Annotated in this window: 54 protein-coding genes, 1 pseudogene and 1 riboswitch (1 of these 56 running past the window's edge); of the genes and pseudogenes, 12 read left to right on the top strand and 43 right to left on the bottom strand. The window is 41.8% G+C overall.

Annotated elements, in window-relative coordinates; all coding sequences use genetic code 11:
- Together AC1Z3S_RS01590 and AC1Z3S_RS01585 are read right to left on the bottom strand one after the other, a co-directional pair.
- Positions 1 to 886, bottom strand: partial view of an FtsX-like permease family protein gene (locus AC1Z3S_RS01590; protein ID WP_461738884.1) — the 5' portion only. 497 nt of this gene lie to the left of the window's left edge; the window shows 886 of its 1,383 coding nt (coding positions 1–886); its start codon is at positions 884 to 886; the stop codon falls past the left edge of the window.
- Between the two features lie 248 nt (positions 887 to 1,134).
- Positions 1,135 to 1,329 (bottom strand): hypothetical protein, encoded by a 195-nt coding sequence (locus AC1Z3S_RS01585; protein ID WP_461738883.1) that lies wholly within the window; start codon positions 1,327 to 1,329, stop codon positions 1,135 to 1,137.
- A 163-nt stretch (positions 1,330 to 1,492) separates the two neighbouring features.
- Between AC1Z3S_RS01585 and AC1Z3S_RS01580 the strand changes: the two genes are divergently transcribed.
- Complete coding sequence (locus tag AC1Z3S_RS01580) at positions 1,493 to 1,912, top strand: helix-turn-helix domain-containing protein (RefSeq protein WP_461738882.1); 420 nt, start codon at positions 1,493 to 1,495, stop codon at positions 1,910 to 1,912.
- Between the two features lie 90 nt (positions 1,913 to 2,002).
- On the opposite strand, the gene AC1Z3S_RS01575 is transcribed toward AC1Z3S_RS01580, so the two are convergent.
- Both AC1Z3S_RS01575 and AC1Z3S_RS01570 read right to left on the bottom strand, forming a co-directional pair.
- On the bottom strand, positions 2,003 to 2,620 hold the full coding sequence (locus AC1Z3S_RS01575; RefSeq protein ID WP_461737175.1) for a TMEM175 family protein: 618 nt from the start codon (positions 2,618 to 2,620) through the stop codon (positions 2,003 to 2,005).
- Positions 2,621 to 2,652: 32 nt separating this feature from the next.
- Positions 2,653 to 3,228 (bottom strand): alpha/beta hydrolase, encoded by a 576-nt coding sequence (locus AC1Z3S_RS01570; protein ID WP_461738881.1) that lies wholly within the window; start codon positions 3,226 to 3,228, stop codon positions 2,653 to 2,655.
- 45 nt (positions 3,229 to 3,273) lie between these two features.
- Between AC1Z3S_RS01570 and AC1Z3S_RS01565 the strand changes: the two genes are divergently transcribed.
- Positions 3,274 to 4,245, top strand: a complete 972-nt coding sequence (locus tag AC1Z3S_RS01565; RefSeq protein ID WP_461738880.1) for a VOC family protein — start codon at positions 3,274 to 3,276, stop codon at positions 4,243 to 4,245.
- A gap of 166 nt (positions 4,246 to 4,411) precedes the next feature.
- Here the strand turns inward: AC1Z3S_RS01565 and AC1Z3S_RS01560 are convergent, their stop codons facing one another.
- The 16 genes from AC1Z3S_RS01560 to AC1Z3S_RS01485 all read right to left on the bottom strand — a co-directional run bounded on the left by AC1Z3S_RS01560 (position 4,412) and on the right by AC1Z3S_RS01485 (position 20,672).
- Positions 4,412 to 6,181 (bottom strand): glycerophosphoryl diester phosphodiesterase membrane domain-containing protein, encoded by a 1,770-nt coding sequence (locus tag AC1Z3S_RS01560; RefSeq protein ID WP_461738879.1) that lies wholly within the window; start codon positions 6,179 to 6,181, stop codon positions 4,412 to 4,414.
- 208 nt (positions 6,182 to 6,389) lie between these two features.
- On the bottom strand, positions 6,390 to 7,019 hold the full coding sequence (locus AC1Z3S_RS01555; RefSeq protein ID WP_461738878.1) for a DUF421 domain-containing protein: 630 nt from the start codon (positions 7,017 to 7,019) through the stop codon (positions 6,390 to 6,392).
- Between the two features lie 32 nt (positions 7,020 to 7,051).
- Positions 7,052 to 7,495 carry a DUF3290 domain-containing protein gene (locus AC1Z3S_RS01550; RefSeq protein WP_461738877.1) on the bottom strand — a complete coding sequence of 148 codons (444 nt, stop codon included), beginning with the start codon at positions 7,493 to 7,495 and terminating at the stop codon, positions 7,052 to 7,054.
- Between the two features lie 116 nt (positions 7,496 to 7,611).
- The gene (locus AC1Z3S_RS01545; protein ID WP_461737181.1) at positions 7,612 to 8,190 is read right to left on the bottom strand and encodes a TetR/AcrR family transcriptional regulator; all 579 of its coding nucleotides are present in this window, start codon (positions 8,188 to 8,190) and stop codon (positions 7,612 to 7,614) included.
- 17 nt (positions 8,191 to 8,207) lie between these two features.
- Positions 8,208 to 8,873, bottom strand: coding sequence for an ABC transporter ATP-binding protein (locus tag AC1Z3S_RS01540; protein ID WP_461738876.1), 666 nt, complete (start codon positions 8,871 to 8,873; stop codon positions 8,208 to 8,210).
- Between the two features lie 488 nt (positions 8,874 to 9,361).
- Positions 9,362 to 10,429, bottom strand: a complete 1,068-nt coding sequence (locus AC1Z3S_RS01535; RefSeq protein WP_461738875.1) for an ABC transporter permease — start codon at positions 10,427 to 10,429, stop codon at positions 9,362 to 9,364.
- A 330-nt stretch (positions 10,430 to 10,759) separates the two neighbouring features.
- A complete protein-coding gene (locus AC1Z3S_RS01530; RefSeq protein ID WP_461738874.1) occupies positions 10,760 to 11,626 on the bottom strand; it encodes a phytoene/squalene synthase family protein in 867 nt (288 codons plus the stop codon).
- Entirely contained in the window at positions 11,610 to 13,103 is a 1,494-nt protein-coding gene (locus AC1Z3S_RS01525) for a phytoene desaturase family protein (RefSeq protein WP_461738873.1), read from the bottom strand. Before AC1Z3S_RS01525 ends, AC1Z3S_RS01530 begins: the two co-directional genes overlap by 17 nt.
- A 290-nt stretch (positions 13,104 to 13,393) precedes the next feature.
- Positions 13,394 to 13,957, bottom strand: coding sequence for an elongation factor P (efp, locus tag AC1Z3S_RS01520; protein ID WP_265456555.1), 564 nt, complete (start codon positions 13,955 to 13,957; stop codon positions 13,394 to 13,396).
- 105 nt (positions 13,958 to 14,062) lie between these two features.
- Entirely contained in the window at positions 14,063 to 14,623 is a 561-nt protein-coding gene (locus AC1Z3S_RS01515; RefSeq protein WP_461738872.1) for a nucleotidyltransferase family protein, read from the bottom strand.
- A 154-nt stretch (positions 14,624 to 14,777) separates the two neighbouring features.
- Positions 14,778 to 15,146, bottom strand: coding sequence for a dihydroxyacetone kinase phosphoryl donor subunit DhaM (gene dhaM / locus AC1Z3S_RS01510; protein WP_461738871.1), 369 nt, complete (start codon positions 15,144 to 15,146; stop codon positions 14,778 to 14,780).
- Positions 15,139 to 15,720, bottom strand: a complete 582-nt coding sequence (gene dhaL, locus AC1Z3S_RS01505; RefSeq protein WP_461738870.1) for a dihydroxyacetone kinase subunit DhaL — start codon at positions 15,718 to 15,720, stop codon at positions 15,139 to 15,141. The genes dhaM and dhaL overlap by 8 nt, the downstream gene beginning before the upstream one ends.
- 33 nt (positions 15,721 to 15,753) lie before the next feature.
- Positions 15,754 to 16,737: a dihydroxyacetone kinase subunit DhaK gene (dhaK, locus tag AC1Z3S_RS01500; RefSeq protein ID WP_461738869.1), complete on the bottom strand. Its 984-nt coding sequence runs from the start codon at positions 16,735 to 16,737 to the stop codon at positions 15,754 to 15,756.
- 185 nt (positions 16,738 to 16,922) lie between these two features.
- Positions 16,923 to 18,029, bottom strand: a complete 1,107-nt coding sequence (locus AC1Z3S_RS01495) for an Ldh family oxidoreductase (protein ID WP_461738868.1) — start codon at positions 18,027 to 18,029, stop codon at positions 16,923 to 16,925.
- An 18-nt stretch (positions 18,030 to 18,047) separates the two neighbouring features.
- The gene (gene glpK / locus AC1Z3S_RS01490) at positions 18,048 to 19,559 is read right to left on the bottom strand and encodes a glycerol kinase GlpK (protein ID WP_461738867.1); all 1,512 of its coding nucleotides are present in this window, start codon (positions 19,557 to 19,559) and stop codon (positions 18,048 to 18,050) included.
- 282 nt (positions 19,560 to 19,841) lie between these two features.
- Positions 19,842 to 20,672: an aldo/keto reductase gene (locus AC1Z3S_RS01485; protein WP_461738866.1), complete on the bottom strand. Its 831-nt coding sequence runs from the start codon at positions 20,670 to 20,672 to the stop codon at positions 19,842 to 19,844.
- Between the two features lie 435 nt (positions 20,673 to 21,107).
- Between AC1Z3S_RS01485 and AC1Z3S_RS01480 the strand changes: the two genes are divergently transcribed.
- Positions 21,108 to 21,809: a YoaK family protein gene (locus AC1Z3S_RS01480; RefSeq protein WP_461738865.1), complete on the top strand. Its 702-nt coding sequence runs from the start codon at positions 21,108 to 21,110 to the stop codon at positions 21,807 to 21,809.
- Positions 21,810 to 21,990: 181 nt separating this feature from the next.
- Here the strand turns inward: AC1Z3S_RS01480 and rpsN are convergent, their stop codons facing one another.
- From rpsN to AC1Z3S_RS01420, 12 genes are all read right to left on the bottom strand, one after another.
- Positions 21,991 to 22,260 (bottom strand): 30S ribosomal protein S14, encoded by a 270-nt coding sequence (gene rpsN / locus AC1Z3S_RS01475; RefSeq protein WP_461738864.1) that lies wholly within the window; start codon positions 22,258 to 22,260, stop codon positions 21,991 to 21,993.
- A gap of 196 nt (positions 22,261 to 22,456) precedes the next feature.
- Positions 22,457 to 23,545 carry an NADH-dependent flavin oxidoreductase gene (locus AC1Z3S_RS01470; protein WP_461738863.1) on the bottom strand — a complete coding sequence of 363 codons (1,089 nt, stop codon included), beginning with the start codon at positions 23,543 to 23,545 and terminating at the stop codon, positions 22,457 to 22,459.
- Between the two features lie 85 nt (positions 23,546 to 23,630).
- The gene (gene thiD, locus AC1Z3S_RS01465; RefSeq protein WP_461738862.1) at positions 23,631 to 24,464 is read right to left on the bottom strand and encodes a bifunctional hydroxymethylpyrimidine kinase/phosphomethylpyrimidine kinase; all 834 of its coding nucleotides are present in this window, start codon (positions 24,462 to 24,464) and stop codon (positions 23,631 to 23,633) included.
- Positions 24,465 to 25,094: a thiamine phosphate synthase gene (thiE, locus tag AC1Z3S_RS01460; RefSeq protein WP_461739412.1), complete on the bottom strand. Its 630-nt coding sequence runs from the start codon at positions 25,092 to 25,094 to the stop codon at positions 24,465 to 24,467.
- Positions 25,095 to 25,096: 2 nt separating this feature from the next.
- Positions 25,097 to 25,942, bottom strand: coding sequence for a hydroxyethylthiazole kinase (gene thiM / locus AC1Z3S_RS01455; RefSeq protein ID WP_461738861.1), 846 nt, complete (start codon positions 25,940 to 25,942; stop codon positions 25,097 to 25,099).
- Positions 25,923 to 26,411 carry an energy coupling factor transporter S component ThiW gene (gene thiW, locus AC1Z3S_RS01450; RefSeq protein ID WP_461739411.1) on the bottom strand — a complete coding sequence of 163 codons (489 nt, stop codon included), beginning with the start codon at positions 26,409 to 26,411 and terminating at the stop codon, positions 25,923 to 25,925. Before thiW ends, thiM begins: the two co-directional genes overlap by 20 nt.
- A 266-nt stretch (positions 26,412 to 26,677) precedes the next feature.
- Positions 26,678 to 26,766, bottom strand: a riboswitch (TPP riboswitch).
- 50 nt (positions 26,767 to 26,816) lie between these two features.
- Positions 26,817 to 27,218, bottom strand: a complete 402-nt coding sequence (locus AC1Z3S_RS01445) for a VOC family protein (protein WP_461738860.1) — start codon at positions 27,216 to 27,218, stop codon at positions 26,817 to 26,819.
- Between the two features lie 71 nt (positions 27,219 to 27,289).
- Positions 27,290 to 27,637, bottom strand: a complete 348-nt coding sequence (locus AC1Z3S_RS01440; RefSeq protein ID WP_461738859.1) for an HIRAN domain-containing protein — start codon at positions 27,635 to 27,637, stop codon at positions 27,290 to 27,292.
- 107 nt (positions 27,638 to 27,744) lie between these two features.
- A complete protein-coding gene (locus AC1Z3S_RS01435; protein WP_461738858.1) occupies positions 27,745 to 28,269 on the bottom strand; it encodes a dihydrofolate reductase family protein in 525 nt (174 codons plus the stop codon).
- 238 nt (positions 28,270 to 28,507) lie between these two features.
- Positions 28,508 to 28,717 (bottom strand): hypothetical protein, encoded by a 210-nt coding sequence (locus AC1Z3S_RS01430; RefSeq protein ID WP_461738857.1) that lies wholly within the window; start codon positions 28,715 to 28,717, stop codon positions 28,508 to 28,510.
- Positions 28,718 to 28,841: 124 nt separating this feature from the next.
- A complete protein-coding gene (gene cydB, locus AC1Z3S_RS01425; RefSeq protein ID WP_461738856.1) occupies positions 28,842 to 29,861 on the bottom strand; it encodes a cytochrome d ubiquinol oxidase subunit II in 1,020 nt (339 codons plus the stop codon).
- Entirely contained in the window at positions 29,858 to 31,333 is a 1,476-nt protein-coding gene (locus AC1Z3S_RS01420; RefSeq protein ID WP_461738855.1) for a cytochrome ubiquinol oxidase subunit I, read from the bottom strand. The genes cydB and AC1Z3S_RS01420 overlap by 4 nt, the downstream gene beginning before the upstream one ends.
- A gap of 496 nt (positions 31,334 to 31,829) precedes the next feature.
- Between AC1Z3S_RS01420 and AC1Z3S_RS01415 the strand changes: the two genes are divergently transcribed.
- Both AC1Z3S_RS01415 and AC1Z3S_RS01410 read left to right on the top strand, forming a co-directional pair.
- On the top strand, positions 31,830 to 35,231 hold the full coding sequence (locus AC1Z3S_RS01415) for a CapA family protein (protein WP_461738854.1): 3,402 nt from the start codon (positions 31,830 to 31,832) through the stop codon (positions 35,229 to 35,231).
- Between the two features lie 513 nt (positions 35,232 to 35,744).
- Positions 35,745 to 36,467, top strand: coding sequence for a hypothetical protein (locus AC1Z3S_RS01410; RefSeq protein WP_461735782.1), 723 nt, complete (start codon positions 35,745 to 35,747; stop codon positions 36,465 to 36,467).
- Between the two features lie 296 nt (positions 36,468 to 36,763).
- Here AC1Z3S_RS01410 and AC1Z3S_RS01405 read toward each other — a convergent pair whose 3' ends face one another.
- The 9 genes and pseudogenes from AC1Z3S_RS01405 to AC1Z3S_RS01365 all read right to left on the bottom strand — a co-directional run bounded on the left by AC1Z3S_RS01405 (position 36,764) and on the right by AC1Z3S_RS01365 (position 45,973).
- On the bottom strand, positions 36,764 to 38,023 hold the full coding sequence (locus AC1Z3S_RS01405; RefSeq protein ID WP_461738853.1) for a MalY/PatB family protein: 1,260 nt from the start codon (positions 38,021 to 38,023) through the stop codon (positions 36,764 to 36,766).
- Positions 38,024 to 39,082: pseudogene (locus AC1Z3S_RS01400) on the bottom strand (M24 family metallopeptidase). It abuts the gene before it with no gap.
- A 27-nt stretch (positions 39,083 to 39,109) separates the two neighbouring features.
- Positions 39,110 to 40,435 carry a PTS sugar transporter subunit IIC gene (locus AC1Z3S_RS01395; RefSeq protein WP_461735785.1) on the bottom strand — a complete coding sequence of 442 codons (1,326 nt, stop codon included), beginning with the start codon at positions 40,433 to 40,435 and terminating at the stop codon, positions 39,110 to 39,112.
- Between the two features lie 25 nt (positions 40,436 to 40,460).
- A complete protein-coding gene (locus AC1Z3S_RS01390; protein ID WP_461735786.1) occupies positions 40,461 to 40,805 on the bottom strand; it encodes a PTS sugar transporter subunit IIB in 345 nt (114 codons plus the stop codon).
- Between the two features lie 36 nt (positions 40,806 to 40,841).
- Positions 40,842 to 41,147: a PTS sugar transporter subunit IIA gene (locus AC1Z3S_RS01385; RefSeq protein WP_265456609.1), complete on the bottom strand. Its 306-nt coding sequence runs from the start codon at positions 41,145 to 41,147 to the stop codon at positions 40,842 to 40,844.
- 11 nt (positions 41,148 to 41,158) lie between these two features.
- Entirely contained in the window at positions 41,159 to 42,202 is a 1,044-nt protein-coding gene (gene ypdE / locus AC1Z3S_RS01380) for an aminopeptidase (RefSeq protein ID WP_461738852.1), read from the bottom strand.
- A gap of 1 nt (position 42,203) precedes the next feature.
- Entirely contained in the window at positions 42,204 to 44,057 is a 1,854-nt protein-coding gene (locus AC1Z3S_RS01375) for a BglG family transcription antiterminator (protein WP_461738851.1), read from the bottom strand.
- A 493-nt stretch (positions 44,058 to 44,550) separates the two neighbouring features.
- A complete protein-coding gene (locus AC1Z3S_RS01370; RefSeq protein WP_461738850.1) occupies positions 44,551 to 45,030 on the bottom strand; it encodes a GNAT family N-acetyltransferase in 480 nt (159 codons plus the stop codon).
- Between the two features lie 97 nt (positions 45,031 to 45,127).
- A complete protein-coding gene (locus AC1Z3S_RS01365; protein WP_461738849.1) occupies positions 45,128 to 45,973 on the bottom strand; it encodes an SDR family oxidoreductase in 846 nt (281 codons plus the stop codon).
- 180 nt (positions 45,974 to 46,153) lie between these two features.
- On the opposite strand from AC1Z3S_RS01365, the gene AC1Z3S_RS01360 reads away from it, so the two are divergent.
- The 3 genes from AC1Z3S_RS01360 (at position 46,154) to AC1Z3S_RS01350 (ending at position 50,589) form a co-directional block, all read left to right on the top strand.
- Positions 46,154 to 46,618, top strand: a complete 465-nt coding sequence (locus tag AC1Z3S_RS01360; RefSeq protein WP_461738848.1) for an Rrf2 family transcriptional regulator — start codon at positions 46,154 to 46,156, stop codon at positions 46,616 to 46,618.
- Positions 46,619 to 46,640: 22 nt separating this feature from the next.
- Entirely contained in the window at positions 46,641 to 47,975 is a 1,335-nt protein-coding gene (locus tag AC1Z3S_RS01355; RefSeq protein WP_461738847.1) for a metallophosphoesterase, read from the top strand.
- 259 nt (positions 47,976 to 48,234) lie between these two features.
- A complete protein-coding gene (locus AC1Z3S_RS01350) occupies positions 48,235 to 50,589 on the top strand; it encodes an HAD-IC family P-type ATPase (RefSeq protein ID WP_461738846.1) in 2,355 nt (784 codons plus the stop codon).
- Positions 50,590 to 50,749: 160 nt separating this feature from the next.
- Here the strand turns inward: AC1Z3S_RS01350 and AC1Z3S_RS01345 are convergent, their stop codons facing one another.
- Both AC1Z3S_RS01345 and AC1Z3S_RS01340 read right to left on the bottom strand, forming a co-directional pair.
- Positions 50,750 to 51,214, bottom strand: a complete 465-nt coding sequence (locus tag AC1Z3S_RS01345) for a DUF1307 domain-containing protein (RefSeq protein WP_461738845.1) — start codon at positions 51,212 to 51,214, stop codon at positions 50,750 to 50,752.
- Between the two features lie 549 nt (positions 51,215 to 51,763).
- A complete protein-coding gene (locus tag AC1Z3S_RS01340) occupies positions 51,764 to 52,711 on the bottom strand; it encodes an NADP-dependent oxidoreductase (RefSeq protein ID WP_461738844.1) in 948 nt (315 codons plus the stop codon).
- A 151-nt stretch (positions 52,712 to 52,862) separates the two neighbouring features.
- On the opposite strand from AC1Z3S_RS01340, the gene AC1Z3S_RS01335 reads away from it, so the two are divergent.
- From AC1Z3S_RS01335 to vanT, 4 genes are all read left to right on the top strand, one after another.
- Complete coding sequence (locus tag AC1Z3S_RS01335; protein WP_461738843.1) at positions 52,863 to 53,465, top strand: hypothetical protein; 603 nt, start codon at positions 52,863 to 52,865, stop codon at positions 53,463 to 53,465.
- Between the two features lie 453 nt (positions 53,466 to 53,918).
- The gene (vanC, locus tag AC1Z3S_RS01330; RefSeq protein ID WP_461738842.1) at positions 53,919 to 54,983 is read left to right on the top strand and encodes a D-alanine--D-serine ligase; all 1,065 of its coding nucleotides are present in this window, start codon (positions 53,919 to 53,921) and stop codon (positions 54,981 to 54,983) included.
- A complete protein-coding gene (gene vanXY / locus AC1Z3S_RS01325) occupies positions 54,955 to 55,530 on the top strand; it encodes a D,D-carboxypeptidase/D,D-dipeptidase VanXY (RefSeq protein ID WP_461735798.1) in 576 nt (191 codons plus the stop codon). Before vanC ends, vanXY begins: the two co-directional genes overlap by 29 nt.
- The gene (gene vanT / locus AC1Z3S_RS01320) at positions 55,527 to 57,629 is read left to right on the top strand and encodes a membrane-bound serine racemase VanT (protein WP_461738841.1); all 2,103 of its coding nucleotides are present in this window, start codon (positions 55,527 to 55,529) and stop codon (positions 57,627 to 57,629) included. The genes vanXY and vanT overlap by 4 nt, the downstream gene beginning before the upstream one ends.
- Positions 57,630 to 57,671 lie beyond the last annotated feature (42 nt).

Genomic DNA, 57,671 nt, shown 5'->3' with positions numbered 1-57,671 from the left:
GACTTAATTTAATCAGGCCCTCTTCGTTGTATTTCAAATTGCAAAAGGCTGAGCGAATTGTCGGTGTCTGGCTGATTGATGGCCAGTTAACAACTCTTTTGACAATCCCTTTAAACAGCGGCCCCATCAAAAAATTCATTCCGACGATTAGCGCCAACCAGATCAGCAACAATAAACTCATTGAGTCATTCATACTGCTGTTATATTCCAATGTATTATTGGGATTAGGCGCTTCTTTAATCAGCAATAGTACTGTCACCACAAGACTCGTCAAAATTCCTAGCAGACCGATAAAAGCGCCTTTGAATCTTTTTCTGTTTGAAGATTTATAGGCAGATAAACCACCCTTTTGTTGGCGATAATTTTTAAGGCAGTAACGCATGCTGATAAAAATAATCAGCCCCACTTGAATAAGCGACGCAAGCAACACGGCTTGGCCCGAAAATTCCAAGGGCAGATTGGCCAGCCCTTGACTAGTCGGCCCCTCCGGTAAAATTGCTAAGAAAATCTGAGCCGCTGGTAGAGAAAATAAACTACCGGCAACCGCTCCCATTATACCCACCACTAATAATTGTCCCGTCATCAAACTGCTCAGCTGCCATGGTGATGCCCCTAAAAGCAACAAAATATCATTGCTCTCATCAAATAAATCAATACATTGCTTCATGGCATTGTTTGTCAAAATCGCTAAAACAACCCCGCCAATGATTAGCGGCATCTGTAAAAACACCCCATAATCCACTGCCGAGCTCGTACCAGTCTGATTGATTGCCGCCAAAATTGTCAGTGAGGTGCTAAAAATTAATCCCGAAACCAGAAAAATCGGCAGAATTGCCCCCCACACCTGCCAATTTTTAAGAAATTGCTTGCTTATCAACTTCACCATTTCAATCCCTCCATCTGTTTCTTGCTACTTCAAAATTACCACGGAAAAACAACGGCAACAATTGGACTTTAGTCTGGCGGAAAGCTAGGACTTAGGGGAATGAAGACATGCTTGTTGCGTTTATTTTTAGTCTCTGTGTGGGACTTTTTTAAGAAGAAATTGGTTAAGCTAAAAAATGATTGATTGAGTTGCTGCTGTATCTCCTTCACAAAAAAATCAGCGAATGTTTCCACCCGCTGATTTCAAAATTATTTTTGATTTAAATCCTTGAACAAGGATTTTAACGCCAAAACTGTCAGTAAAGATGCTAAGAGGACAATCAGCACTATCCCACCAAAGAAGAGGATTGTCCCCCGTGTTTCCTTACTCATAGCGAAAGAAAATAGCAGTAAAAAAATTATTACTATAACAAATCCAACAATTCCTTTTTTTAAATTCTTCATAGTTCAGCCTCCCAAATCATTTCAGTTTGTTGCTAAGAATAGTTTAGCCAGCCTGACTTGAAACAACTAGCAATCATCTGATGCACTAGCGCAATACTTGATTGCGATAGCTGTATAAATGCTTTATCATAAAGCTAAACGTACTTTTCAAGGAGGATTGCTGATGACAGTTGGCGAAAAAATAAAGAGCCTGAGAACCAAGCAAAATATTTCCCAACAAGCTCTGGCAGACCACTTGAATATTTCTCGACAAGCAATTTCCAGATGGGAAAATAACACTTCCTTATCCGATTTGACAACCCTGATTGCCATTGCCAAATTTTTCAATATCCCTTTAGATTTCTTCTCAGATGAAACGATTACTGAGACAAATCCTGATAAACCTAGCAAAAAGGTTTCCCGTGATGAAGTGCTTAAGGAGGCTACTCCTTACATATTGGTACTGGTAGTCATTTTGACGTTAATTGCCCGCTTGCCTGCAAGAGCTAAAGTACCAATAATATTTTTTGGGACAATTATCATTATCTTTCTGATCTCCTGCTTGCTCATTTACTACATCATCAAAAACTATTTATCCAAATAGCGATGCGTTTTAATACCATCCTTCAACAAAACAGAGAGCCGGTGAAATTTTTGCCCTTCACCGGCTATCTGTTTTTTGCAGTATTAAAATTTAAGTGCCGTCTTGAGGAATATCGGTGTGTTCTCCACCGAAAATTTTATGATAATAATAATCCGCTTTGCGATAAGAGATAATCCACAGTCCGGAAACGAGAAAGCGGCCCAATAGACCAGCAAGGGGCCAGAAAAAGACGGCCACAAATAAAATCAGGCTGATGCACAAAGACAAGCGACTGCGTTTATCTCTGGTGAGGACTTTGGCGACGTGGGAATTAGGGTCATTGGCCTTAACGACCCGTTTTGACAATATGCCAAAGGAAAAACTCCACATCGTGTAGACAACTAGATAGGAAAACTCCGGCCAAAAGGCATCTGGATTGCGGCCGACCCAACTGGTGACAGCCGGACACAAAGTCAGCCAAAAGAGCCAGAAAATATTGGCCCAAACGACGCTGTAATCAATTTTTTGCGCCATTTGAAAGACTCGATGATGGGTCACCCAGATGACCGCCACAAAAATGAAACTAATTGCGTAGGCTAAAAAAGTATTCCGCAAATCCCAAAGTGTTTGCAGGCTGGGGTCGTCGGGAATCGTAATATCTAAAACCAAAATCGTCAGGACAATGGCGACGACACCATCGGTAAAAGCCTCTAAACGAGATTTTGTCATTTGCTAGCACTTCCTTTGTTTAACAGACAAAATTATAAAAGCGTTTGGATTTCAGTTAATTCCTGTTCCGTCAATTGATGACCGCCATCCGCAATAACTAAATCAACTTCTGTGAAATGTCCACTCAACTGATTTTTCAGCTGGACAATATCCCCCGGTAAACTCAGGCTATCCTGCGCTCCCGTGGTTAAAATCACTTCGGTCTCAGAGCGGCCGGCAAAATGATAGTCTAAATTACTAGGATGAAGTAAAATGGCAGTAGCAGCTAACTCAGGATTTTTTTCTAGCAATCCCAAAGCAAAGTTAGCCCCGTTGGAATAGCCAATCAAAATAATTTCTTGGTAATCCTCATGGGCAACAGCTGGCCAAGTCTCCATTAAAAAAGCTGTCACCTGCGCTTCAAAATCAGCTCGATTCAGTTGACCCTTACTTAATGGGGCAAAAAATCGACGCTCGCTGCCTGTTCCAACAGTTCCTAAGTAAGTTAAGACACTGGCTTCAGGGTAAAGTGTCGCTAACGTAGTTAATAATTGATATTCATTGCCGCCGGTGCCGTGGAAGGCGACCACCAGTTGTTGATTTTTTCCCTTTTGAAAAAATGATTCCATAAATTTCGGCCTCCTAAAATTTTTCAATCAGAAAGGATGTTTCCCATGTCAGCTAGGATTCACCACATTTCCATTTTAAATCGTTATGTTAAACCAACCTTCGAGTTTTATCATAATATACTCGGACTGAAACTGCTAATGAAAACCATCAATCAAGATGACCACAGCATGTACCACCTTTTTTTCTCGGATAATCAACAGCGCATCGGCACTGAAATTACTTTTTTTGAAATGCAAGAAGGGGAAAAGCAAGGTTTTGGCACCAATACTTTGGAGCGAACTATTTTGAAGGTTCCCACTTTGAAGTCGCTGCAATTCTGGGAAAAATATTTAGAAGAGCAAGGCGTCTGCCAATACGGGATTGAAGAATTTGCCGGCCAACCGATTTTACGGTTTGATGCGCCGGATAATACCCAGATGGCGCTTGTCCCCTTGAAGGAATTTGAAAATTGCCAGGACTATTTTCCGTATGAAGCACCGCAAATCCCCCTTGAGCATGCTATTTTAGGAATTGCCGCCATTCAAATGCGGGTCCAATATGCAGAAGCTTCTGCCCGGGAACTTTTGCCATTAGGCTGGCAAAAGAAAACGACGACTACTTTTTTCACCAGTTCTAATGAGGTGCTGGTGCTGGAAAATTTGGATAATGACTTTTACCAAGAGGTCCACATTATTCAAGACCTGAAAAATCCGCCCGCTCAACAAGGCGTTGGTGGGATTCATCACGTTGCCTTTGGCGTTGAAAATTTAGCGGATTTAGAAAAGGTTGATGCTGCTATCAACGAACGGAATTTCAAAAATTCCGGTATTAAGGACCGAGAGTTTTTCAAATCCCTTTATTATCGGGAGCCTAATCAGCTGCTAATTGAGATTGCTACGAAAGAAGGTTCACTAGACCCGGCTGCTTATAGCAATCAAAGCCAAATCTTTGAAGATATTCCGTTGTATCTGCCTCAGTACCTCAGCGATATTCGGGAAGAAACCGAGCAGATTTTAGCCAAGCAACAGCATGAATAGCTTAGCGGCCCGTTTCAGAATCAGTTGAATCTGCACCTAATGATAATTACCCAACTGAGCGTTACAAATTTTGGCTACTACAAAAAACTGACAAGTTCTCCGAGAGCTAATTTTTAAAAAATACTTTTGAAATCAGCTTATCATTAGGAGCGCTTGCCAGTTTTTTTTAATTTTCTGGGTGACTATTATTGGGATTTAATTGATTCAAGTAGGATAAAATTCTAGTGGCATAAGACGGCTCATCTAAATTATCTTTGACGACTTGCTTTAAGGTCGTCAAATCATCGGTAATCATGCCATCAACGCCTAAAAAGAGCATGCTCTCCATCTCGTCACTTTCATTGACAGTCCAAGCGTACACTTTTTTCTGCCGCAAAGCCGCTTTTTGGATAAAACTGTCGGTCAACGTCGTCTCCTCCATGGTGTAAGCATCCGCATCCGTATTGGGGAAGGAGAGATTGAAGGGCAAAATAAAGCTGACAAAAATATCCGGCCGCAACTCTTTGACCTTTTGCACGACTGCGTAATCCAGCGAATGAATCTCGCTGCCGCTCGCTACAATCCCGTCGCCATAAGCCGCTAAAAAATTCGCAACATAATCTGGTGAATCCATCTTTGTCGTTTTAATTTCAATTAACAATTTTTGATTATGTGCCAAAGCCGCCGCAAAATAATCGGCGAAGCTGGCAACTTTAGCGGAATGACCATTTTCACTGGCAGTTAAGGCCGTCAGCTGCTCCAATGTTAAATTATGCGGCGGTTGATTGACGCCAGTCAACGCCCGCAGATTTTCATCATGCATCACCACAAAATTTAAATCCTTGGTTTCATGAATATCCATCTCCACATAATCCGGCTGACTCTTAATTGTATCTAACAGCGCTGGAATCGTGTTTTGCACACCGTTATTGCCATTGACTCCTCGATGGGAAATCATCACCGGACTTTTCAACGTGATGCCTAGCAGATAAGCGGCATTGTAACTGATGGTCGAAACGCTCATAAACAACACTAAAATCCCCACGCTGAGCCAACGGCGTTTGCCGGCTGAAAACTGAATTTTTTCAGTCGGGTCTACATCCATAACAATCATCAAATAACAGGTCAGGCCCCAACCAGATAAAAATTGGCTGAGTAATTGCAATACTAGCAGATTGATTAATGCTGTATAAAAAGAAATCGCCACAAATTTATCGAGATAATTTTGTAGGTAATAAGCCCCTAAAAAAATGGGAATAGTGACCACTGAAATAAACAGCACCACTAATACGCCTCTGGCAATCAAGGCTAGCTCACGTTTTTTCGTCTTCTGAAAACTGGCTTTGATGGCTTGCCGTAATGAGCTGTCGGTCAAAATAAATTCCGGTAAAATAAACAACAGCCGCAGTCCAAGAAAAAAGACAATCAGAAATAATAGCGCCAGTATTGCCATATAAAGCAGGTTGTTCAAGAGGTAGTCAAAAATAAACGTGGGAATCACGACCTTCGATAACAGCGACGAGCGCAAAAATAAATTACCAAAGGGGATAATCAAAATAAAATAGCCGGTTAAAAATAAGAAAGCTCCCAGCCGAATTTTTTTCAAGCGTTTGACCGCTAGCCATAATAGCTGGCCCCACGTTTTCCCGCCGTCTTCTAGCATATTTTGAAAATATAAAAACATAAAAGCAAACTGACAGTAAACCACACTGATAAAGGCTAAAAATAAAAGCAGCAGCCCGGCAACCAAGAGGGGCTGTTCAAGAATTGTCATTAAATTATTAAACGATACATAGTCGATGCCGTTGAACCACAGCAGTTCCTCTAAAAGCCAATTCAACAGCGGAGAAACCCCAATCACCAAAAAGAGCTGGATACTCACATTCAGCAAAATAATTCGCCCTAGGCCTTGACGATAAATATGCCATGATTGTCTAAAAAATTTTCCTAGTGCCACTTGCCCACCCCATCTCCTGATTTTCTCATTCTCAGTATAGCAAACTCTATTTTCTACTACCCAACTCAATTAATCGAAAAGGCTAACGATTTTGTCACTATGTTCGCTTTCTTTCAAGTTCAATTGCTGAAATTTCTGTTTTCAAAAATTTTATCTCAGCATTCAATGAAAAAAATTTAGGACACCGCTTTTTGAGCCCTTACCAAAGCTAATATTCATAAAGCTTTAACTGTCCAGAGACATATTCTCCTAAATAAATTTGGTCAATGCTTTTTCCGGCAAGTTCGCTGACCTCTTTTGCCAGCCAGTCGCTATCTTTGCCGATAATTTCCAAAACATCTAAATTGATTTGGCCATCGGCGATAATCGGGTACTTGGCGTTGGGGTCGCCTTGTTCAATCACAGTCAGCTGCCCGTTCTGTTCTAAAATGGCCCGCTTAATCTTGCTGATTTCATAAACGCCGTCATTGCGGAGCTTAAACATTAAATCATTGGCAGAAATTCCGTGGCGCAAACAGGCTTCGACATCAATTGTGCCATTCGTAATTACAATAGTCGGACGACCATCGACAAAATTTTTAATGTAGCGATTATGCTCTTTGCCGAATTTCAAACTTAGCACTAGCGTTGTCCAAACTACCAGCACCAGCACAAATTGTAAAATCGTGATTTGGTCGTTGTAAATCACGCCGCCGATAATGCCCCCCAGCACATAATTTTGCACCTGATCGACGGCCGAAGCAGGCGCGAGATTGCCCTTGCCAAAAATATTTATTTGCAGGATTAAACAAATTAATCCCAAAGCCAATTTGATAATCACTGGACTAAAAATACTCATTGAATGCTCCTTTTAAAATATCGCACGCTTCTTTAATCAATCTTGGTAACTTCCGTATTCGTTAAATAGGTTGGCTCAATCCTAAATGAATTGCGATCGGTGCTGAGCTCCACTACATAGTATTTATCAGCAATCGCCAAAACGAGCTGATCTTGCAAATTGGTACTGTTCACATACACGGCATCCTCTTTTTCCCCCAGCTGCTTGGCCGCCGATTTTATAAAGCTAACCATTTGGCTAGTATTCGCCGTTTGAGTTTCCGTTTGCACATATTGATTGTATTGCGTACCAGCCACAAACAGCAGACAAAGAAATAAAATCAAACTCAAGTCGCGATATTTAGTATTCAGCCGCGATTTCAAATAGCGGACAAAGACAATTAAGAAAAAAATCAGTACCGCAAAAATAATGCCGTACTTCACCAAATTGCTAAGATTGCCTTGGCTCTCTAAATAATGAATTCCATAAAATGTCATCTGGTCGTCCTCACTTTATCTTTAAGTGTACTGAAATTCGCCGCTTTTGAACAATGAAACGAATCCTTTGCAGGCAGCAAAAAACCAGCGTCTTTAAACGCTGGTTCAAAAAGTCCTCAGCTCTCTTGGCTAACACCATGCAGGTACAAATCAATCAGCTGACTTGTGGCAATTGAGGCCTCCATCGGGGAACGCTTTTGATTGATATACGGCGCCAAAATTAAGAAAAAGTGGCGGGCTGCCAGTTTTGGCGAGACATTTGGCCGCAGCTCCTGTTGGTTGCGGACAAATAAATCTTCAAAGGGCTGCCGATAAAATTTATTCCAGAGGACAAACATTTCCCCTCTGATTTCCGGTGACATTTGTGTCTCCATATCATGAAGCATCATAAATAAATCAACAAAATGAGTGGCGATTAAGTATTCCGCCATCGCCGTCAATTTTTCCTGAAAATTCTGAGCCGGATTGTCAACAATCTCCCGTAGCGACACGCCAACGGTTTGTAGTAATTTTTCAACAACCGCCCGATAAAGCGTTTCTTTATCCTTATAATAATGATAAAGATTCGGCTGAGTAATCCCTACCGATTTCGCAATTTCCCGCGTCGATGTTCCGAGGTAGCCTCTACTCATGAATAAGCGGTTGGCCTCAGTTAAAATTCGTTCTTGAGTATCTTTGTCATACCGATGAACCACTTAAATCGCCTCCTAACTTATTTGGCTTTTAACTGTCCATCCTTCATTATATAGACTTTATCACATTTATCAATCAGCCGCGTGTCATGGGTCACCATAATTGTCGCTTTATTTTTCTCCTTGGTTTCCTTTGCTAAAATATCCACGACCTCAAAAGCCCGCTCTGTATCCAGACTAGCGGTCGGTTCATCCGCCAAAATAATCGTCGGCTGATTGTATAAAGCACGGGCAATCGCCACCCGCTGCCGCTCACCGCCGGATAATTCCTCCGGATATTTATTTTTCAATTCAATGATGCCCAATTGATCCAATAGTTGATCGCGAAATTCGCGATTTTGCTTATGATTCACTTGATCCACCAAAGAAAATTGCTTTTGGACAGTTAAAAATGGAACCAGATTTGACGCCTGTAAAATGAAGCCAATTTCTTTAAATCTAGTTTTGGCCCGTTTCTTTTCCGAAAGCTCGCTAAAGCTTTCTTCATTAATAAAAACTTCACCGTTTGTCGGCGTCTGCAAGCCACCAGCAATGGTCAAAAACGTGCTCTTGCCAGAACCAGAAGGTCCAATCACAGCCACCAGCTCCCCTTGGTCAACAGAAAAATCCGTCTCCTTCAACGCCTCAATCGTCGCATCGCCGTCTTTAAAATTTTTGGTGACGCCTTTAAATTGAATGGCTTCCATTGAAAATCCCTCCTACTTCGTATTATGGAAATAAATTTTTTCCAAAAATTTAGTTTTAGCCTCATCCCTATGTCATTCCGCCAAACACCATTGTCCATGTTTTTGTGTCTTCATCAGAATAGATGACTTTTTTTCTTCTGCCAAAAGCGGAACTGAAATCCTACTTCGTATTTCGGTAATAAATTTTTTCCAAAAATTTAGTTTTAGCCTCATCCGTATATCATTCCGCTAAACATCATTGTTCATGTTTTGTATTTTCATCAGAATAGATGACTTTTTTTTACTTCTGCCAAAAGCGGAACTGAAATCCTGCTTCGTATCTCATTGCATCTACATCGCCACACTTTCGCTGCTGGGGCTTCCTGTTTTTAACCGCAGCAGCGAAAGGGTAGCTGGTTTGCTGTGCTTTGCATTTCACACTTTATAGAATCATTTCTATTTTAGCAGCTCTCCTGTTTAAAACTGCCAAGACAAAAAATGCAATCAATTTAGCCAATGGCCCGCAGTGGATCAATTTTAACAATCGTTCTGACCGAGAAGAAAGCCCCCAGTACAGCAATCACAATCATCAAAAGGCTGATGCCGCCAAAGAACAGCCAATTACTTTCAAAAGGTACTGCCTCCGGTAAAACCAAAGCTGTACCAACGGTTCCTAAGAGGCCAAGAGCAACACCGATAACCGCTAAAAGAAAAGTTTGTGCTACCACTGAATTAGCAATGTAGCGCCCAGAAATCCCCTGCGCTTTCATTACGCCAAAAATGGTTATTTTTTGCATCGTCAGTACATAGATAAAAATACCAATAACAATCGCTGCAATCACAATTAAAAAACCAATCATAAAGCCGAAGGTCAAGACCTGAGCACTATAGCCCGGCAAATCATTAATAAAATCTTTGATGGCAATTTTTTCTAAGCCCTCTGGAACGTCGGTCAAATCATCTTTAAGGACAATTCCGTTAATCCGGGCTTGGCCTTCTGCTCCCTGCTGTTCAAAGCGGATTGCTTGATAGGCGCCAATGGTCGTATATAAAACGGGGGCAACATTAAACTTAGCATTGTCGGTAAAGCCAACAATTTTAAACTGCTGATCGTTGCCTGCCAGTTGAATTTCATCACCAAGTTGAATACCATATTGCTCTTTTAAACTGCTGTCGGCCACTGCCTCTTGATCGTTTGCAAACATTTCCCCTTCAATTAAATTCGGGGCTAAAAATTGCTCGGCGTCAATCCCAAAAAAGCTCGCATTAATTTTTTCATCGCTGTCACCGACTTTGGCAATCACACCAGCGGTTTGTGCTAAAACACCAATCTGTTCTTGATCTAATTCATCCGCCTCACTCAGGGGAATCATTGACATATTTAAATTTGAATTGGCATCCTCGGAAAGTAAAATGTACTCAGCATCCCACTTGTCGACAGCCGTTCGATTATCTTGGGCCAAGCCGTAAGCTAAACCGGTTAAAAAGAACACCAGATAGGCAATTAAAAACATCACCCCAACTACCAAGGCATAGCGCAGCTTTGAATGTAAAATTTCATTGATAGCTAAAAACATTGAATCCAGCTCCTAAAATTAAAAATTTATCAAGTGATAAATTTATTCTAACAGCTTCTGTTTTTTAGCGTTAATCAATTGCTCACGACTGATGTTTTCAACTGGGTAATTGATGAAAACATTTTATAAAACCTTGCTGGAATAACACTCTCAAGGCTATCGAAGTAACAGTTTCGCTGTATTTCAAAATTTTTAGTAGACTTTTTATTTTTGAAGTAAATAAAAAGCAGCATCAGTCAATTAGACAATCAAATTTTAAACTGTCCTTTTAAAAACTTCAGGCAATCCAACTTATTTGATTTCCAGCAGACTTCTGCTGCAGTTTGAAACTTAATACTCGACAATCTCTGTAACTTCTTGGTGAATTTTAGCCAGCAGTGACAACTTCCGCAGATGACTGACCTTTGGCTTTTCTGAAAAAACTTGATAGTGACTATTGCGCACGACCACCAAAATTTCCCGATAGTAATAGCTAGCCGCTAGTAAAGCAGAACGGGCTTCTGGATTAATATTAGGCATCATTTTCAGGCTATCAACATATAATTTTTCAGCAATCGCCGCTTGGTCTTCCCAGACGGAAATTAATTCAGCCCCAATTATTTTGGCGGCTAGCATTTCTTCTGTTAGACCATATCTTTTCATGACCGCCGCCGGTAAATAGATTCGACCATTTTCATAATCTTCGCCAATATCTCTTAAAATATTGGTAATCTGCAATGCTTCGCCAAGTTTTTTACCTTGAGGGATAATTTCCCGCCAATTATCTGAAAGAATCGGCAGCAGCATCAAACCAACTGAGCCAGCTACATTGTAGGCATATTGGGAAAGCTCGGCTTGCGTTTGCGGCTGTTTGAAATCGGCATCCTGTTTTTGCCCCGCCAACATATCATAAAATGCTTGGATATCCATATCATAATTTAGAAAAACGACAGAAAGCGCCCGCCACAAAGGACGGTCAGGGACCTTATTAGCTTCAAAGTCCTTTAGTTCCCCCTCCAAACGGTAGAGGCCTTCAATATCATGATCCTCGTCGATTAAATCATCGGCTTCCCGACAAAAAGCATAAACCGCATAAATACTCCAAGCCTGCTGTTCCGGCAATTGCGAAAAAGCCGCATAAAAAGTTTTGGAGGCCTTCTTTATTATTTCTTCACAGTACAGAAAATCTTTTTGGTGAATCTCAAATTGATGGATCATCTTTCATCAGCTCCTCTACTGCTAGTTTGGCGCTTTGCATCACAATCGGCACCCCTGCCCCGGGATGGGTGCTACTACCGCAAAAATATAAATTGTCTGCATAAGCAAATTTGTTATGGGGACGATAATAATTGCTTTGCTTCAAGGTTGGTTTCAAGCCAAAAGTAGCGCCATTATAGGCGTTAAATTCTTTTTCAAAACGAACCGGCGTAAAATGTTCTTCAAAAACAATGTGTTCATCAATATCAGAAAAAATCGTTTCTTCCTTCATCTTGTTTAAAATCTGTTGACGGTATTGGGCAACTTTTTCAGCAGACCAGTCGTCGTATTTAGATAATTCCGGTACCGGCACCAGCACATATACGGCCTCGTGACCAGCCGGCGCCAGACTCTCATCCATCTTAGTGGGAACATAAATATAAAAGGACGGGTCATCAGGAAACTCACCTGTTTCAAACAATTGGTCAACATTTTTCTTAAAATCATCAGCAAAATAAATCGAATGCAGTGCCTCCACCGGATACTTTTTATCTACTCCCAGATAAAGCAAGAAACAAGAGCAAGAGTATTCCATCTGATCAATTTTACGATTGGTATATTTGCCCCGCTTTTTTTCATCGGGTATCAGCTGGGTCATCGCATAGGGAAAATCCGCCCCCACGACAACCGACGAGCTATAAATTTCCTCACCAGCCACGCGAATGCCCCGGGTTAAACCATCTTCAATCAAAATTTCTTCTACTTCTGTATTCAAATGTAGCTGGCCGCCTAATTCCAAAAATAATTTTTCCATACCTTTAGCAAAACCGTACATTCCGCCTTTAATAAAATAAACACCGTAAAAGAGCTCAATCATCGGAATAATCGTGTACAAAGATGGTCCTTGATAAGGGGAGACACCAATGTACAAGGTTTGAAATGCTAAGGCTTTTCTTAGGCGTTCATCCTCAACAAATTTTGAAATCGAAGAGTAGGCATCATTGAAGGTTTTCAGCTTCAATCCAGCAAGCAGCGATTTGGGATTATAAAAATCCCAAAAACTGCGGAAGGATTTGGTAATAAAAGCTTCTTTAGCAATTAAATATCTTTTATAAATATCACTGAGAAATGCCATAAAGCCTTCAGCATCTGCCTCTGAAATTGACTCCAAAGTTGGCACCAGCTGACTCAAGTCAGAGGACAACGACAGCGGTTCATTTTTAGAAAAATACAAATGAAGCATCGGATCAACTTTTTCCATCGTAAAATAATCTTTTGGATCACGATTGCAAAAAGTAAACACCTCCTCGTAAATATCCTTCATCATGACAATTGTTGGCCCTACATCAAATTGAAACCCATCTCGGCTAATCTGATTCATCTTGCCGCCGATTTTGTCATTTTTTTCATAAAGCTCAACTTCATAACCTAAATATTGCAACCGAATCGCTGCAGCAATCCCCGCAACTCCAGCACCAACCACGATAACCTTTTTCATTTTGATTCTCCTATTCTAAAAAAAACAATTTTTACTTTTTTATCACTTGATAAATTTTATTATAGAGGGGTTATTTATTAGAAGCAAAAGAACCGCTTCACTTTTCCAAAATTATTTTGTTCAGCTAGAAAAATTGTTTTAGCTTGGCAATATTTTTTATCCTAAAACCTTACAAACAAAGGCTTTAGCCTGCCAAGCATAAATGATTGTCATTTTTTTCCAAAACAGCAAATAAATTGAGAATACAAAAAAAGCCCCAGCTAAATAGCTGAGGCCGCAGATTTTAGAAATTATTTGCCGGCACGTTTTACGTAAGTGCCTTCTTGGGTATTGATTTCCAATAGCTCATCTGTTTCAACAAAGTCCGGTACATTGACAACTAAACCTGTTTCCATAGTTGCTGGTTTACCAGAGCCTGTCACAGTTGCGCCTTTAATAGAAGGCTGAGTTTCCACGACACGTAGAACAACAGTTGTTGGCAATTCAACACCAATTACTTCTGTACCATAAAATTGAATTTTCAATTCTGAATTTTCTAAGACATACTTCATTTCATTTTCAATCGAAGTTAAAGGTACTTCATATTGTTCGTAGCTTTCCATATCCATGAAAACTGCCACGTCGTCTTGGCTATATAAATATTGTACGGTTTTCGTATCAATATGAGCCCGTTCAACTTTTTCTTCCGGACGCATGGTTGTATCAAACGTTGCGCCAGTGCGGACATCCCGCAGTTTCATTCGCATAACGGTATTGCCTTTACCTGGTTTGTGGTGGCTAATTTCCAAAACTTTAATTAATTTACCATCTAAGATAAAGGTCATCCCTGCTTTTAAATCACTAACTGAAATCATGTTGTTTTCTCCTCCAATGCTGAGTTACACGCAAAATTATCCTATCCTATTGTAGCAAAGTAGCGCTATTTATTCTAGTAAAAATCGTTAAAACCGGCTTTTCAGCTAACTTTCAAAGATTTTCAGCGCTGTCCAAGAGCTTTGCCAGTCTTTTTTCGCCACTCTCTTACGATAAACAGTCATTCGCTCAGGCTTCTTTTTAAAAAAAGGCGTCGGCCGAACTTCAAAATTTAGTAGATCAGCAGCGCCATAAGGTAAAAATAATTCCAGCTCTCCCTCAGCCAACAAACGAGCAGCAATCGCCGTACAAGTCTCAGGAAATTTACTGATAGCTTCTTGGCTATTTAGATATGGTTCAGCACCTGGATTGTGCTGGTGCATATAGACTTCATTTTTTAATTCCCATGGATACTCAGGATAATTCCTTTTGAGCTTAGCCTCCAGCTCCAATGTTTCTTGGTAGCTAATCTTGGGGTCAAAAAAGACCACATCGACATCCTGCTGATGAGCCATTAAGGGCTGGTCACTCAAATAATTCCAAAGAAAATTTCGCAAGGTGCCGGCTGCTAGCCAACAGTCTTCTAACTCTAAGTTTTTTATGATGGTCAAGATGTCGAGTAATCTCTCATTTTCTAGAATTAGCTGTTGGATTTTGTGGTGGGTCATAAACTCAGTCCTCTTTCCCTTTATTCAAGTATCTCTCTTATACATACTAACTTATCTAGTATGCATATCAAACTTTTCTTTAATGTTTTCGCTCTTCTACTAAAAAACTAGCAGCCGAATCTCCCTCACAAGATTCAACTGCTAGTTTTCTAGTTTATTTAATTTTTAATGGAGCTAATTGTTCGAGAATATCCTCTTGGCTTGTGCCCGCCTGTAATAAGGCGGCGGCTGTATAGGCTCCTTCGATGAAGGCGACATCCTGTAAGAGAATTTTTTTCTCTGTCATTTCCATGGCCATCTCTAAGTTCATTTTGGCTGAACCTAAATCATAAAAGGCAAAGAGTTCATCAGCTGTGTTGTCTTCAAATGCCGTAGAAATTTTATCAAAAGAGGTGCCGATATCGCCGTCTTCTGTTCCACCAGCTGTGGTGATGGGGACGTCTTTAGCGACTTCACGAATCAATTTTTCTAAGCCCTCAGCAACTTCCTTCACATGAGAAACTAACACGATACCGCTAGTCATGGTCCAACACCCCAGCTTCCATGAAGGCTTCAAATAAATATTTTGAAGACATTGCGCCTGGGTCAATGTGGCCTTTGGAGCGTTCTCCTACGTAGGATGCTCGTCCTTTAGTCGCGACTAAATCTTTGGTGGCTTCGACAAATTCTGTCAGTTTTGCTTCTGTTAAATCGCCAGTTTTGACTGCCGCCACTGCAGGAATCCATAAGTCCAACATTGTCTTTTCGCCGAGTGTGGCTTTGCCGCGTTTTTCAATACCGGCAATTCCGGCAGTTAAAATGGTTGTGGGATCCTCAGTGTCTTTGCTGGCTTTGGCCATTTCCATAAAGGCCGTACCGTAAAGCGGACCTGAGGCACCACCGACTTTACTAATCAGCTGCATCGCAACTAATTTTAGTTGGTCAAACACGCTGCCGTTTAAATCCTGCTGGCGAATCGCTTCCATACCGCGAGCCATATTGTTACCGTGGTCGCCGTCACCAATTGGCGTATCCAGCTCGCTTAAGTAGGCTTTATTGGTTTCAATTTTTTCATCAAACAGACTGATGGCTTTGGTTAATTTTTCAGGTGTAAACATCTGCAACAATTCCTTTCAACAACTGCGAAAATTTTACCAGCCGATTACATCAACCGGTTCATTTAAAGCAGCCACAATTTTTTCATCGGTTTTAATTAGTGTCAACGATAGACCGGCCATATCAAGGGAAGTCATGTAGTTACCGACTTTACTGAAGGTGATGCTAATGCCATCCGCCCGCAATAGTTCTTCAACGTCATTGTAGAAAACATATTGCTCCATCAATGGAGTCGCTCCCATGCCATTGACTAAGACGCCGTATTCATCACCAGCTTGCCAGTTAAATTCTTCTTTTAATTTGCCGACAATTTCTTTGGCCATCTCTTTTGAAGCTTTTAATTTTTCACGACGATAGCCGGGTTCTCCGTGAATACCAACACCGTATTCCATTTCATCTTCGGCTAACACGAAACCAGGCTTGCCCACTTCTGGAACAGTTGCGCCAGATAGTGCGATGCCGATAGTCTTAATTTGTTTAACCAATTCATTGCCATAGGTTTCCAATTCTTTGACACTTTGACCACTGCGAGCTAAGGCACCTAAAATTTTATGCACTAAAACGGTTCCAGCAACGCCGCGGCGCCCTTGCGTATAGGTGCTGTTTTCAACAGCGATGTCGTCATCGACTAAGACATAGCCGACTTCGATGTCATCCATTTCCGCTAAATCCTTCGCCATTTCAAAATTCATGACATCACCGGAATAATTTTTGACAATCAATAGGACCCCTTTGCCAGTTTGGGTAGCGTTAATCGCTGCCTGCACTTGGTCAGGTGTTGGCGAGGTAAAGACTTGCCCGCAAACTGCAGCGCTTAACATGCCATCGCCGACAAAACCAGCATGAGCCGGCTCATGGCCGCTACCACCGCCGCTGACTAAAGCAACTTGATCGGCATTTTTTAGCCGTTTGACAACATAAGTATCCGGCACTAACTCGATTTTACTGCTGTATGCCTTTGTCAAACCAGTGACCATTTCTGCAACAATATTCTTCGGATCGTTAATAATTTTTTTCATCATCAAAGCCTCCAATAGGTTAATATTGCTTCTGCTGTTAGAAAAATAACTGCTATTTCTCTACAGTAAAAGCATACGCTTTCTTAAAAAAATAAGCAAAAATTTATCGGTTCCTTTTCACTAAAAAAGGGATAAGAGCATCAACTTTTGTCGACGGACCTATCCCTCCTGTTAAAATTTTTCATTTACTCCCAATTGAATTTGAAGTCAACGTGGTACTTGTCCCGCACAGCCACTAATGATTTTTTAACGGCTGGGTTCAGCGGTACTCCGTGTTCTTTGCGGTCCAAATAAGCTAGATATTCCTTTTCGCCGGCCGTATAAATTCGTTCAGCCCCTTCAGCTTTTTTGGAAGCCCGCAAGTCCCTGAGAATATCACCGGCCATTTTTTTAAACTCCGCCGGGTCTGTGAAGGCATTGATATCAATGGCCATAAAGAAATGCCCGAGATGATAAGGCTGCTTTTCCCCCTGTGCATCAACTCCTGTTAACTGATGCAAGAATGAACCGCCCTGTAACGCTGCTGAAAGAACCTCAACAACAGTCGCATAGCCATAACCTTTATAGCCAGCCAATTCTTCACCGATACCGCCGAGGGGTGTTAAGGCACAAGTTCCTTTCACCAAGCCTTCTAAAGCAACGTCAGGATCAGTGACAGCTTCACCTTTTTCATCAATAACCCAGCCATAAGGCATCGTTTTACCGATTCTGGCATAGTGCTCAATTTTTCCCCGCTGCGTAATTGACGTCGCACAATCAATCACAAATGGAAAATCTTCATCCGTAGGAAAGCCGATGGTTAATGGATTGGTACCCAGCATATTTTCAACGCCAAAAGTTGGGGCAATCGAAGGACGAGCATTCGTCCCAGTGATGCCAATCATGCCTACTTCAGCCGCCATTAGCGGATAATAGCCGGCAATGCCGTAATGGGTGGAATTACGCACGGCTACCATGCCCATGCCATACTCTTTGGCTTTCGCTAGCGCCATTTCCATCGCTTTAACGCCAATCACATGACCCATGCCGTCACCGCCGTCTAACACGGCGGTGGTTTTCGTTTCGCGAATGACTTGCAGATTAGTTGTTGTATGTTGAATGCCTTCTTCAATCCGATCTATATAAATCGGTTTAAAGCGGCCAACACCGTGAGAATCAATGCCCCGCTTATCAGATTCAATTAGGACTTTTGCGCAGATGGCAGCATCTTCTTTAGGCACCCCGACTGCTTCAAAGCCTAAATCCATAAATCTTTCCAAGCGTTCAAAACTTTCATAGGAAATATCCGTCATTGAGCCTCCCCGCTTTCTTTATTTTAATGGCCGATGTTTGTATTTCATCGTTGCTTCAACCGCTTCTTGCCAGCCTTCATATAAATTGTCTGCCAATGCTGGCTCCATTGTCGGATCAAAGCGCACGCCGGCTTGGTTGAAGGCCTTCAATTCATCTAAATCTTTCCAGAAGCCAACTGCTAAACCAGCCAAGTAGGCTGCCCCTAAAGCCGTTGTTTCTAAATAATGGGCCCGTTCAACTGGTGTTTGTAAAATGTCTGCTTGGAATTTCATCAGGAAGTCATTATTCGAAGCCCCTCCATCAACCCGCAGCTCTTTAATTTCCACACCAGAATCTTTATTCATGGTTTTCACCACATCAGCTGTTTGATAAGCCATCGATTCTAAAGTTGCCCGAATAAAATGTTCTTTTTGCGTGCCCCGAGTCAAGCCAAAGACTGCTCCCCGCGCATCTTGGTCCCAATATGGCGCACCAAGACCTGTAAAGGCCGGCACTACATAGACATTCAAACTATTTTCAACACGGGTTGCATATTCTTCAGATTCTGGTGAGGATTTAAACATTCTCAAGCCATCTCTTAACCATTGAATCGCAGAACCCGCAACGAAAATACTACCTTCTAAAGCATAAGTTACTTTACCGTTAATGCCATAGCCAATTGTCGTCAACAAACCATTTTCAGAATGAATGGCTTCTTCACCGGTATTCATTACGATAAAGGCTCCGGTACCGTAAGTATTTTTCACTGAGCCCGCTTCAAAGGCTGTTTGGCCGAATAAAGCCGCTTGTTGGTCACCAGCCATGCCGGCGATTGGCACATTTTCGCCATAGAAATGATAGCTTTCAGTTTTACCGTAAACTTCAGAATTTGAACGCACCTCTGGAAGCATTTCTTTAGGAACATCTAGAATTTCCAGAATTTCTTCATCCCATTTCAAATCAAAAATATTATACATCATAGTCCGACTGGCATTGGTATAATCGGTGACATGGGATTTACCGCCGGTTAGTTTCCAAACCAACCAAGTATCAATCGTTCCAAACAATAACTCGCCTTTTTTCGCCCGCTCACGAGCGCCATCAACGTGGTCTAAAATCCATTTCACCTTGGTTCCAGAGAAGTAGGAATCAATAATCAAACCAGTTTTCTTTTGAATTTTTTCTTGATACCCTTTTTGTTTTAAATCTTCTGCGATATCACTGGTTTGTTTTGATTGCCAGACAATTGCATTGTAAATCGGCTTGCCAGTATCTTTTTCCCAAACAACTGTTGTTTCCCGCTGGTTCGTGATCCCTAAAGCAGCAATTTGTGTCGGTTGCAAACCACTTTCAATCAAAGCTCCTGCGATAACTGATTGCACAGAATTCCAAATTTCATTGGCATTATGTTCCACCCATCCGTCATGTGGGAAATATTGCGGAAATTCTTTTTGCGAACTCCCGACCGGTTTACCTGCTTTATTAAAAACAATTGCTCTCGAACTCGTTGTTCCTTGGTCAATAGCCATAATATACTTTTCTTCTGACATTCAATACCCTTCTTTCTAAAATATTAGTAAACTAATCCTTGGAAAATGGATTGAAATCCCCAGTCACCACCCTTATTTCGCATTTTCCCTTACTTCGATTTTAAGCGCTTACAAAACCAGTTAAAAAAAGAGGTTCCTTTATAAGTCTAACACAAAATGAAATAAATGAGTAAGAAATTAGCCAAAAAAGCTGCTCATCTATTTCATCAATTTTTGTTTTTTTTAGGCAGTCCATTTGTTTACTTATTTCCACGGTTGCCAGCTTATTTTTTGCTGTATCTGTTAAAATTCTTCGTAAACAGCTGGGTCTTGATTAAAGGTGCGGCCATCTGCGTGGGACAACTGATTAATAGTTGCCATTTCTTCATTTGATAAAGTAAAATCAAAAATTGCTAAGTTGTCCCGCTGGCGACTAACATGACTAGCCTTAGGAATCGGCACAACCCCTAGTTGTAAATGCCAACGCAAAATAATTTGGACAATCGACTTGTGATGAGTAGCGGCAATTTCTTTAATCGTTTCATTTTGTAAAAGGTCGTTGGCCCGGCCTAGAGGACTCCAAGCCTCCGTGATAATTTTTTTCGAGGCGTCAAACTTCCGTTGCTCTGCTTGGTTGAAAAACGGATGTAGTTCAACTTGGTTGACAGCTGGCAGAACACCCGTCTCTTTTTCTAGGCGCTCGATATGTTCCGGCAGAAAATTACTCACCCCGATAGAACGAATCCAGCCCCAACGCTGGGCATCGATTAAGGCCTGCCACGCTTCGACGTACAAATCTTTCTGAGGATTTGGCCAATGAATCAAATATAAATCTAAATAGTCAAGACCCATCCGTGTGACTGATTCTTGAATTGTTTCCAAGGCTTCTTGATAATGATGATGACGCCCAGGAAGTTTTGAAGTCACCGTAATCTGATCTCGGGGCACACTGCTGTTTTTGATTGCCTGACCGACAATCCCTTCGTTTTCATAATTGAAGGCACTATCGATTAAGCGATAGCCAACGCTTAAAGCCGATTCAATCCTGCGGGCCCCGGCTGTTCCATTTAAGCGATAAGTCCCAAAACCAACCTTTGGTAAGTCAAAGCCATCATTCAATTGATACATTTCCATTGTCAATAATTCCTCCTTGCAAGTTAGTTTGCGAATCCATTTTGAGAGTGTCGCTTAGGTTAAAAATAAAGACGAATTAAGATTTCCAGATGCTCATCTGGCGAAGGATACTAGTGTTGTGAAATTGCGATTAGTTCCTGTTCAATCACAAAACAATCTGATTCAAAAGCTCGTCGAACAATAAAACCTGACACCATCTCTGTTAGTTTAATTTTAGCAGATATCCTTTGAGATTCAATTTCTGCGATTTTCTCAATTAAAATTATCAAGCATGGGTTCGAGACAAACCTGTTAGAGAAGTTTTTCTTGATTCATCAAAGCGCCCGTCAAAATCCATAAAAATCTAGTTGGCTAACTTTTTTGAGGAAAGAAGGTAAGAAAACTTTCAAAATGATTTCTCCCAGAGTATAATAGCGAAGGAAAAGGCAGGTAATCATGATGAACAAAGATGTTTCACCCCACGAAACCTTAAAAATTGGTGCCCTCTTAGCGGTAACTGCGGGCATTTTAGATGCGTATACGTATTTGGTCCACGGCGAAGTTTTTGCCGGTTTACAGACCGGCAATTTAATTTTAATGGGCATTCATATTTTAAATAGTAATTTTGCAGATTTAGTTCACTACCTAATTCCGTTATTTGCATTTATGCTGGGGGTTATTTTAACCCGGCTGTTTCAGCAACGTTATGCGGAACATCACGACGAAAGTCTACGGCCAATTTGTTTGATGGTTTTTGAAATTATTTTGATTATTTTGACGGCCTTTTTGTCACCATTTTTGTCAGACCGGCTAGCAAGTGCCTTGATTTCAATTACGGCTGCCATTCAATTACAAGAATTTCGCAAACTAAAAGGTGCTCCCTTCACTTCTTTGATGATGACCGGTAATATCCGCACTTTAGCCGAAAGTTTTTACGACGGTATTACGCAAAAAAATAAAAAAGCCCTAGAAAAAGGCTGCGATATTTTAGTCATCATTCTCAGCTTCTTTTTAGGTGCTGTTTTCACCAGCCTATTAGTGCCAATTCTCAATGAAAAGGCCGTGTTACTAGCAGCTGTCACGTTGCTGATTGGCATCTTTATTCTCTTAAGAGTCCGCAGTAACCAAAAGCTTAAGAATATTGTGCCGAAGGTTTGAAAAATCTAGTCAATCATAGTTAATATCACCGATTTAAATAATCCTGCTAGAATAGTTTGAACTTCGATTTTCTAGCAGGATTTTTTTGTAATCTATTTGAAAATTGGTTAACAAAAATTAATTTTTAGCGCAACAAAAAAAGCTCAGCCACAATTAGCTGAACTTTTTTTATTTTACTTATCTACCAACTAGCTTTCTTGACGCCGGGGATTTGACCCTTTAAGGCAAGTTCTCTAAACTTGACCCGTGACATGCCAAATTTCCGGTAATAACCACGGGGGCGACCATCGATTAGGTCACGATTTTTCAAGCGATTAGGGTTAGAATCTATTGGTAATTTCCGCAGGCCATCTAAATCATTGTTGGCCTTTAATTCTTGACGGAGATCTGCATAACGAGCAATCAATGCCCGTTGTTTTGCTGCTTTCGCAATTTTTGATTTTTTAGCCATCTCAGTGCTCCTCTTTTCCTCTTAAAAGTTAAATTTTTTTATCCTGCAAACTACTTTTCCTTTTAGCCTAAGTCCACGTTCCTCTGAACCAAGCCTGAAAATTTCATTCGCTTTAACAAATCGAAATAATTACGATTTGAACTATAATAATTTAACAGCTTTTTAGGAATTTGTCAAAAATTGTTACTCGCAGATTTTATTTATCTAAACGAATGGTATTAACAAAATCCCAGAGGCTAGTGCCCCGCAGCGTTCTGTTAGCGGAATCCAAGTCACTTACGCGATGAACTGGCTGTTGAGTTAAAACTTTTTCGCCCCAGTCAGGATCAATAATCAAAGCCTGTCCGACCGCAGCTAAATCAGCATGGTTCAACAATGCTTCAACGTCAGCTGCTTCTTCAATGCCGCCAACAGCTACTAATGGCACCCGACCGGCAATTTTTTCCTGTAGATAATCGACAATACTTTTTTCTTGAAATTCTTTTTGAACAGAAACACGTTGGTATTCATTTAAAGAGACATGGAGATAATCTAAATTTTTTTCTGCTAATTGGTCAACTAAATATAAAGTATCCTCCATGCGAATGCCTGGTGTTTCATATTCTTCTGGAGAAAAGCGATAGCCAACGATAAAATCGGTTGACTTTTCTTTACCGGCCGCCAATATTTCATCGACTAAGATATCAATAAAATGAAATCTTTTGACTAGACTGCCGCCCCACTCATCTTCCCGTCGATTAGAATGAGGAGAGAAAAATTGCTGAATCAAGTAAGTGTTAGCGCCGTGGATTTCGACACCGTCAAAACCGGCTGCCACCGCCCGCTTGGTAGCCGCCTTAAAATCGGTAATCACTTGTAAAACTTCTTCCCCGGTCAAAGCCCGTGGCGTCGGTGCGCCTGGTCGTTCGGCCGCTACGGCACTGGCTGAAACCGGTTCAGCACCATTTAAAATATTTTTTGGCGACATCCGGCCGCCGTGAAAGATTTGCAAAATTGCTTTCGCCCCGCCGGCTTTAATCGCTGTCGCTAGTTTAGTTAAATTGGGAATAAATTTATCATCGTAGACGCCAAGTTCTCCAGCCCAGCCTTGGCCGACTGCCTGCACATTGGCAGCGCCAGTGATGACCGCTCCAATCGCTTGGCTACGATTTTGATAATACGTAATTTCATCCTGCGTGATTATCCCATTAAAAAAACTCATTTGCGTGGTCATTGGGGCCAGCATCAAGGGATTGCGCAGTATTACGCCATTTTTCAGTGTCACCGGTTGATTAATTTTTGTCATGCAAATCGCTCCTTTTTTGAATACTACAAATCTAGCATGAAAAAAAACAATCAGCAAAAATTTAGTCTGCTGATTGTCAGGTCGATTACATATTTTCTTCTATTATAAATTCAACCGCTTCACTTGGTTGGGCCCAATGGTTGGTTGGGCCGTGACCATGTCCCACTGAGATTCCCTCAGAAATTGCGCCTTGAATAAATTCTTTGGCAATAATGATTGCAGTTTCTAAGTCGGTCCCTTTAGCTAATTCTGCGGCGATGCAGGCCGAGAAGGTATCTCCGGTCCCGTGGGTATTTTCAGTTTCCACTCGGGGTGTTTTCAGCCAAAATGCTTTTTGATTGGCCAATAAAATAAAATCGGCAGCCTGTGGATCGGCACTATGCCCGCCTTTGATGATTACATTTTTAGCGCCTATTGCTTGAATATCTTTAGCCGCTTGAATCATCTCGGCGGCTGTTTTAATTTCTCTGCCTAAGATCACTTCGGCCTCCGGTAAATTAGGCGTGACCACTGTCGCAAGCGGGAGTAATTTTTCTTTGATAACAGCCACTGCCGCATCCTGCAATAAAGGATGACCACCCTTTGCAATCATCACCGGATCAACAATTAATGGTCCAAAATCATATTTTTTCAAATTTTCAACGACGGTTTCCACCCGCTCAATGTCTGCCAGCATTCCTGTTTTACAGGCTTTGATAGCAAAATCGGCGGCTAAAGATGCAAATTGAGCATCGATAAATGCGCTGGGAATCGCTAAGCTATCTTGGACGCCGTAAGTATTTTGGGCAGTCAAGGCCACGATAATGCTCATGCCAAATGCATGACGGGCTTGAAACGTTTTTAAATCCGCCTGAATACCGGCGCCGCCCCCAGAATCACTGCCGGCAATTGTGACGACTTGCGGAGTTTTATTTTGCATTTATTTCTCCTCCAATAATTCATTCATTTTTTGATTTAAGCTGCGGACTTTTTCGGCGACTGTATCTGCCTTCATAATCTCACTGACCACTGCGATACCAGCAATCCCGCTGCCTGAGAAAGTCTGTAGATTTGTTTCATTAATGCCGCCAATTGCTACCACCGGAATGGCAACCGTTGCTGTGATATCCTTCAAAGTATTTAATGGAGTGACAGGACTGTCTTTGGTTTTCGTGGGAAACATCGCCCCAACTCCCAGATAGTCCGCTCCACTGGCTTGCGCCTCTTTAGCCCGGGCCACGCTCTTTGCCGACACCCCTAAAATTTTATCGCCGATTAATTGTCGCGTCACCGATACCGGTAATTCATCATCGCCGATATGCACACCAGCGGCATCGACAGCCAGACAAATATCGACCCGATCATTAATAATCAAAGGAATCTGATAGGTGTCGGTAATTTTTTTCACCTTGACCGCTAAGTTAAAAAAATCGCCGGTGGTTAAGGTTTTTTCCCGCAGTTGGACTAAAGTGACGCCATTTTCACAGGCCTCTGTAATCACCGACAAAAATTGCTCCTCGGATAAATCAAATGCTCCTGTCACAAGATAAAGCTTCAGTAATTTTTCCATCTTCATAAAACACTCCCCTTTAACTTTTCAAACCAGAGCGACTGCTCCTTTAACAGCGCCAATTGATTGAGGGTCTCCTGGCGAAAATCAGCCAAAGCCTCTGGCGTTCCCAATGTTTGACTGGCAACTTCACCGCATAAATTGAAATAGGTCACAGCGGCCAGCGCTGCCACAATCGTCCGTTGCCCGCTGCCTAAAAAGGCAGCGGCTAAAGCACCGACAATGTCTCCTGTACCGGTAAAATTATCCAACTGCCAGACACCATTTTTCAAAAGCAGGCACTCATTTTTGTTAACCAATACATCCTGCACACCGGTTGCTAAAAAGATCGTTTCAGGATAATCTTGCGCAACTTTTTGTAGTGCAGCGGCTAATTCCTGTAGACCGGCCATTTCCTGATCCAATTGGCTGCCGTCAACGCCACGCCCATGGCTGGTTAACTGACAAAAGCGCCGCAGCTCAGATATATTGCCCTTCACAATTTGCGGCTGGTGCGTCATCAGTTGCCAAGCCAAATCGTAGCGCAGCTGACTAGCAGAAACGCCGACTAAATCAATGACTATTGGCGTCGCCTTTTTTTCAGCAAAAGTAGCGGCGGCTAGTAAATTGGCTTCCCGTTCTGGCGATAAATGTCCTAAATTCAGCAGCAAGCTATCATTTTGCTTAAAGAAATCAGCAAACTCCCGCGGGTCATCCGCCATCACCGGCTTGGCCTCGATATATAAGAGGGCATTTGCGACAGACTCACAGGTGATTTCATTAGTAATACATTGCACCAAAGGACTTTTTTTCAAAGGAAAAATTTCTGCTAGTGCTTTAGTGTAATCTTCAAGCCTTGAGTTTTCCATGGGATTTCCCTCCAAAAATTTGTTGAACACGTTTGAAACTAGGGAGCGGGCTGATTTTTTTCAGCAAAAGCCACGCAACGGCGGAACCAATCAGCGTTGCTCCGATAAACCTTGGTGTATAAATAAACCAATAAAGACTTTGGCTACTACCAGTAAAAAGAACCATCACTGGATAGGATAAAACTGAACCGAGAATACCTGTGCCGATAATTTCCCCCAGCATCGCTCCAATTGGTTTTTGAAATAGACGAAAGCCAATGCCTGCTAAGGCTGCTCCAAAAACTGCCCCTGTTAATGCTAACGGCGGAATGCCTAATAAGGTCATTCGAATGATGCCGCAGACCAGCGCCATCACCGTTGCAAAAAATGGTCCCAGCAAAACACCAGCGATAATATTCATAACGCTGGACATTGGTGCCATCCCTTCGATGCGAAACAGTGGTGATAACACGACATCTAGCGCAATCATCAGTCCTAAAAAAGCTAGGCGAAATACTTTTTGCGAATGGGTCATCTGTTCCTCCTTATTTTCCGATTTAACTGTCTTAGTTATTTCTTAGCTTAAATTTTTAGTTCAACAACAAAAAGCCATTTATTTTCTATTCACTTAGAAAACAAATGGCGGCTAGAAAAAAGAGGCAGCGACAATAGTCCAACAAAGCGCAACTTTCAAAGATTCTCAACGAATACTTGAAAATGGCTCCGTTAACAGATTAGCGTCACAGCCTCTGAAAAATTCAGTCATTGACATTTCCCTTCGGCAGTTTTAACTGCGGCAGGTTCAATGGGTATAATCTCAGCATAGTGCACCCCAAATGTTTCTTTATTTAATTGTTTTTAGTATAGCACAAGTCTGCTAAAGAAAAGCCAGTCTTTATGAAAAAGCCATCCAAGTCGGCTCCATCAAATTGCCATCAGGGTCTTCCACTTCCAGTTGAACCATCTGTTCTTCGGGAATCCCCATCTCTAAATGATAGAAATCGCCGCCATTAGCTTTGGCGGTTGCGGCAAATTTTTTGACTGCATCACCGCTAGCTAAACCAAAGGCTACCATCGATCCGCTGTGGGTGTGGGGATTGGCAATCTTTTTATCCCGAATAAAACCTTGGTAAAAATCATGGGTCAACAGCATAATCCAAAAATTATCGTCCCAGACTAGTGCCGCCGAATGCTCATTGGAAAAATCGCGATTTTGCCGAAAGCCTAGTGCTTCGTAAAAATTGATAGAACGAGTCAAATCTGTCACTGGAAAGTTTACAAAAACCATTGTACTCATCAGAACACCTACTTTTTTTAAACCAGTATCACAAGTTTCTGCCATTTTGTAAAAATATCTGCTTTGATTTTTTACTTCCGGCCATCCTTGAGCATCACAACAACGCGAAATTGGCGTTCAGGATGGCTGTCTTTATTGACAGCTTGAATAAAGGCTTCAAACATTTCGCCGTAGCCATAATATAAGAGCTGGCTGAGCACTTGATTTTTGCCCCTAGGTACATAGCCAATTTTCTTATCTTGATAATAAACCGCCACAGCTTCAGGATCGTGGGGATTGTCCGGTTCAGCCTGAAGGGTTACCGGCTTGCCCCAGTTCAACTCTTCTGCCACATGAATCCCATCCCAATAGGCAAAGCCGGCCAAATGAAAGTCGCTGAAATGGCGACTTGGTTCACTTTTTTTGAATTCATTCATCATTTTAAAAGCGCCTCCTTTTCTTTTATTATAACAAAAGTTATCGGAAGCGGTAGCATTCATCGGCAATAGCTGACTATTTTAAAAAAATTCCTACAACCTTTTTAGTTTTATTTTTCCCGCTGATAATGCAGCTCAACAAATTCTCCCATGATTGTCGTATCTACTAGCTTCAGACGTTGCTGATAGTCCGCCTCTTCAAAAAGGCGTTTGCCTTTGCCTAGTAAAATCGGGGTAATCTGAATCCACCATTCATCAATCAAGTCTGCTTGAATCAGCTCGGTCACGAGGCCACCACCGCCGACGATCCAAATCATTTTTTCCTCTTGAGCTTTTAATTGTGAAATAAAAGCAGCCGGCTCCTGCTTCACCACAATTGCATCGGGCAAGTCAGCCGTTAGAGTGTTGGAAAACACATAATTTTGCTTGCCGGGATTTAACGGCTCGCCGGCTAGAATCTTTTTGGTCTCCTGATAGCTGATGCGACCCATCACAGCCGAGCCAATTTTTTCGTAAAAGGCGCTGTAAGTTTCGACACCGCCTTGATTGGTCTCAAACAACCATTCCAGGCTGTCCTTTTGGTCTGCTAAAAAACCATCTAAACTGATGGCCCCGTAAAACGCTACTTTTGCCATTGCGCTCTGTCCTTTCCTGTCAAGTTTCTTCTATTTAAAACCCATTATCATCGGAAAAGAACCGTAACACAAGAAAAAACTATGACCAACAAAGTAGCTGCTGCTGAACTTACCAAGTTCTTTACCTGCGAATTTTTTTTGCAAGTAAGAACCTATTCAGCAAGTTGTTAGTGCTACAATCAAAGTCATAGTTTTTACCTTTAAAATTTCCAATTAAAGTAGTCTTTATGTTTCAGCTTCAAGGCTGATCTTCACCGGGATCTTGGCGACCATATCCTTTGGCAGTACGGTACACGCCCACTCCCAAAAGAAATAATCCTAAGCCAACTAGAGACAATTGGCCGACAGTATCACCGAAAAATGGCGTAATCCATAGATGCCAAGAAAAAACCCATGCTAAAGGAATCAAGGCAACAATGATCCACAATAATTTTTTTATAAGTGTCATCTTATCCCCTCCTATTTCATCTCAAGTGATTCAACTTCTTCTAATAAGATTGTTTACTAGCCAACTGTCTTTCCTTTTACAAAACAGTGGACTACAACAAACTGGAAAAACGGAACAAGTGCTCCTAATAATTTATTTCGCTATCAGGCACGTCATAATATTTATTAATCATATGATAGGCCGTAATCTGTAAAATTGTCATCAGTGGCAGCATTGCTGCTGATCCGACTGCCACCCACAATTGTGATTCCCGACCACTGGCAGCGTCCATAATCGACAGCGCGGGCCCGGCACTGTTCACAATTACATTGGGATACAAACCTTGGAAAATAATTCCCATAAAGGCGGCGATACAAACGACCGCCAGCCAAAAAATCAGCTGATGCCTTTGGCTAGTTCTCAGTAAGTAAGCCATGCTGAGGCTGCAAACTACTATAACCACAATTAAAAAGGTAATCGCTGCAAAATGGGTATTGAAAACATTGGTAGCATTTGCCAAAAGAATAACTTCAAGCACCGCAAGCACAATAAAAATTAGATTAACGACCCGCAATTTTTTGCCTAGTGAGGCCTGCAGTTCCGCTGAAACTTTTTTTATCACACGGGCTAAACCGATTTGTAGACAGGCAGCCATTAACAACAGCGCAGAACAAATCGTGAAGGGAGTGAAGACATCCCCCATCGTGATATAGATAAAATTATCGCGAATCGGCACGCCTTTTAAAATGCTGGAAAACACAATGCCTAAGATAAAAGGCGGAACTAAGCTGCCTAGGAAAAGTCCCCAATCCCACAGCCGATTATAAGTTTTGGAACGCCATTTTTTACGATAATCAAAGGCCACGCCTCTAAACATAAAGAAGACTAACAGCAAAATGAAAAACAGATAAAAGCCCGAGGTCAAGGCCGCATACCAATGGGGAAAAGCGCCAAAGACTAACGCCATGCCGGCCACTAACCAAGTTTCATTGCCACCCCAGACTGGTCCGGAGGTGCGGACGATTTCATCTCGGTCGCCGTTATCTTTGACAAAGAAGGTCGCCATGCCGGCGCCAAAATCTGTTCCTCCTAAGATGAAAAACATGGTCAACTCGATGGAGACTAAAATAAATAAGGCAAATTGTAAATTCGTTGGTGAACTCATGATTTACTGACCCCCTCAAAAAAATTATTTTCTAGGCTTGCCGGAGGATCGTAATTGCCGTGAATATTCGGCGCACCTTTTTTCAGCGTGCGATGGGTAATAGTCAGCACAGTACCGAGTAAAAGTAAATCCATGATGGCTAACAGCGTGACCGAGGTAATAATTTTAGCCGGTGTCATATCCGGCGAGACGGCGTCTAATTGGGTAAATATTCCATAGACGACAAACGGATAACGGCCGACTTCGGCAACTACCCAACCGGTGACGATAGTCACATAAGGGAACCACATACTGACTCCAAAAGCCTTCAGCAGGCGCGGATGTTCTTCGATTGATTTTTTCTTGCGATACAGTAATAATAAGCCCACCGTTCCCAAAACAACATAATAATACCCGGAATAAAACATCCAGCGCATACACCAAAAGAGCAGTGTTACCGGCGGATAATAGCTCATCTCGCCATCGTAAGAAGCCGCAACCTCTGAATCATATTTTTCATGATATGTTTTGGCAATCTCATTCATCCCTTCAGCTCCGCCGACAAAGGTTCCGTTGCCAAAATAACTTCCCAGCCCCGGAATTCCGATTCCGGTGGACGTATGCTCACTTTCATTAATCCAAGCGGCAATGTCCCACGGGGCGCCAGTTGTATCGCTGCCTTCGTTTTCATAGCGGCCTTCAACGGCAGCAAATTTCATCGCCTGTAACGCTCCGCTGGCAGTAATTTGATTGTCCCCCATCTGCTGTTGGATAATCGCAAATGGTAAAAACATCAAGACACCGATTTGAATTGATTTTTTAAAAATTTTGCGGTCACGCTTTTTGAGAATCTGCCATGCCGAAACGCCGCAGACCACGAGGCCGCCTAAAATCATAATGGCCCCTAAAACGTGAAGTGCCTCTGGCCAGTATTGCGGATTTTGGACTAGTGACAGCACGCTGTCTAAGCGCGCGCGGCCCCCCTCCATCGTAAAACCAACCGGATTTTGCATAAACGCATTGATCATAATGATCCAAACAACTGAAAATAATGAGGTAAATAAGAGCAGTGCTGCAAATAAAACGTGGAGCTTCTTGTTGATTTTCCCCCAAGTAAACCGCCATAGTCCGATTAGCGTGGATTCCATAAAGAAAGCCATAATCCCCTCCAACGCTAACGGAACGCCAATGACATCGCCGAAGAAGTAAGCGTATGCCGACCAGTTCATCCCAAATTGAAACTCCATAATCAAACCAGTAACAACACCTGTCGCAAAACTGAAAAAATACAGCTTTGCAAAAAACAAGGCTAGGCGGCCATAATGCTCGTTTTCTTTTTTGCCAAATACATAAATTAATTCAAAAATCAGTGTCGCCGCCATTAACCCAATGGTCGTCGGCACAAAAAAGAAATGCATAATCGCCGTCATAGCAAATTGAATCCGTGACATCGTCGTCACGAACATCATCGAACCAATCATAAACCTTCCCACCTTTCCCCTTTTTTGAAAAAACGCTTTCTTTACATCTTCAATAATACTACCATCTTCAAATTTAAGCTATTTTTTTTAGTTTGCAGACAAAAAATAATCTTTTTTATCATTATTTCTGTTTCATTTTTGATAAATCCCGCTAGAATACGGGTTAAATTCACCAAGACTATTCCTTAGTCCCACCTTTTTTGGTATACTAAAAAGTGTCTGTCAAGAATTGAGAATTTTTTTATGAAATTAGCATTTTCGTTTTCAAATTCATTTTAAAAATCCCGGTCGTTTGACTACTTTGCTAGTTAAATTATTTTTGACGAAAAACATGAGCTACATCAAAAATAGATATTGTCTTACAGGTGACAAATGATACAATAATAAAAGGATGAGCGTCGTTTCTTTCTATAATTAGGCGCTATTTTTTACATATCATTTGGCAGCGGAGTCTATCTTTAGTTAAACGTATTTACCAGATCGAATTATTTAATTAGGAGTTGAGAGAATGAAGTCAGCAGAAAAAAATCTTTTTGCGACAACGAAGTTAATTTTTAACAAAGACCGCATTATCGAGCAACGTCCTCTAGGAAATCGGGTATCTCCTTGGGGAACTAGTAATCTGCTATTGTACCTGGCAGTGTTACAGGATTTAGAAAACAACCGTTTGACCCCGACGCAAGAAATCGTCTTTTCTCAGGCTGCAGCCCAAGAAGGTCAAGCTTTGCGGGGAACACGGGCAACTGAAGGAGAAAAACGCTTATTAATCGACGTCTTAAACCAAGCGATTTCTTTAAATGCACCAGACTGTATTATGGCGTTATTTGAAGTCTACGGCAGCCGCAGTCAAGGGATTGACCGCATTAACCAACTGGGCAATGAGTTAGAAATTTCTTTCTTCTCCCGTCTAACTGGTACTGGTCGGAAAATCCAAGGCCAATTATCAAATGTTTTTGATTATTATAAAATTGGTGTGGCCTTTTTAAACTTATCTAAATCAAGCTTCCAATATATTGCCAACCGTGACCATGTCATCAATGGTCAATTGTATCCTGCGCAATCGGTTTTAGATAAACAAGGGATGACTTTAGCCAGCATTTTCTGGGGCACCGATCAATCTGACTGCTTTGTCTTTTATGAAGACCAACAGGAAGTTTTGTGCTCTATCGTAATCAACGGGGCTAGCTATGTGCACACTTCGCAATTAGCCTTTAACCAATTACCAGAAACTAGCGAGTTCGATGAAATTGAAATTGAATCACCAATTATCAACTTCTTAGGCGACACTTATTTCGGTGAATACTTTACAGATATTCGCCGCAGCAATCGGATTAAAGATGCGTTGCAAGAGCATGGTTACGCTCATTCTATGGCAAACTTAGCGACTAAGATGCCAGAAGATCAATTTAATATCGTGACCTATGAAGGTGTCTTAACAAAACCTGGGCAAGAAAGTACCTTAGCCCGCAAAGTCTTCTTATTTGGCGGCGACGAAAAAGCGACGGTTGGCGAATTAGCTCACCGCAATACGTCTTTAGTCAACTTAGGGACTAACCACAGCATGGACTTTGGGGATGAATCTTTAGGCGAAACCATTGACGCCTTCACTCATCAACACATCAACACAATCGGTGCTGGCAAAAACTTAGAGGATGCGTTGCGACCAATTGTCTTAACTTACAATTACCGTCAAAAAACGGCGATTTTCTCTGGTTATTGGTACCGCCGTTTTGTCGATGAAAACTATGATTTTTATGCCAACAAAGCCAAAGCCGGCGTAGCTGCTTTAAATGGTTTATTGCTTGAAAAAATCAAACAATTTAAGAAACAGCATCCAGATATTTTCGTGACCGTCTTAGCTCATTGGGGCAACAGCTTTGAAAATATTCATGAAGACCAAAGAGAAATTGCCCAGCAGTTAGTAGCTGCCGGCACTGATTTAATCTTGGGAACTGGCCCCCATAAAGTCCAACCGATTGAAGAAATCGACGGAACAACTGTGGTTTACAGCATGGGAAATGGTGTCTTCAACAGCGATGGAGAAGAATTTAAACAAACCGATGCTTTACCATACGGCTATTTCTTAAAATGGGATATTTCTAATCACAAGATTCAAACCTATCCATTTAACAACTACAATCCAGAAACTTTCTGGCAGCCAAGCTTTATCAAAGCGTCTGAACCAGGCAGCGTCTTCGCTGACTTGAAAACAGTCGATCCGGCGAATAAATTTAATCATCCAGTGATTGATCAAGAAGGCTATTTATTATTTGAATTCCCATTAAATAATGCGGAACCAAAAGATGAAAACCACAATCCAGTCTTTAAAGTGCGGGATGAATTTTCTAAATTATTTGAAGGCTATTTCTTAAATGAAAATCTTTTATATGATTTGAAAATTGATCACATCAGCTTTATGGCGCAAAATATTAAACAGCGGAAATGGCAAAACGTGGCCTTCTTGGCTTTAACGCCAGAAAGCCAAAAAGCTTTAGTCCCAGCTAACAACAACTGGCAGCCGGTCCATGGCAATCAAGACTACATGACTCAAGGCATCAGCAGCCAAGTCTCTTTAATTGTCACAGATGAACCAATTCAAGAATTGGCCAATGAAGTACCGCAATTTATCGTGCCAAATACTCTGCGCTTCGTTTACGAATATGCAAGTATGGCAGCGGAAAATTATAAGGGCGAATTGATTACAATTACTGGTAGCACCGGCAAAACATCAACTCGTTTAATGCTGTCTCATCTATTGAAGGACAAAAAGCCATTTGAAAATACTGGGAATGCCAATCTGCATTTACCAACGTTAAATATGACGTTAGAACTTGCAAGTCAACCGAAAGTTTCACTGTTTGAAGTTGCTGCTTCAGCACTGAACGGTCTAGCTTACGGAAATAACGCTTATCTATGGGAAAGCGAAGCGGCTATCTTCACTTCCTTTGGTTCTTCACCAGAAGCGAAGGGCGACGAGCAAAATCTACGGATTAACAACGATATCTTTAAAGGCGTGAAAAATGGCGGCTACGCAATTATCAATGCCGATATCGATGAAAAATATCTGTGGCGCATTATCAAGCAAGCCAAATCACAAAACTTAAACGTTCGTCTCTTCAGCCTGCACAATTCAGCAGCTGACTGTTACGTAATCGATAAGATTGTAGATAAAGATAAGACAACTGTTTCACTATTGTTGTCTGGTAAGTTCGTTCACTTTACTTTAACCAATGATAGTGACGGCCAAATTCAAAATGCTTTAAGCGTACTCTTAACCTTGGATAGCCTAGGCTATGATGTTAAAGAATACACCGATAAGCTAGAAAGTTTCCGCAGCCTGCCGCGGGTATTAGAAACAATTGACGTGACTGTCAACAAACATCAAGTAACTGTTTTAGATGATACGTACAGTAGCTCAACTGAAGCTGCCATTGACGGAATTAAATTATTTACCGAAAAGAAAGTCTTCTACGCTGGTAAGAAATTTATTGTTCTCGGTCAAATCGCTGACTTCGGCCGCTTTAGCCGCGAGGAACATTTACGCCTGTTGCCTTATTTAGAGGCTGCTGGTGCAGATAAGATTTATCTATGGGGCGAAGCCTTTGAAGCCTTGGCGAACGATCTGCCAAATGGCACTTGGTTCAAAGAAAAAGACAATCTTGTTCAAGCCTTGGAGGAAAATCTTGATGATAATTCCTTTATCTACATCAAGGGTTCCCATGCGAGTCGCTTCTATGAAATTGTCGACCGTTTGAAATCTCAACGCAATGTACCATTTACAAATGTTGCTGAAGATACAGCCGCTGAAGTGGTTGAAACACCAACGGTAACACCAGAGATTCATCCTTCTGTCGCTGCATCATTAATGGATGCCACTGAAGATGAAGCTGATACAACAGAAACAGAATAAGCGTAATCTAAAAAGATTCTTTTAGGAATGTCGTGTTCCTGAAAGAATCTTTTTTTCTGTATGCTATTTTACTTGTTGGAGAATCAGCCCCTATGCTTTTCAAATTTGCTTTTGAGTGCGGCATATTTTCTACTTTTGTTCAGTCCATCAGCAAGGGAACAACCTGTCTATTTAATTATTTTCAAATTTAGTTTAACTAAAAAATTGCAATTAAAATAACAACGGTTATATGCCTTTTCTATGAACTTCCTAAAGAAAAAATTAAGATATTTTCAAATTAATTTCTATTTAAGTCCGGCAGATTCCGCTCATTTTAAAGGGATTATCCAATTAAAGAAGGCTTTCAACAAATTTAACCCCTTTAATTTTTCATAATTTAAAAATAAATTCAACGATTCCGGTATTGGAATAAAATTCAAAATATAACTAACAGTTCAATAAATTGACGATGAATCTCCTAAAGAATAGACTAGGCAACGAATCAAAAACAAAAATCTTAGGAGATGTTACATTATGTTTAAAAAAGCAATTATTAGCGGGGTTAGCCTTGCAGCCTTAACAGTTTTATTAGCAGCTTGTGGATCAAGCACAACTTCTTCCAGCTCAAGCAGCACAAGTGAATCGACTTCTATGAGTTCTTCCATGAGCACTAGCTCTTCTAGTGAAGCAACTGCTACTAGCGCAACAGCTGGCGAAATTATCGGTAGTGATACCAGTTCAGATGGTTCTGCTAAAGAAATTACATTACCAGGCGATACAGTAACTTTTGAAGTACCGGTTTCTAGCAGCGAAGAATATTTACACTTTGCCTTCATGCACGCAGCTTCTGGTGAAAAAGGTTGGTATTTTGCTCCTGAATCTGAAGATGGTATTGCTTTGAGCTCTTCAATGTTTGATGATACTGACACAGTGGATATCACTGACCAAATCGCTTTGTTTGCCGCTCCTGATGCAACAACCTCAACTGCAGTGACAGCTAACGATGGCGATTTAGTATATGGCACTTCTGATAACTACTTGAAAGCCACTGTTACAATGGAAAATGATATGTATGTAATCACTATTGAAAATACTTCAACTGGTGACTATGAAACGCCATTCTCTTCTGGTGTTTGGGAAGTAACTGATATGAAAGAAACTAGCTTTGACCACACTGCTTCTGCCGCCCTTTCTACATTGGCAACCTCTGGTAAACGGGCTGACCTTTACACAGAAGTTTCAGAAGCTAGCAAATAATTTTTAATTCGCATATTTCTCAAAAAAACAGACACAGTTATTGCCATTTCTGCTATCTTTACTATAAATCAAAAATCCCCCCGATTTTTGGATAGTTACTAACTATATATAAATAAGTTTTTAGCCTTCTGTTCCAGTATTTTTGGGAATAGGAGGCTATTTTTATTTCATGGATAGCAGGAAAAATCTCAGGACAGAAAACACAATAACAGCCTCTTAAAATGAAAAAATATTTACCCTCTTAAAAATAAAAAAATCGGTGACCCACTTTGGCGCAACCTCAAAAAATCAGTTTTTTAAACCTGATTTTTTGAGGTCGTTACACTTAAATGGACCAACCGATTTTTATTTGTTTCAACTATTGGTGACTGCTTTCGAATTTTTTGTCGCTGATAGGCTATCTCAATCCGTTCCAGTGCTTCTAATAATAATTTTCTAGGCATGCCAATACTTAAGCGAACGAAGCCTTCCCCGTCTTGGACGAAATAGCTGCCCACCACCATTGTCAAATTGGCCTCCGTGAAAAAGGCGGTCATCTCTGCCTCATTATCAAACCAATTGTGGACGTCGATCCAAGCTAAAAAAGAAGAATCGGCTGGCATAACGGTAGCTTCAGGAATTTTTTCAAAAAAATGATAGACGATTTGCAGATTTTCGGCAACGTAATCAATCATCTCATCCAGCCAGGCTTCACTTTCGTTGTAGGCGGCAATTATAGCTGGCACGGCAAACACATGGGGTGACGTGATGGAATTGCGTTTTAATTGTTCCAATAAAATTTCTCTGACCGCCTGATTGGGAATCACCACATAGGAAGTCTTCAGGCCGCCGAGGTTAAAGCCCTTATTCGGTGATACGCATAAAATACTCTGCTCTTTAATTTCGGGACAAGCATTCCAGATGGAGGTAAAGACCTGATCTTTAAAGACTATATCCCGATGAATTTCATCGCAGACTAGAAGCACCTGATACTTTAGACATAGATCAGCCACTTGACGTAGCTCGTCTTTCGTCCAAATTCTACCAGAAGGATTTTGCGGACTACAGAAGATAAAAACTTTAATTTGACCAGTTGCCATCAAGCTCTCCATATTTTCAAAATCTAAGTAATAGCGATTATCGTGATTGATTAGCGGACTACAAAATAATTCCCGCTGATTGTGAACAACGGCTTCGGCAAAAGGATCGTAGGCTGGGGTATTGATTAAAACGCCGTCACCGATTTCCGTATAAGCCTGCACGATATAATGCAGGGTTGAAACTGTACCAAAGGTCAGCTTAATCCAATCTTTTTCAATTGTTGTTTGATAGCGCCGTTGATTCCAGTTAATCACGGCTTCATAGAATTCATCGGGGATATAGGTATAGCTATAATCACCGACACTGGCCCGCTGCTGAATCGCCCGTTGAATGGCCGGCGCTACTTCAAAATCAATATCCGCTAAATCCATCGGAATGGCCTCTTCGTCAAGGCCAAATTTTTCTTTTAAAACGGTGTTGCTCCACTTGCGGGCATTACCAGCCTTACGGTCGATTACTTTATCAAAATCGTACATCTACTCACCTACAATCAACAATTCTTTAGTTGTTTTATTCAATGGAACACCCCGGCCATTTTGAATCACGACATCGTCTTCAATTCTGACACCGCCGATTTCTGGTAAATAAATCCCCGGCTCACAGCTCATCACCATATTTTCCTGTAAAACTGTTTGACTAGCGGGATTTAAAATCGGCAAATCGCCGCCCATGCCAATGCCGTGGCCGAGACCATGACTAAAATACTCCCCATAGCCGGCCTCAGTAATTACTCTGCGGGCCACCTCATCAACATCATGGCCAGTGACACCGACTTGAATAAAATCAGCTGCTGCCTGTTGAGCTTTTTGAACGACGTGATAAATTTCTGCCAATGTTTCAGAGGGCTGACCTAACGCAACGGTTCTCGTCATATCTGATTAGTAATTATCTAAGATAACGCCAAAGTCAATGGTAATCAAATCACCAGCGCTAAACTTTCTTAGAGTTGGCCGACCATGAGGCATGGCACTGCGGGGACCGCTGGCGATAATCGGATCAAAGGCCATCCCACTGGCACCTTTTTTCAACGACAGATATTGCACCAGTGCGCCTAATTCATTTTCCGGCATTCCCGCATGAATCTGCGGCAAAATTTCTTGAAAGACTTCATCAGTTAATCGACAAGCCGCGTTAATTTTGGCAATTTCTTCAGCACTCTTGATAGCCCGCATATTCATAATCTGCTCCTGCCATAATGCCACGGTAAATTCTTTGGTCAGAGCAATGTATTCCTTCAGCGATAAGCCATTTGCTTCAATGGCTAAGTTAGTCAACTGCTGTGCCTTTAAATATTCAAAAATTTTGGGCAGATAACTGCCTTGCGGGACCTCAATATTTTCAAAGCCCGCTGTTTTTTCTTTGATTTCTTGGCGATAGCGACCATCATAAAATTGAATTTGCGAAGAAGGCGTGACAACTAGATAGATGCCACTGCCTCCTAATGAGCCGAAATACAGCTTATTTTCTTTATTTTTTATGATGATGGCATCGCAGTCGGCTGCTGTTAGCAAAGCCTGTAATTTTTCAATTCTCATCCTGCTACTCCATTTCACTTGGCGAAATTAGAAGTCTAAGTCAAGACCATCCAAGATATCACTATCTTTTTCGTCGAAGATTTTCTTTTCTTCTTGTTTCTTGTGTTCATTTTTCAATTCATTGCGTTCCATAATCTTGAAGAATGGCAGATACAAGGCAACTGTCAACACTAGTTGCAAGCCGTTAGCCACGATGGAGCGCCAGTCGCCATTGGTCAAGAAGCCTTCTAAGAAAACACCCACATACGGCGGATCAAAAATTGGTTTGCTGAGCCAGCCCCAGTGCATTAAGAACATTGGTAACGTTCCGATGATCGCCCCACCGAAAACGTGAGGGATAAACATGATGGGATTTAAAATAATCGGTGCTCCGAATAAAATCGGTTCGTTAATCCCAAACAATGCTGGGAACAAGGAAACTTTCCCGATTTGACGATAGCGTTTGCTCTTAGACAACATGCAGGCAATCACACAACCGATGGAAATCCCGCAGCCGGTAAAACCGAAGAAGGCGCTGGAAGCTCCCGCTGTGTAAAAATGCGGAATTGGTTCGCCAGCTTGGAAAGCGGCAATATTTTCCGCAATAAAGGCCACCATGATTGGTCGGGTAATTGGACTGAAAACAGAAGAATGAATCCCAAAGAAGAAAATCAAACAGATACAGAAGTTCAAGGCCAAGACTGACCACGGATTATCCATTGAACCAACTAATGGTGCTAAGAAACGCGTTAAGATGGTTGGTGGTAATTCCCCAACTGTATTCATAAAGATAAAGCGACCTAAAATAAAGGTGCCCCCGACAATTAAAGTAACCGGTATCAATTCAAAGGAGCGGGAAACAAAGTCCGGCACACCTTCGGGCATTCTGATGGTCAAATTTTTCTTTTGACAGAAGTGATACAATTCAACCGTGATTAAAGAAACAAACATAGCGGTAAAGAGACCTTTTGCCCCTAAGTTGGTCATATCTAGGGCGCCATCTTCCGTAAAAGTTGCGACCATGAACAAGAAAGCAAAGGTTGATAAGGTAATGGCACCAGGAATGTACAGCTTGTAATGATTGGCTAAATTATAAGCAATCGCCATACAGGCATACAAACCAATCAAGCCTGTCGATAATGACACTGGCAAATTAAATAATTCCGCATTGTTTAAAATAAATTGACTAAAGGCATTGCCTTCTCCCAGCATATTCGGCAGTGCTGGTAAAATGGCGAAGAAACTGCCTAGGATGGTAAAGGGCGTCATCGCCACCATCCCAGCTTTAATTGCGCTGAGATGAGGCTGGTTATCAACTTTATGGGCTAGGGGGACAAAGAAACGATTCATAAAGGCTTCAAATTTTGCAAACATGGTTTTTCCCTCTCCTTATGTGAATTTAAACGGCTTTTTGATTCGCCAGCTGATGTTTTTTATATGTGACTAACGCTAGTTTCATCACGGTGGCGCCATCCATTTGACCGTAGACATCTTTATCAATCACTGCAAAGGGAATATTTCTTGGTTCTAAAACCGATTTGATAAAATCAACTTTATGGGTGATTTGCGGTCCGACTAAAACTAAATCCCAGCCGTCAATTTGATCTTCAATAGAATCTGCAGGAATCGCTGTAAAATCAAAATCTTCATCCTTTAATTTGGCGCTTTGTTGGACAACCTTGCGCATATTTTGCATTAACATATTTGTTGAAAAGCCTCCGGCACAGCATAGTAAAATTCTCATGATACATTCTCTCCTTAGTTGGTTTAATATAATTTTTTATTCAAATACCGTGATTAGTGTTTCGATTAAATCTCTCGCCAATTGACTGGTCATATAGTGATCTTGAGCATGGACCATCAAAAGGCCAATCTCTGATGATTCTTCGTCTTCATTCAGCTCTTTTGAAATTAATTCCGTTTGAATATTGTGGGCTTCTAAATCCAGCGAGCGGGATTCTTTGATTAATTCCCGCGCTCGGTCAAATTCTTTGGTCTTCACACATTTCAATGCTTCAAAGGCTTTGGCCTTGCTGTCTCCGGAAATGGAAATCAATTTCACAATGTTTAGTTCTTCTGTTGTCATCTTTTACTCTCCTAAATAAAATTCACCATGCGGCGATAAGTTTCTTCATTAAAATCAAGTAGCAATTGTTTATACAAAGCAATCATCTGGTCAACATCTTGACCGTTAACAATCGAATAAGCGCAGTGTCCATAGCGAACTGGTAAAATAGTAACCACAGTTGGCTTGCCATCATTGACTTTATGGGCTTCGCCGCCGTCCGTACCACCGGCGTTAAACATATCCAGTTGCAGCGGTAGCTCGGCCTTTTTAGCTGTTTTCTTAACATATTGCAGCATTTCCAAATTTGGTGCTAAGGTCCGGTCGAAATGAGTTAAAATCGGCCCGGCACCGATTTGCCGCTGATTGGTATGATTGCGGACAAATTGTGTACTGAAGGTGGCAACATCAATCACAAAGACGATATCTGGATTGATTTTTTGAACGGCTGTCTTAGCGCCACGTATGCCGACCTCTTCACTGGAGGTATTTGCAAAATGGACAGTCAGCGGTAATTCAACTTCCACCAGCTCCTTCATCAGCTCCGCCATCACAAAGCAGGCCAGTCGATCATCAAAGGCTTTACCGGCATAAATATTTTTAACAGCAAAGGCTTCAAATTCTGTTGCATAGCAGACCATATTGCCGACTTCAATTCCCAAAGCGGCAACTTCTTCGGCGCTGGTTGCCCCTAAATCACAGTAAAGATTTTCGGTGGTACCATTTTGAAAATCACCATTGATGACAGCGCTGATTTTGCGACCGTCAAATGTTGTGATGCGGACTTTTTGCAAATGTTGGGCCAAAGGTTTCACGCCGCCGACCACCATCAGATGAATCAAGCCTAACTCGCTGATACTGCGGACCATAAAGCCAACCTCATCCATATGGCCGCAAATCATAATACTCTTGTCAGATTGCTGACTTCGCTTGGTAAAAATCAGACTGCCCAACCCGTCCGTCGTCTTTTCATAGGGCAGCTTACCAACCTCAGCTAAAATGGCTTGGCGCACCTCTTTTTCATTGCTGGCAATTCCGTCAGCGTTTGATAAGGCTTTCAAAAAATTGCTGTTCAACTTACTTCCTTCTTCCTAAAACTTTCTTTAATGTATAGTAAAATTCTTGAAAATTATTACTCTTAACTAAAATCGCTACCGCCGCTGGATTACTCATCAGCTTACTGAGCTCTTTAGAAATAATCCGATGCCGCTCCAGTTGTTTTTCCTCTAGAGAGACCATAAAAATAATTTGCGGATTATTTTGGGCCTCGCTAGTCCCCTCCGGCAATACGCCGACAAAAATCTGATTGCGACTGCCCTGCATGGTCAGTGGATGGGGAATGGCAATTCCATTTTGATAAACCGTAGATAGATAATCTTCCCTTTCTAAAAGGGAAGCGCTATAGCCGGAACCGCCGCCAGCTGCTTCTAAATTTTCCGATAGCTTAGCTAAAATCTTGCGATAAGGTTGCTTAGGTAAAATCGCAAAATTTTCTGCTGAGAAAAGTTCGAAAAAGCTTTCCTCAATCGAAAAATTTTCCTCCTGCTGCAACAAGTCGAGGTTTTCACTGACCTCCAGATAATCTAGCTCGCTTTGGACTTCATTGATTAAAATCACCGGACAATTTAATTCCAACTGCAATTCAATAATCGAAAAAACTAAGTCTGGAAAATAATCTTGAATCTTTTGGACTTCAAACATTGAAAAAGTTTGAATTTTAGCCTGCGGGAAAATCCGCCGCAGTTTCATTTCCACCAGATAAGCCATCCCGCCTCCGGAGGAACAGACGACAGCAATGCGGTAAATATTTTCAATCAGCTCCTGCTGCCGCTTATGAAACGGCACTGTCATATGGGTTGCCAGATAACCGATTTCTCCTGATGAAATCGTCAGCTGATATTGCTGCTCTAACCATTTTGCAAAGAGCACCGCATAATTGAAAATCGTCGGATATTTTTTGCTGATTTCTTCGACATAGGGATTATCCAAAGGCAGCGCCTGCCGTGAGCGCTCAATCAATGAGGCGACATGTAGATAGACCAGATGGATAAATTCTTGATCTTCAGCAAAATGGGTTTGCTGCTGTTGATCCTGTTCTTTAAAGTAGTTTAAAATTTCCAGCTGCAGCTCCTCTCGGTTGCTGCGGATAGCCAAAGTCTTGGTCTTGGCTAAAATGCTGGCTTCAAAATACTGATAAGCTTCCTCAGAAAGCTGTAACGAAAGCCCCGCTGCTTGAAACAGCTCCGCCAACAGATAGCCCTCTGACTTAGCAACTGTCCCTTGACTTTCAATCAGTATCAACAACATAATTTCCTCTTCTAAATGACGAAAGTCGCTGTAATCAATATCCCACTGCCGCTTGGCAACCAATTGAAACAAGGCTGCCTGCAAAGCCTGACGTTTAGTTTCGGTTAATGCTTCAGCTAATAGCTCCTGCAGCTTGGGATTTTCCCGTTGCAAGCGATCCATCAACAGCAAAAGTCGGTTGCGTAAATCACCGATGATTCTGACACCATAGTGGGCTTTGCGCTCTAATTTAAGTGCGGTACCATCGAGATACTCGGCGAGCTTGGCCAAATCATTTTTAATTTGGCTTTGACTGACTAAAAAAGTCTCGCTGATTGCTTGAATCGTTTGATATTCCTCTTTGACTAATAAAATAATCAGCAGCGATTCTAAACGCATCTGCTGCATATCAATTGAAGAATCGGCAGCATTTTTTTGATACTCTTGAAACAATTCTTGATTGGTAATCACTAAATGATAGCCCAGCTTGCGGGAACGTTCGATGAGAAAACCGTTCTCCGTTGCCGCCAGCTGCTGAAGATCATTGCGGATTGTCCGAGGCGGCACGCCGACAATATCCGCCAGTTCATCCGGCTTCAGATATTCTTGGGCTAATAAAGCCATTACAATTTTTGCCTCCCGCATCCCTTCAGCTCCTTTATTTAAGCGCTATCATTTGACATCCCCAGTATAGAAAAATCTTTCGCAATAGAAAAGTCCATCTTTTGCCATTTCTTTTTGCAAAAATTAGCTGAAATGAAAACAACGCAGCGCTAGTAAAATTTTTTTAAGATTTGTGAACGAAATCACTTTTTAAAAGATAACTAATTTCCCGGAAAAATACGAGAAATTTCACGGTTAGTTCTTTAATAAAAATATGAGAGAACTATCATTGTTCATATAAAAAAGCTGAAGGCGTCTGCTTCAGCAAAATTTTAGAACGTATTATCGACTCTTTTCAAGCTCACTAAAGATTTACCACCAGCTGCTCAGCAAAAACTTAAGCAGCTGCAATAAAAAACAATAAAGCCACCGCTAGCGAAAATTGCCATCAAGAAAGCTCAGGCTGCAGCTGATTGCCTGAAATCCAGAGAATAATTTCAGCGGGTTTGTGCAACCCTGCATTACCGATTTTTACCTATAAGACATAATAATAGATAAAATAATCCTCAAATTCCCCAGATGGTAACCGAAAACCCTGCGGTACAGCACCGGCTTTTTGAAAGCCGATTTTTTCGTAGAGATGAATGGCGCCGGCATTATTAGCGACAACCGCATTAAATTGCATCAGCTGAAAGCCAAACGCTTTGGCGATTTTCAATGAGTCTCGAACCAGCTGCTCACCGATTTTTTGGCCTTTGACGTCTTGCTTAACACCATAGGAAGCATTGCCCACATGGCCAATCCGGCCGACGGAATTTGGATGTAAAATGTAAAAGCCGACCACTTCCCCCGCCAATTCCGCCACCTGCGTACGGGTCTGTTCAGCAAAGAAAATTTCAGCTTGGGCTGCTGACAGCTCGCTCTCTTGGGGAAAATACAAGCCATCTGCTACCACTTCATTCCAAATCGCCGTCACTGCCGGCAAATCTTTTTGTTGATACTCCCGTAAAATCATCTCTCATCCTCCGAACCTACTAATAAGATTTAAGTATACCCCAGACAAGCAAAAAAAGCCCCGCCTTAAGGGAGACTTTTCTGATAGTTATTGGTAATTATTGTAATAATTCTTTGACGCCATCTGTTAGGCTAGTAAGTGGTCGGCCTAACGCTTTGGCAAAATCAGCAGACGTAACATCTAGCACACCCGCTTTAATATCTGCTTGGAAGCCGTAAAAAATTTCAGCAACTGGGGCTGGTAAACCGGCTGCTACGAGGCTCGCCTCGAAATCTTTTTGACTGGCGTCCTTAACGGCTAATGTTTTACCGGTTGCTTCTTCAACAGCAGTCACCAATGTTTGGTAAGTAACAGGCGTGCCAGAAAGTTCTAAAATTTCTGGATAGTCGTTGTCGGCAATCGCTTTAGCGCCGACTTCCGCGTATTCCCGCCGTAAAGCCCAACCAGTTTTACCAGCGCCACCAGCATGAACAAATTCTCCGCTTTGTAAGGCAGCGCCAATTAGTGGCAATTCATTTTCCAAATACCAATTATTCCGCAAAAAAGTGTGGGGAATGTTCGCTGCTTCAATGGCTTTTTCAGTATAGGCATGGTCAGCTGCTAATGCGCTGACAGAATTTTGCGCATCAGCAAAACTTGTATAAGCGATGTAAGAGACTCCCGCCGCCTTGGCAGCGTCGACAACATTTTGGTGTTCTTGTTGGCGATTGCCCGGCGCACCAGAAACAAATAATAAGCGATCAATTCCTGCAAAGGCTGCGTTTAATTCTGTTGGTTGATCGTAATCGGCTAGACGGACATTAAAGCCTGCCGCTGTTAAGTCAGCCTCTTTTTCAGCGCTGCGGGCCAACGCATAAATATTTTCTTGAGGCACTAAGGCCTGCAAACTTTTTAACGCTGCTGTTCCAAATCCTCCAGTGGCACCTGTGACTAAATAATTCATAATAAATCGCTCCTTTTTTTAGCTGCCAACAAATTTTCAGAGAAAACCGAAAATTTTTGATTGCTGGCAACTGATTCCTTTTTGAATTTTTTAATTTTGTCAGCTGTAACTTTTATAATTACAGCATTATCTTACAGTTTGTGCTAAGATTAGTCAAGAATTTAATTCGGAGGAATTTAGATGCGTTATTCAGTTAGATTTTCAGATGCGATTCACATCTTAGCTTATATTGAAATGTTTCAAGGAACTGATTTATCCAGTGAGATGATTGCCAAAAGTATTGAAACAAATCCCGCCAATGTTCGCAAATTGATGAGCTATTTGCGAAACAGCCAGCTGATTCTCACTCAAAATGGCAAGGCCAAACCGACATTAGCCCGCAAGCCTGAAGAGATTACCCTCTTTGATATTTATCGCAGCATCGAAGGAGAAAGCAATTTGATTCAAGTCGATGAAAAAACTAATCCGGCTTGTATCGTGGGTGGGAATATCCAGAAGGTTTTACAAGCAAAATATGACGACCTGCAAGCAGCCGTCGAAGGCGAAATGAAAAAAATCACTTTGGCGGAAATTATTCATGATATTTCTGTCGATGAAGTCGCTCAAAGACCAGAAAGTTTCCAGACGGTCAGCCGCTTTTTATAAAGGAATGAAAGAAGTTTAACGAATGAAAAAATATTGGGGTATTGTGGGCGTGGGCCTGCTGCTGCTTGCCGTTTTTATCGGCATCAGCTGGTCTCAGGCCACCGAAAAACAAAGCTATTTGACAACTGAAGAACAAACCGATTTTTGGTTGATTACCGATCCGCACTTTTTAGCACCTAGTCTCCATGATGACGGTGAAGCCTTTCAGTTTATCCAAAGTACCGCCGCCGGTAAAGATTTGCGCTATCAAGAAGAAAGTCTGACAGCCTTTGTCGATCAAGCTTTAACAGCTAAACCTTCAGGCATTATTATCACCGGTGATTTAACCTTGAACGGTGAAAAAGTCAGCGCTGAAAAATTGGCAGAAATTTTAGCACCACTGGAAAAAGCCAACATTCCAGTTCTTTGCATTCCGGGAAATCATGATATTTATGATGGCTGGGCCCGTAGTTTTGCAGGCGACCAGCAAAATGTCGTTGCTAGTATCACCCCGGATGACTTTAAGAATTTATTTCCTGCCGGCTTTACGCAGGCTGCCAGCAGTGATCCAGATTCTTTAAGTTACACGATTAATCTCAATCAAACCTACCGGCTATTTTTCTTGGATACCAATATTTACAGTGAAGCCAACAGCAGCAGTCAACCAACTACTAACGGTGTGCTTACTGATAATTCTCTAGAGTGGCTGACAGAGCAGCTGCAAATTGCCAAAGATGAAGGCCAGACTCCCGTCGTTTTTATGCATCACAATCTTTATATGCATAATAGTCAAGTCAATAAAGGCTATGTGTTAGACAATGCTGACGAGGTAAAGAAAATTTTTACTGAATACCAAGTCCCCATCGTCTTTTCGGGTCATATCCATGCCCAAGATATTCTCGGCGGAACAACAGGCGAGCCTCAAGAAGTTGTCACCAGCTCCTTTGCGATGACGGATCAGGCCTATGGGGTTATTACGTTAAACGAGCAGGAAATCACTTACCAACGGGAAAATTTATCCGTTGATGAGTGGGCGCAGGCGCAAGGCTTGAGCAATCCCGATTTGCTTAACTATCGGGATTATTTAAAGGATTTATTTTTAAAGGATAGCCAAGCGATGACCTATTCCAGCACCTATCGGACCGGCGATTTTGCTGGCACAGAATTAACCGCAGCCGCTGATTTGGTGGCTGAATTAAATTGGAATTTTTTCACCGGCCATGATTTATACACGGCTGACGAAAAAGCAGCCATTCAAAATTCAGCAGAATATCAATTTCTCAGCAGCCGTTCTAATTTTCTGCCTAGCTATTTAGACAGCTTGATGACCGATACGACCAGCGACCAAGAGATTAGCATTTCCCTCTCTAAAAAATAAAAGAGAGAATAGCTTGATATCCGCTGTTTTCCATTTATAAAAAATCTTTTCACAATAAATAAAAGCAAAGCACTGGATTAAACAGAAATTTTATAATTCTGTTGATTAAGTGCTTTGCTTTTTTATTTTATCAGAGCATGGGTAAGTAAAATTTATTCGTTAAATTTCAGCTAACAAAACTGTTATCCAAATCGCCGTTCTGATATTAGCCAAGAATTTTTTCTTCCTGTAAGATAGAGTAAAAAGGAGGCGGTTAACAATGGCAAAAATTCCGGTTGTCTTGCCGGCTGAGATTACAGGTCTCACCTTAGCAGAAATCAGTCAGGCTCAAAAAAGCGGCCATGTAAATCAGAGTGCCTCAACGACTTTAAAAAGTACCAAAGATATTCTGCGGGAAAATATTTTCACTTTATTTAATCTGTTAAATGTTGTCTTAGCCGCACTGGTTGTCTGGGTTGGTTCCCCGCAAAATGCTTTATTTTTAATGGTGATGATTATCAACAGCGGCATTGGTATCTTTCAAGAGCTGCGGTCAAAAAAAACGATTGATTCCTTGGCAATTCTAGCAAAAGTTCCGGTTGTCGCTGTCAGAAATGCTCAGTTTACCAGTCTTTCTGAAGAGGAAATTCTGTTAGGCGACACCTTATTTTTACAAGCGGGGGATCAAATCCCCGCTGACGGTATTGTAATCAGCCAGCCGGCTTTTTTAGTGGATGAATCTTTATTAACTGGTGAGTCTAATAAAATTACTAAAGGCCGTGGCGATCAACTTTTAAGCGGTAGTTTTGTGACTGCCGGTGAAGTGTATTATCAAGTTACGGCCGTTGGTGCCGATAATTATGCAACAAAATTACTGAATGATGCCCGCTTTAAAAAGCGGCCGCAGTCTGAACTCTTGCTAATGCTGCGGAAGCTGACACGAGTCTTAACGCTGGTGATTATTCCTTTTGGGATTTTGATGATTTATCAGCAGCTGCAAAATGCGGAATCCTTTCAACAGGCTATCTTGGGCAGTGTGGCGGCAGTCGTGAGTATTATCCCCGAAGGCTTAGTCCTGTTAACCGGTGTCGCCTTTGCCGTTGGTGCCGCCAATCTTGCTAAGCAAAAAGTTTTAGTCCAATCTTTACCTAGCATTGAAACTTTGGCCCGGGTCAACACCCTGTGTTTAGATAAAACTGGCACCATCACTGATGGCACCTTAACCGTTGAAAAAATCGTGCCGCTGCAGGACTTATCTGAGATCCAGCTTGGCCAAAAAATTGCGACCTTGTTAGCTTCTTCAGCTGATCAAAACGCAACCGCTCAAGCCCTCAGAAAAAAATTTCCCGCTGACCAGCCGGTTGTCCCAGAAGAGGTCATTCCATTTTCCTCCGATTACAAATGGAGCGGCGCCAAATTTGCAGCGGGCTTTTTAGCAATGGGGGCCGCTGAATATATTTTTGCCGAGGTTCCCGCTGAGGTCGCCAAACAAAGCCAAGCCTTTATGGCAGAAGGCTATCGCGTATTGGTCATCGTTTCGGCGACGAAAGTGTCAGCCAATTATCGTCTCGTGGAACCTCAAGCGTTGGGGCTGATTGTCTTAGGTGACAGTCTGCGGGAGAATGCGACTGCTATTTTCCAATTGCTGATTAAACAAGGGGTCTCTTTAAAAATTATCTCTGGTGATCATCCGCTGACCGTTTCGAAAATTGCTGAAAAAGCTGGTATTCCTGAGACAAGTCACTTTGTCGATATGTCGAATATTCCTGATGACACTGATTTTGCTCAGCTCGTTGAAAATAATACTGTCTTTGGTCGGGTTTCACCCTATCAAAAGCAAAAGCTCTTGCAGGGCTTGAAACAAAATCAACAGGTCACCGGGATGGTCGGCGACGGTGTCAATGATATTTTAGCTTTGCGGGAGGCAGACATCGGCATTGCGATGGCACAGGGTAGCCAAGCGGCTCGGGCAGTCGCCGATGTGGTCTTACTGACGGGGGATTTCTCAGTTATGGAAAGCATCATTAAAGAAGGCCGCCGCGTGATTAATAATCTGCAGCGGGTCTCCTCCATGTATTTAGTCAAAACTATTTATGCAATTTTACTGGCGCTGATTTTTATTTTGTTAGCCACAGCTTATCCCTTCGCGCCTTTACAATTAACGCCGATTAATGCTTTAACCGTCGGCATTCCCAGCTTCTTTTTAGCTTTACAGCCTAGCTATGAACGCCCCCGCGGCAATGTTTTAGACAATGTCTTGCGGATTTCTGTCCCCGCAGCTTTAAATGTTGTCATCAGTGTGCTGGGAATTAAATTTATCGGCGATATCTGGCAGCTTGATTCCGCCGTCACCTCCACGTTAAGCGTCTTTTTAGTCGGCGTGGTCGGCTTAAAAGTTTTACTGCGGGTTTCTTTACCTCTGAATTCAAAAAAAATCTGGCTTCTCTTGGTGATGACCGCCAGTCTGATTTTCTGTTTTTTATTCTTAGGTAAAATTTTTATGTATGACAATGTCTTCGATGCCGATTTACTGATTCTAATTCCTTTTATTCTCTTTATCCACTTCTTCTTCGACTGGACTTCCCGGTTGATGAACCAAGTGATTTACTGGAAAAACCTGCGCAAAAAAGAATAGCAAAACCACCGCCAGTCCCTTGAGGAGTGGCGGCGGTTTTTGGCTCATTATCAAGCTAAGAAGAAAAATGTAAATCCTTCAGATGCTAAGACATCCTATTCATTTTTCTGAAAATCTAAAGTCATTCATAAACGCACAAAGCAATCATTTCTTCTTAAAACTATTCTTCGCTCAAGCCTAAATCTTCCAACTGAGTTGCTAGTTCATCATAGGCAACATCACCAGTATCGGCTGTCGTTCCTGTTAGATCGTTGAAGACTGTTGGGTCGACATTTTCCAAATCCAAAGTGATTGTGACACTGAAAACATTGTCGGTAAAATCATTTTCAATTGTTACGCCCTCGCTGCCATCATACTCCTCATACTGGGCGGCCAATTCATCCTCAATGGCTGCCTGTTGAGTTTCATCCAAATCCGCTGTATCCAAACCCAACGTTGTCAAATCAAAGCTCGACACCATTTCAACTTGATTGACAGTTTGATCTTCGTGGGTGACTTTGACCGTCACATCTGCACCAGAATAAGAACCAGAAAAAGTATTTACCTCTGTCTGAGTGCCCCCGCAAGCCCCTAAAAAGACTAGTCCCAATGCCAACATTCCCAAAATTTTTCCAATACGTTTCATTTTCTACTCCCCTATCCACTTTTTTTAGCTACTTTTTAGCCAAGTGATTCATTTTACAGTTTTCTCACTTTACCAAAAAAGTCCAATTATCAATTGGTTACGCTTCCTTAATGGTAATATAGACGTTTTGGGAATGCAATCTCATTTTTAGCGGAGCGGCTACTTTTAAGTCAAGCTGTTCGGTAAAATCGAGCTGTCCTCCGTATTTAGCTAAAAAAATACAACTCAGCTAAAGTTAACGAGCCATAATTTCTATCTGAAACTACAACTAAATCTCCAAGCTCATTGCGAATAAAATTTCACCTGATACGCTACTTTTCAAATTGTTGTCTTCAGCTGAAATTGATTTTTGTTGAATAGATCAAGAAATTCAATAATAGTTAAAAACTGATTTTTCAAAAAAAATACCGCAAGCAAGGTTTTCATCAAACAGCGTAGTGACTTCCAAAAGTTAGACCAAAAAGCTAACATTTGAGGGTCGATACACAACCTAACTTGCGGCGGCATTTCTTTTTCAATTATTTTAATGACAGCGAGTCTGGAAAAATTTTAAATCTTTTCCTGATTGCTAATCACAATCTTTCCGCTGGCATGATGAGTAGCACTTAAATCATGGGCGGCTTTTATGCCGTCTGCGGTTAGAGGATAGGTGGCGCCAATCACGCTTTTGATTTTTCCGGCAGCCAGCAAATCGGCTATTTCTTGCAGATGCTTGCCACTAGGTTGCAGCCAAATGCTTTTGGCTAATTGAACTTTGGCGGCTTGGTCGGCTGCGGGCTCGCCGACGATTGAAATCAAGCGGCCTTCTGGATGCAAAACATCAAAGCTTTTAGCCTGAACCTCGCCCCCCATCGTATCAAATACTAAATCGACCTTGTCGATGACTTCGGCAAAGTCAACTTTTCGATAGTCAATGACTTCGTCAGCGCCTAAGCTTTTTAATAATTCATGGTTTTGCTCGCTAGCGGTGGTAATTACTCTGGCGCCAGCATTTTTAGCTAACTGAATGGCATAGATACCCACACCGCCGGCTCCAGCATGAATCAAAACCGTTTCGCCAGCTGACAGTTTTCCATGGGTGAATAAAGCTTGATAAGCCGTTTCACCGGCTAACGGCACTGCCGCTGCTTCAGCAAAACTAATATTTTCTGGTTTTTTAGCTAAGAGATGGTCGTCAACAATCGTTAAGTCGGCGTAAGTCCCAAAACGGGTTGTTTCCGGCCGGGCAAAAACTAAATCCCCAACTTGCCAATGGTTGACCTGACTGCCGATGGCAACAATTTCACCGGCAACATCCCAGCCTAAAATAATCGGAAAATCCCAAGTCATCATTTGTGACAAATAGCCTTCCCGTAATTTCCAATCGATTGGATTGACCGAGGTCGCGGCTACCTTAACTAAAACTTGATGTTCGCCAAGTTCTGGCAAGGTTACTTGAGCCTCTTTTAAACGACTGCTGTCGCCGTATTCTTCAATGACAATGGCTCTTGTTTCCATAATATAATCTCCTTTAGTGTTGCGTTGAATATGATTCATTATAAATCTTTAGTGAAAAAGTTGATAACCTTCTGCTTAAGGGAGTGACTGCCACATCAACTCAATGGCTTATGCTATACTTTATTTAGTATTTAGGAGTGGAGGGGTTAAAATGGGTTGTTTTTTTAATCGCGAAAAGCAAGAGGAAAAGGAGCGGCAAGACGCCAGTCAATTCCGGAAGGTGATGCAGACTTATCAGAAATATGCAGAATTCCCTTATATTAATCCAGACGAGTCGCTGTTAAACGAGCGCATTCAACAGCTAGCTACCGGAGCAATCCCATTTGTTGAGCCGGACGTGATGGAGCGCAATCAAGATGGCTATTTATTAGGTGAGCTGATTTTATTGGATTGGCTACACGGGAAAAGCTCAGAAATCAATGATTTTCCAGATTATTTTGAACTTAAATTGGGAATTAATGCTGCTGAAACTGTTATGCCGCTGTTAGATGATGACTGTCTAGATATTTTAGAGGATGAAGGTGCCTTGTATTTCTGGCCTTTAGAGGAATTGAATGATTTGGCTGAAGAATATGGCTTAGAAAGAAAAGCCACTTATGATGAGCTGATTGCTAGTTTTAAAGCGGACTTCACCCCCGATTTTTTGGCGGATTTGATTGGCCGGGGCGTTTATGTGCCGATGGAATATGGTCAGCAGCTATTGACTAAATACCAGGCAGACATCGAAGCGTTTCAAACAAAACATCAACTATAAACAATTGCCCATTTAGCAAAAATTTGTGAATTTTTGCTAAATGGGCTTTTTTATTTATCCTTAAAATTTTGCTGGTTACAAAAGGCAGCTTGCTTGATGTGCAGCGGCTTAACTAAGTGCCGCTGATTTCCTCCTGTGTCGTGAAGAAAATCATCGATAAAGATTAACAGCAAAATCACCAAGCAAAATTTTAAGCAGTTTCAATCCTTGCCGATACTTTTTTGGCAAAACCAGTCAAGGCTTACTACTTTAAAATTTCTCCTTTTAAAAAGGCTAACTACACAGAGTCTTCCGCAACTCCAATTTCACAATCCCAAAACCAAGTGCCTGCAAATGTCATAAATTTGTCAGTATTTCCAGAGAAAAACTGTAGAAACCCAAGACGGAAAGCGCAAATATTGATTTTTCATCCCTGTTAGACTGACTTTAAAGAACAAGTTAGGGAGTGGGAAGATGAAAAAAATTGCGTTAATTTTTGGCGGAACTTCTTCAGAGTATGAAGTGTCTTTGGCGTCAGCAGCGGGAGTTTTAGCAGCTTTACATGAATTGGAGGACTATCAAGTTTTTCCAATTGGCATCACGAGAGGTGGCGATTGGTTTTTAACTGACGCTGATGCTGAACAGCTTCAACAGGATACTTGGCAGGCCTCCTCATTATGTCAATCAGCTACGCCACAGTTTAACGGCCAAGGTTTTTGGCTCAGTAAGGACCAAAAATTTTTCAAGCCTGATGTTCTATTGCCGATTTTACATGGCGGCAGTGGCGAGGACGGTAGCTTGCAGGGACTTTTTGAAATGATGGCCCTGCCTTATGCCGGTTGCGGCGTTGCGGCTTCGGCCCTGTGTATGAATAAATTTCTCCTGCATCAATTTGCAGATACACTAGGTATCAAAAGTGCCGCCACTGTTTTGTTGGATAGCATCACCAATCAGCAAACGGTTGAACAATTTATAAAAAATGTTGGCTTGCCGATTTTCGTTAAGCCTAATGAAGCCGGTTCGTCTAAAGGCATCAGCAAAGTGACTGAACTAGAACAGCTGCCACAAGCTTTAGCAGAGGCCTTCAGGTACAGCCGACAGGTGATTTTGCAAAAGGCTGTCAGCGGTATTGAAATCGGCTGTGGTATTTTAGGCAATCATGACCTGCAGCTGGGGGCCTGCGATGAAATTTCTTTAGCCGGCCAATTTTTTGACTACGTGGAAAAATATCAGCTGTTAACCGCCAAAATTACCGTGCCAGCCCAAATACCAGCGGAAATCAGCGAAAAAATTCAAGACCAAGCACAGCGTCTTTATCAACATTTAGGCTGTCGCGGCCTAGCCCGGGTTGATTTCTTTTTGACGGACGATGGCACTTTTTTATTGAATGAAGTCAACACCTTACCGGGCTTCACGCCCCACTCTCGCTTTCCGGCGATGATGGCAGCGGCCGGTATCAGCTATAACCAAGTGCTAGAAAAATTGATTACCTTAGCAGAGGAGGCCCATCATGAAAAACATTTACTTGCAATTAGTTAACCGCCAGCATCCCCTCCTTAAAAGCAATGAGCCACAGCATTTGGTTTTAGCTCCCTTCAGCGAAAAAGATATTTATCTGCAGCCGGAAGTTGCCAAGCAGTTACAAAAATTATTAACCGACTGGCAGCTGACAGAAGACATCATTCTGTTAGACGGCTACCGGACTGAACAGGAACAGCGAAAATTATGGGAATTTTCGCTGGCAGAACACGGACCTAAATACACGGCTGAATTTGTCGCCTATCCCGGTTGCAGTGAACATCAAACAGGATTGGCTGTCGATTTAGGTTTACGGGGAGCTGATAATGATTTAATTGCTCCTAGTTTTCAAACTGGTCCAACTGTAACAAAATTTTTAGCTGAGATGGCCAACTACGGCTTTATTCTCCGTTATCCGCCGCATAAACAAGAAATCACGGGCATCGGTTATGAACCGTGGCATTTCCGGTACGTCGGCGTACCCCACAGTCATATTATCAGCGGACAAGATTGGACTTTGGAAGAGTATCTGCAATTTTTACAGGATACTAGCAGGTCAATCGCATGAACAAACAAAATGCTAGTATCAATAATTTCCGACTGCTCGCTGCTGTGATGGTGGTGGCGATTCACTGCTATCCTTTTCAAAGTTTCGCACCGGAGCTGGACACCCTCATCACCCTAACTTTATTTCGAGTGTCCGTCCCGTTTTTCTTAATGGTCACGGGCTATTATTTAATTGGCCCGCTGGCTAGAAAAAAGCAATTTCCGCAACGTCTGCGGGTCAAAAAATTCCTAAAAAAGCAGCTTTACCTTTATTTAGCGGCGAATTTACTCTATTTGCCGCTGGCGCTTTACAGTGGCGAAATTTCTTTGCAGATGTCGTTAGCTAAATTTTTACAGGAGTTAATTTTTGATGGTTTTCTTTATCATCTATGGTATTTTCCGGCGTTGCTTTTAGGTGTTTTCCTCGTCAGTCTGCTGCTAAAAAAATTCTCCTTGAAATCGGTACTCGCCATTGCCATTGGTCTGTATCTGATTGGTTTAGGCGGCGATAGCTGGTGGGGGATTACCCGTCAGCTGCCGTTTTTAAAAACTTTTTATAATGGTCTCTTTTACTTCTTCGGATTAACTCGTAATGGTCTCTTTCTAGTGCCCCTGTTTTTAGTCTTGGGAGCCATTCTGTATCAAAAACGGAGCTTTCAAGCTCAGCGCAATACGCTTTTCTTGATCGTTTCAGCAATCGGTCTTTTAGCGGAAAGTTTTGCCCTGCACCACTGGTCTCAGCCCCGTCACGACAGCATGTATCTCTTATTGCCATTGGTCATGTATTTTCTATTTCAGGAGGTGTTCCATTGGCAGTCGCAAAAAACTTTGGGAAATGCCAGCAGGCTTGCACTAGGAATTTATCTTTTTCATCCTTATATGATTGCCATTTGGCATTTTATCGCAAACAAAGTGCCGCTTTTAAAAAATAGTTTAGTTAATTTTTTAGTCGTTCTACTGTCGACCTTTTTAATCTGTTGGCTGGCCTTCAAACTTCTGGCAAAACTGACCAAAAAAAATTCAAAAGGACCAGCAAGAGCCTCAAAGCAGCTGTCAACTAAAGCGCTGAAGGCTAACTTAGCTGAAATTAACCGGATTATTCCTGAAAAAACCAAAGTGATGGCGGTGGTGAAAGCCAATGCCTACGGGACCGATGCGAATATTTTTGCCAAAACTTTGGCGCAAAACGGAGTCGATTTTTTTGCCGTGGCTACCTTAGAAGAGGGAATCGCCCTGAGGGAAGCCGGAATTGCCGAGCAAATTTTAATTCTCGGCTATACTTCTGCCCGCCGCATAAAAGAGATTAAAGCCTATGACTTAGTTCAAACGATTGTCAGCGAAGCTCATGCGGCCGCTTTAAATCAACAAGGAATAGCGATTGATTGTCATTTGAAGGTCGATACCGGCATGCATCGTTTGGGCGTAGCGGCTGATGTTCAAAAAATTAAAGCTCTCTATCAACTGCCCTATTTAAAAATTAAGGGAATTTATTCCCATCTAGGTTCTGCTGATGAACTGTCAGCGGCGGCTAGAGAGCGGACCGAAAAACAAATTGCCGTTTTCAATCATTTGTTAGAGCAATTAAGAGGCCAGCAAGTTCCCTTTGGCGTGACTCATCTGCAAAGCAGTTACGGCATTTTGAATTATCCAGCCTTAACCTATGATTATGTCCGTCCCGGCATTCTTTTATATGGCTGTCTCAGTAGTCAACGTGACGTGCCTAAAGAAAAAATTACCCTCACGCCGGTCGTTGAAGTGCAGGCCCAATTGATTTCTAAAAAATGGGTGGCGGCTCAGGAATATTTGGGCTATAGCCTAGCCACACAATTATCAGAAAGCCGTTTAATCGGCGTAGTCAGCATTGGCTATGCTGACGGCATCCCCCGCAATTTAAGCCAGACCGACTGGCAGCTGACCTATCAAGATCACCAGCTGCCGCAAATTGGTCGGATTTGCATGGATATGCTGCTGATTGATTTAACGGCTTGTCCAGAAATCCCTTTGGAGGCTCAGTTGAATGTGCTGCCGGATATTTTAGCTGCCGCCACAGAAACTGCGACCTTGACCAATGAAATTCTCAGTCGCTTAGGCGATCGTTTAACCGTTGAGGTCTCCAGTTAAGCTGTAAATTGTGCTACACTGAAAAAGAGATTTCTTAAAAAT

The sequence above is a fragment of the Enterococcus sp. LJL90 genome (assembly GCF_056924355.1).
Note: the sequence above shows the minus strand (reverse complement) of the source record. Positions and strands in the feature narration are given on the sequence as shown.

Excerpts from the sequence above, each read along its gene's own strand:
- thiW (WP_461739411.1), bottom strand. The coding sequence starts at position 26,411 with ATGATTGCGCTAGATGTCGTGTTATCACCACTGTTTCGCATCGAAGGG.
- AC1Z3S_RS01470 (WP_461738863.1), bottom strand. The coding sequence starts at position 23,545 with ATGACAAAAATTAATCAACCGGTGACACTGAAAAATGGCGTAATACTG.
- AC1Z3S_RS01530 (WP_461738874.1), bottom strand. The coding sequence starts at position 11,626 with ATGATCCATCAATTTGAGATTCACCAAAAAGATTTTCTGTACTGTGAA.
- AC1Z3S_RS01575 (WP_461737175.1), bottom strand. The coding sequence starts at position 2,620 with ATGACAAAATCTCGTTTAGAGGCTTTTACCGATGGTGTCGTCGCCATT.
- AC1Z3S_RS01355 (WP_461738847.1), top strand. The coding sequence starts at position 46,641 with ATGAAAAAATATTGGGGTATTGTGGGCGTGGGCCTGCTGCTGCTTGCC.
- AC1Z3S_RS01430 (WP_461738857.1), bottom strand. The coding sequence starts at position 28,717 with ATGACACTTATAAAAAAATTATTGTGGATCATTGTTGCCTTGATTCCT.
- AC1Z3S_RS01535 (WP_461738875.1), bottom strand. The coding sequence starts at position 10,429 with ATGTTTTTAGCTATCAATGAAATTTTACATTCAAAGCTGCGCTATGCC.
- AC1Z3S_RS01350 (WP_461738846.1), top strand. The coding sequence starts at position 48,235 with ATGGCAAAAATTCCGGTTGTCTTGCCGGCTGAGATTACAGGTCTCACC.
- efp (WP_265456555.1), bottom strand. The coding sequence starts at position 13,957 with ATGATTTCAGTTAGTGATTTAAAAGCAGGGATGACCTTTATCTTAGAT.
- AC1Z3S_RS01365 (WP_461738849.1), bottom strand. The coding sequence starts at position 45,973 with ATGAATTATTTAGTCACAGGTGCCACTGGAGGATTTGGAACAGCAGCG.
- AC1Z3S_RS01480 (WP_461738865.1), top strand. The coding sequence starts at position 21,108 with ATGATGAACAAAGATGTTTCACCCCACGAAACCTTAAAAATTGGTGCC.
- thiD (WP_461738862.1), bottom strand. The coding sequence starts at position 24,464 with ATGCAAAATAAAACTCCGCAAGTCGTCACAATTGCCGGCAGTGATTCT.
- AC1Z3S_RS01385 (WP_265456609.1), bottom strand. The coding sequence starts at position 41,147 with ATGACAACAGAAGAACTAAACATTGTGAAATTGATTTCCATTTCCGGA.
- AC1Z3S_RS01550 (WP_461738877.1), bottom strand. The coding sequence starts at position 7,495 with ATGACATTTTATGGAATTCATTATTTAGAGAGCCAAGGCAATCTTAGC.
- AC1Z3S_RS01555 (WP_461738878.1), bottom strand. The coding sequence starts at position 7,019 with ATGAGTATTTTTAGTCCAGTGATTATCAAATTGGCTTTGGGATTAATT.
- AC1Z3S_RS01375 (WP_461738851.1), bottom strand. The coding sequence starts at position 44,057 with ATGCGGGAGGCAAAAATTGTAATGGCTTTATTAGCCCAAGAATATCTG.
- AC1Z3S_RS01565 (WP_461738880.1), top strand. The coding sequence starts at position 3,274 with ATGTCAGCTAGGATTCACCACATTTCCATTTTAAATCGTTATGTTAAA.
- AC1Z3S_RS01335 (WP_461738843.1), top strand. The coding sequence starts at position 52,863 with ATGGGTTGTTTTTTTAATCGCGAAAAGCAAGAGGAAAAGGAGCGGCAA.
- AC1Z3S_RS01525 (WP_461738873.1), bottom strand. The coding sequence starts at position 13,103 with ATGAAAAAGGTTATCGTGGTTGGTGCTGGAGTTGCGGGGATTGCTGCA.
- AC1Z3S_RS01540 (WP_461738876.1), bottom strand. The coding sequence starts at position 8,873 with ATGGAAGCCATTCAATTTAAAGGCGTCACCAAAAATTTTAAAGACGGC.
- AC1Z3S_RS01445 (WP_461738860.1), bottom strand. The coding sequence starts at position 27,218 with ATGAGTACAATGGTTTTTGTAAACTTTCCAGTGACAGATTTGACTCGT.
- AC1Z3S_RS01395 (WP_461735785.1), bottom strand. The coding sequence starts at position 40,435 with ATGTTTGCAAAATTTGAAGCCTTTATGAATCGTTTCTTTGTCCCCCTA.
- AC1Z3S_RS01580 (WP_461738882.1), top strand. The coding sequence starts at position 1,493 with ATGACAGTTGGCGAAAAAATAAAGAGCCTGAGAACCAAGCAAAATATT.
- thiE (WP_461739412.1), bottom strand. The coding sequence starts at position 25,094 with ATGGAAAAATTACTGAAGCTTTATCTTGTGACAGGAGCATTTGATTTA.
- dhaL (WP_461738870.1), bottom strand. The coding sequence starts at position 15,720 with ATGTTTACACCTGAAAAATTAACCAAAGCCATCAGTCTGTTTGATGAA.
- AC1Z3S_RS01485 (WP_461738866.1), bottom strand. The coding sequence starts at position 20,672 with ATGGAAATGTATCAATTGAATGATGGCTTTGACTTACCAAAGGTTGGT.
- AC1Z3S_RS01370 (WP_461738850.1), bottom strand. The coding sequence starts at position 45,030 with ATGATTTTACGGGAGTATCAACAAAAAGATTTGCCGGCAGTGACGGCG.
- AC1Z3S_RS01440 (WP_461738859.1), bottom strand. The coding sequence starts at position 27,637 with ATGATGAATGAATTCAAAAAAAGTGAACCAAGTCGCCATTTCAGCGAC.
- vanT (WP_461738841.1), top strand. The coding sequence starts at position 55,527 with ATGAACAAACAAAATGCTAGTATCAATAATTTCCGACTGCTCGCTGCT.
- dhaM (WP_461738871.1), bottom strand. The coding sequence starts at position 15,146 with ATGACTAGCGGTATCGTGTTAGTTTCTCATGTGAAGGAAGTTGCTGAG.
- AC1Z3S_RS01340 (WP_461738844.1), bottom strand. The coding sequence starts at position 52,711 with ATGGAAACAAGAGCCATTGTCATTGAAGAATACGGCGACAGCAGTCGT.
- AC1Z3S_RS01345 (WP_461738845.1), bottom strand. The coding sequence starts at position 51,214 with ATGAAACGTATTGGAAAAATTTTGGGAATGTTGGCATTGGGACTAGTC.
- AC1Z3S_RS01405 (WP_461738853.1), bottom strand. The coding sequence starts at position 38,023 with ATGTACGATTTTGATAAAGTAATCGACCGTAAGGCTGGTAATGCCCGC.
- glpK (WP_461738867.1), bottom strand. The coding sequence starts at position 19,559 with ATGTCAGAAGAAAAGTATATTATGGCTATTGACCAAGGAACAACGAGT.
- AC1Z3S_RS01360 (WP_461738848.1), top strand. The coding sequence starts at position 46,154 with ATGCGTTATTCAGTTAGATTTTCAGATGCGATTCACATCTTAGCTTAT.
- AC1Z3S_RS01495 (WP_461738868.1), bottom strand. The coding sequence starts at position 18,029 with ATGACGGATATTTCCTATGAAAGTTTTGAACGCTTGGAAAGATTTATG.
- dhaK (WP_461738869.1), bottom strand. The coding sequence starts at position 16,737 with ATGAAAAAAATTATTAACGATCCGAAGAATATTGTTGCAGAAATGGTC.
- AC1Z3S_RS01415 (WP_461738854.1), top strand. The coding sequence starts at position 31,830 with ATGAAGTCAGCAGAAAAAAATCTTTTTGCGACAACGAAGTTAATTTTT.
- AC1Z3S_RS01410 (WP_461735782.1), top strand. The coding sequence starts at position 35,745 with ATGTTTAAAAAAGCAATTATTAGCGGGGTTAGCCTTGCAGCCTTAACA.
- AC1Z3S_RS01390 (WP_461735786.1), bottom strand. The coding sequence starts at position 40,805 with ATGAGAATTTTACTATGCTGTGCCGGAGGCTTTTCAACAAATATGTTA.
- AC1Z3S_RS01585 (WP_461738883.1), bottom strand. The coding sequence starts at position 1,329 with ATGAAGAATTTAAAAAAAGGAATTGTTGGATTTGTTATAGTAATAATT.
- thiM (WP_461738861.1), bottom strand. The coding sequence starts at position 25,942 with ATGGAAAACTCAAGGCTTGAAGATTACACTAAAGCACTAGCAGAAATT.
- AC1Z3S_RS01515 (WP_461738872.1), bottom strand. The coding sequence starts at position 14,623 with ATGACCCACCACAAAATCCAACAGCTAATTCTAGAAAATGAGAGATTA.
- vanC (WP_461738842.1), top strand. The coding sequence starts at position 53,919 with ATGAAAAAAATTGCGTTAATTTTTGGCGGAACTTCTTCAGAGTATGAA.
- rpsN (WP_461738864.1), bottom strand. The coding sequence starts at position 22,260 with ATGGCTAAAAAATCAAAAATTGCGAAAGCAGCAAAACAACGGGCATTG.
- vanXY (WP_461735798.1), top strand. The coding sequence starts at position 54,955 with ATGAAAAACATTTACTTGCAATTAGTTAACCGCCAGCATCCCCTCCTT.
- AC1Z3S_RS01435 (WP_461738858.1), bottom strand. The coding sequence starts at position 28,269 with ATGGCAAAAGTAGCGTTTTACGGGGCCATCAGTTTAGATGGTTTTTTA.
- cydB (WP_461738856.1), bottom strand. The coding sequence starts at position 29,861 with ATGAGTTCACCAACGAATTTACAATTTGCCTTATTTATTTTAGTCTCC.
- AC1Z3S_RS01570 (WP_461738881.1), bottom strand. The coding sequence starts at position 3,228 with ATGGAATCATTTTTTCAAAAGGGAAAAAATCAACAACTGGTGGTCGCC.